At 68.5% G+C, this 56415-nt stretch carries 53 protein-coding genes (2 of these 53 cut by a window edge); 30 read left to right on the plus strand and 23 right to left on the minus strand.

All coding sequences use genetic code 11. From position 1 onward, the window contains the following. A protein-coding gene (locus ASF34_RS10415; protein ID WP_056160947.1) for an OmpA family protein crosses the window boundary here: on the minus strand, window positions 1–658 show its 5' portion. The gene continues 1469 nt to the left of window position 1, outside the view; the window shows 658 of its 2127 coding nt (coding positions 1–658); its start codon is at window positions 656–658; its stop codon lies beyond the left edge, outside the window. A gap of 217 nt (window positions 659–875) precedes the next feature. Next, window positions 876–1886 carry a DUF2865 domain-containing protein gene (locus ASF34_RS10420; protein WP_056160949.1) on the minus strand — a complete coding sequence of 337 codons (1011 nt, stop codon included), beginning with the start codon at window positions 1884–1886 and terminating at the stop codon, window positions 876–878. 151 nt (window positions 1887–2037) lie between these two features. Between ASF34_RS10420 and ASF34_RS10425 the strand changes: the two genes are divergently transcribed. Further along, a complete protein-coding gene (locus ASF34_RS10425; protein ID WP_085984238.1) occupies window positions 2038–2574 on the plus strand; it encodes a CreA family protein in 537 nt (178 codons plus the stop codon). Between the two features lie 67 nt (window positions 2575–2641). On the opposite strand, the gene ASF34_RS10430 is transcribed toward ASF34_RS10425, so the two are convergent. Next, window positions 2642–2983: a hypothetical protein gene (locus ASF34_RS10430; RefSeq protein WP_056160951.1), complete on the minus strand. Its 342-nt coding sequence runs from the start codon at window positions 2981–2983 to the stop codon at window positions 2642–2644. Window positions 2984–3352: 369 nt separating this feature from the next. Here ASF34_RS10430 and cysS point away from each other — a divergent pair, with 369 nt between their 5' ends. Then, window positions 3353–4735, plus strand: a complete 1383-nt coding sequence (gene cysS / locus ASF34_RS10435) for a cysteine--tRNA ligase (protein ID WP_056160953.1) — start codon at window positions 3353–3355, stop codon at window positions 4733–4735. Further along, window positions 4732–5349, plus strand: coding sequence for a hypothetical protein (locus ASF34_RS10440; RefSeq protein ID WP_056160955.1), 618 nt, complete (start codon window positions 4732–4734; stop codon window positions 5347–5349). The genes cysS and ASF34_RS10440 overlap by 4 nt, the downstream gene beginning before the upstream one ends. Window positions 5350–5412: 63 nt before the next feature. On the opposite strand, the gene ASF34_RS10445 is transcribed toward ASF34_RS10440, so the two are convergent. The 3 genes from ASF34_RS10445 to ASF34_RS10455 form a co-directional block, all read right to left on the minus strand. Further along, entirely contained in the window at window positions 5413–7920 is a 2508-nt protein-coding gene (locus ASF34_RS10445; protein ID WP_056160957.1) for a caspase family protein, read from the minus strand. A 173-nt stretch (window positions 7921–8093) separates the two neighbouring features. Beyond that, complete coding sequence (locus ASF34_RS10450) at window positions 8094–8309, minus strand: hypothetical protein (protein ID WP_018041891.1); 216 nt, start codon at window positions 8307–8309, stop codon at window positions 8094–8096. A 268-nt stretch (window positions 8310–8577) separates the two neighbouring features. Next, window positions 8578–9183, minus strand: a complete 606-nt coding sequence (locus ASF34_RS10455; protein ID WP_056147572.1) for a ComEA family DNA-binding protein — start codon at window positions 9181–9183, stop codon at window positions 8578–8580. A 219-nt stretch (window positions 9184–9402) separates the two neighbouring features. Here ASF34_RS10455 and ASF34_RS10460 point away from each other — a divergent pair, with 219 nt between their 5' ends. From ASF34_RS10460 to ASF34_RS10475, 4 genes are all read left to right on the plus strand, one after another. Next, window positions 9403–11268, plus strand: a complete 1866-nt coding sequence (locus tag ASF34_RS10460; RefSeq protein ID WP_056160959.1) for an ABC transporter ATP-binding protein — start codon at window positions 9403–9405, stop codon at window positions 11266–11268. Between the two features lie 203 nt (window positions 11269–11471). After that, window positions 11472–12608: an S-(hydroxymethyl)glutathione dehydrogenase/class III alcohol dehydrogenase gene (locus ASF34_RS10465; RefSeq protein ID WP_018041895.1), complete on the plus strand. Its 1137-nt coding sequence runs from the start codon at window positions 11472–11474 to the stop codon at window positions 12606–12608. 193 nt (window positions 12609–12801) lie between these two features. Continuing rightward, a complete protein-coding gene (fghA, locus tag ASF34_RS10470) occupies window positions 12802–13635 on the plus strand; it encodes an S-formylglutathione hydrolase (RefSeq protein ID WP_018041896.1) in 834 nt (277 codons plus the stop codon). Between the two features lie 423 nt (window positions 13636–14058). Next, complete coding sequence (locus ASF34_RS10475; RefSeq protein WP_056160960.1) at window positions 14059–16248, plus strand: TonB-dependent siderophore receptor; 2190 nt, start codon at window positions 14059–14061, stop codon at window positions 16246–16248. Window positions 16249–16320: 72 nt separating this feature from the next. Here ASF34_RS10475 and ASF34_RS10480 read toward each other — a convergent pair whose 3' ends face one another. The 9 genes from ASF34_RS10480 to ASF34_RS10520 all read right to left on the minus strand — a co-directional run bounded on the left by ASF34_RS10480 (window position 16321) and on the right by ASF34_RS10520 (window position 26815). Then, the gene (locus ASF34_RS10480; protein ID WP_056160963.1) at window positions 16321–17283 is read right to left on the minus strand and encodes an aliphatic sulfonate ABC transporter substrate-binding protein; all 963 of its coding nucleotides are present in this window, start codon (window positions 17281–17283) and stop codon (window positions 16321–16323) included. Between the two features lie 29 nt (window positions 17284–17312). Continuing rightward, complete coding sequence (locus ASF34_RS10485; protein WP_018041900.1) at window positions 17313–17846, minus strand: cupin domain-containing protein; 534 nt, start codon at window positions 17844–17846, stop codon at window positions 17313–17315. A 26-nt stretch (window positions 17847–17872) separates the two neighbouring features. Continuing rightward, the gene (locus ASF34_RS10490) at window positions 17873–18814 is read right to left on the minus strand and encodes an ABC transporter substrate-binding protein (RefSeq protein WP_156465692.1); all 942 of its coding nucleotides are present in this window, start codon (window positions 18812–18814) and stop codon (window positions 17873–17875) included. Beyond that, on the minus strand, window positions 18814–19917 hold the full coding sequence (locus ASF34_RS10495) for an LLM class flavin-dependent oxidoreductase (protein WP_056161167.1): 1104 nt from the start codon (window positions 19915–19917) through the stop codon (window positions 18814–18816). Before ASF34_RS10495 ends, ASF34_RS10490 begins: the two co-directional genes overlap by 1 nt. Before the next feature lie 37 nt (window positions 19918–19954). Beyond that, entirely contained in the window at window positions 19955–21097 is a 1143-nt protein-coding gene (locus ASF34_RS10500) for an acyl-CoA dehydrogenase family protein (RefSeq protein WP_056160965.1), read from the minus strand. Window positions 21098–21334: 237 nt separating this feature from the next. Then, a complete protein-coding gene (locus ASF34_RS10505) occupies window positions 21335–21610 on the minus strand; it encodes a hypothetical protein (RefSeq protein ID WP_056160967.1) in 276 nt (91 codons plus the stop codon). Between the two features lie 102 nt (window positions 21611–21712). Next, complete coding sequence (ada, locus tag ASF34_RS10510) at window positions 21713–22867, minus strand: bifunctional DNA-binding transcriptional regulator/O6-methylguanine-DNA methyltransferase Ada (protein WP_244478956.1); 1155 nt, start codon at window positions 22865–22867, stop codon at window positions 21713–21715. 61 nt (window positions 22868–22928) lie between these two features. Further along, window positions 22929–24488, minus strand: coding sequence for a PepSY-associated TM helix domain-containing protein (locus ASF34_RS10515; RefSeq protein ID WP_056160969.1), 1560 nt, complete (start codon window positions 24486–24488; stop codon window positions 22929–22931). A gap of 71 nt (window positions 24489–24559) precedes the next feature. Then, window positions 24560–26815: a TonB-dependent siderophore receptor gene (locus ASF34_RS10520; RefSeq protein ID WP_443136531.1), complete on the minus strand. Its 2256-nt coding sequence runs from the start codon at window positions 26813–26815 to the stop codon at window positions 24560–24562. 556 nt (window positions 26816–27371) lie between these two features. Between ASF34_RS10520 and oxlT the strand changes: the two genes are divergently transcribed. Further along, window positions 27372–28691: an oxalate/formate MFS antiporter gene (oxlT, locus tag ASF34_RS10525; RefSeq protein ID WP_056160974.1), complete on the plus strand. Its 1320-nt coding sequence runs from the start codon at window positions 27372–27374 to the stop codon at window positions 28689–28691. Between the two features lie 89 nt (window positions 28692–28780). Continuing rightward, window positions 28781–28966 (plus strand): hypothetical protein, encoded by a 186-nt coding sequence (locus ASF34_RS10530; protein WP_056160976.1) that lies wholly within the window; start codon window positions 28781–28783, stop codon window positions 28964–28966. A 77-nt stretch (window positions 28967–29043) separates the two neighbouring features. Here the strand turns inward: ASF34_RS10530 and ASF34_RS10535 are convergent, their stop codons facing one another. The 7 genes from ASF34_RS10535 to ASF34_RS10565 all read right to left on the minus strand — a co-directional run bounded on the left by ASF34_RS10535 (window position 29044) and on the right by ASF34_RS10565 (window position 35901). Further along, window positions 29044–30717, minus strand: a complete 1674-nt coding sequence (locus ASF34_RS10535) for a methyl-accepting chemotaxis protein (protein WP_056160977.1) — start codon at window positions 30715–30717, stop codon at window positions 29044–29046. A 289-nt stretch (window positions 30718–31006) separates the two neighbouring features. Then, a complete protein-coding gene (panB, locus tag ASF34_RS10540) occupies window positions 31007–31831 on the minus strand; it encodes a 3-methyl-2-oxobutanoate hydroxymethyltransferase (RefSeq protein WP_018041911.1) in 825 nt (274 codons plus the stop codon). Window positions 31832–32172: 341 nt separating this feature from the next. Further along, complete coding sequence (locus tag ASF34_RS10545) at window positions 32173–32892, minus strand: cytochrome c biogenesis CcdA family protein (protein ID WP_056160980.1); 720 nt, start codon at window positions 32890–32892, stop codon at window positions 32173–32175. Between the two features lie 50 nt (window positions 32893–32942). Further along, the gene (locus ASF34_RS10550; RefSeq protein ID WP_018041913.1) at window positions 32943–33326 is read right to left on the minus strand and encodes a thioredoxin family protein; all 384 of its coding nucleotides are present in this window, start codon (window positions 33324–33326) and stop codon (window positions 32943–32945) included. Window positions 33327–33458: 132 nt separating this feature from the next. After that, entirely contained in the window at window positions 33459–34064 is a 606-nt protein-coding gene (locus ASF34_RS10555; RefSeq protein WP_200913247.1) for a rhodanese-like domain-containing protein, read from the minus strand. Window positions 34065–34072: 8 nt separating this feature from the next. Continuing rightward, complete coding sequence (locus tag ASF34_RS10560; protein ID WP_056160982.1) at window positions 34073–34918, minus strand: quinoprotein dehydrogenase-associated SoxYZ-like carrier; 846 nt, start codon at window positions 34916–34918, stop codon at window positions 34073–34075. 35 nt (window positions 34919–34953) lie between these two features. Next, window positions 34954–35901 carry a quinoprotein relay system zinc metallohydrolase 2 gene (locus ASF34_RS10565; RefSeq protein ID WP_200913249.1) on the minus strand — a complete coding sequence of 316 codons (948 nt, stop codon included), beginning with the start codon at window positions 35899–35901 and terminating at the stop codon, window positions 34954–34956. 189 nt (window positions 35902–36090) lie between these two features. Between ASF34_RS10565 and ASF34_RS10570 the strand changes: the two genes are divergently transcribed. The 19 genes from ASF34_RS10570 (at window position 36091) to ASF34_RS10660 (ending at window position 54031) form a co-directional block, all read left to right on the plus strand. Continuing rightward, a complete protein-coding gene (locus ASF34_RS10570) occupies window positions 36091–36705 on the plus strand; it encodes a TetR/AcrR family transcriptional regulator (protein WP_056160984.1) in 615 nt (204 codons plus the stop codon). 50 nt (window positions 36706–36755) lie between these two features. Then, window positions 36756–37742 (plus strand): CobW family GTP-binding protein, encoded by a 987-nt coding sequence (locus ASF34_RS10575; RefSeq protein ID WP_056160986.1) that lies wholly within the window; start codon window positions 36756–36758, stop codon window positions 37740–37742. A gap of 75 nt (window positions 37743–37817) precedes the next feature. Further along, complete coding sequence (locus ASF34_RS10580; protein WP_056160987.1) at window positions 37818–38054, plus strand: hypothetical protein; 237 nt, start codon at window positions 37818–37820, stop codon at window positions 38052–38054. Window positions 38055–38143: 89 nt separating this feature from the next. Then, complete coding sequence (locus ASF34_RS10585; RefSeq protein WP_156465693.1) at window positions 38144–38371, plus strand: hypothetical protein; 228 nt, start codon at window positions 38144–38146, stop codon at window positions 38369–38371. Between the two features lie 186 nt (window positions 38372–38557). After that, the gene (locus tag ASF34_RS10590; RefSeq protein WP_018041921.1) at window positions 38558–39724 is read left to right on the plus strand and encodes an FtsW/RodA/SpoVE family cell cycle protein; all 1167 of its coding nucleotides are present in this window, start codon (window positions 38558–38560) and stop codon (window positions 39722–39724) included. Continuing rightward, a complete protein-coding gene (murG, locus tag ASF34_RS10595; RefSeq protein ID WP_018041922.1) occupies window positions 39721–40830 on the plus strand; it encodes an undecaprenyldiphospho-muramoylpentapeptide beta-N-acetylglucosaminyltransferase in 1110 nt (369 codons plus the stop codon). Before ASF34_RS10590 ends, murG begins: the two co-directional genes overlap by 4 nt. Before the next feature lie 55 nt (window positions 40831–40885). Continuing rightward, window positions 40886–42292, plus strand: a complete 1407-nt coding sequence (gene murC, locus ASF34_RS10600) for a UDP-N-acetylmuramate--L-alanine ligase (RefSeq protein ID WP_018041923.1) — start codon at window positions 40886–40888, stop codon at window positions 42290–42292. A gap of 82 nt (window positions 42293–42374) precedes the next feature. Continuing rightward, window positions 42375–42839, plus strand: coding sequence for an endonuclease domain-containing protein (locus ASF34_RS10605; RefSeq protein WP_244478957.1), 465 nt, complete (start codon window positions 42375–42377; stop codon window positions 42837–42839). Beyond that, on the plus strand, window positions 42836–43765 hold the full coding sequence (gene murB / locus ASF34_RS10610; RefSeq protein WP_056160989.1) for a UDP-N-acetylmuramate dehydrogenase: 930 nt from the start codon (window positions 42836–42838) through the stop codon (window positions 43763–43765). The genes ASF34_RS10605 and murB overlap by 4 nt, the downstream gene beginning before the upstream one ends. A gap of 35 nt (window positions 43766–43800) precedes the next feature. Beyond that, window positions 43801–44034 (plus strand): AbrB/MazE/SpoVT family DNA-binding domain-containing protein, encoded by a 234-nt coding sequence (locus tag ASF34_RS10615; RefSeq protein WP_056160990.1) that lies wholly within the window; start codon window positions 43801–43803, stop codon window positions 44032–44034. Continuing rightward, window positions 44021–44377: a type II toxin-antitoxin system PemK/MazF family toxin gene (locus tag ASF34_RS10620; protein WP_018041927.1), complete on the plus strand. Its 357-nt coding sequence runs from the start codon at window positions 44021–44023 to the stop codon at window positions 44375–44377. Before ASF34_RS10615 ends, ASF34_RS10620 begins: the two co-directional genes overlap by 14 nt. 47 nt (window positions 44378–44424) lie before the next feature. Beyond that, window positions 44425–45348 (plus strand): D-alanine--D-alanine ligase, encoded by a 924-nt coding sequence (locus ASF34_RS10625; protein WP_018041928.1) that lies wholly within the window; start codon window positions 44425–44427, stop codon window positions 45346–45348. Continuing rightward, window positions 45315–46289: a cell division protein FtsQ/DivIB gene (locus tag ASF34_RS10630; protein WP_056160992.1), complete on the plus strand. Its 975-nt coding sequence runs from the start codon at window positions 45315–45317 to the stop codon at window positions 46287–46289. The genes ASF34_RS10625 and ASF34_RS10630 overlap by 34 nt, the downstream gene beginning before the upstream one ends. A gap of 72 nt (window positions 46290–46361) precedes the next feature. Beyond that, window positions 46362–47684 (plus strand): cell division protein FtsA, encoded by a 1323-nt coding sequence (gene ftsA / locus ASF34_RS10635; protein WP_056160995.1) that lies wholly within the window; start codon window positions 46362–46364, stop codon window positions 47682–47684. 102 nt (window positions 47685–47786) lie between these two features. Further along, window positions 47787–49565 (plus strand): cell division protein FtsZ, encoded by a 1779-nt coding sequence (gene ftsZ / locus ASF34_RS10640; protein WP_056160998.1) that lies wholly within the window; start codon window positions 47787–47789, stop codon window positions 49563–49565. A 316-nt stretch (window positions 49566–49881) separates the two neighbouring features. Next, a complete protein-coding gene (gene lpxC, locus ASF34_RS10645) occupies window positions 49882–50829 on the plus strand; it encodes a UDP-3-O-acyl-N-acetylglucosamine deacetylase (RefSeq protein WP_018041932.1) in 948 nt (315 codons plus the stop codon). A gap of 222 nt (window positions 50830–51051) precedes the next feature. Beyond that, window positions 51052–51930 (plus strand): outer membrane protein assembly factor BamD, encoded by an 879-nt coding sequence (locus ASF34_RS10650; RefSeq protein ID WP_018041933.1) that lies wholly within the window; start codon window positions 51052–51054, stop codon window positions 51928–51930. 119 nt (window positions 51931–52049) lie between these two features. After that, complete coding sequence (recN, locus tag ASF34_RS10655; protein WP_056161001.1) at window positions 52050–53723, plus strand: DNA repair protein RecN; 1674 nt, start codon at window positions 52050–52052, stop codon at window positions 53721–53723. Window positions 53724–53875: 152 nt separating this feature from the next. Next, complete coding sequence (locus ASF34_RS10660; RefSeq protein ID WP_373321256.1) at window positions 53876–54031, plus strand: hypothetical protein; 156 nt, start codon at window positions 53876–53878, stop codon at window positions 54029–54031. A gap of 39 nt (window positions 54032–54070) precedes the next feature. On the opposite strand, the gene ASF34_RS10665 is transcribed toward ASF34_RS10660, so the two are convergent. Continuing rightward, window positions 54071–54304, minus strand: coding sequence for a hypothetical protein (locus tag ASF34_RS10665; protein WP_026175607.1), 234 nt, complete (start codon window positions 54302–54304; stop codon window positions 54071–54073). Window positions 54305–54611: 307 nt separating this feature from the next. Between ASF34_RS10665 and pstS the strand changes: the two genes are divergently transcribed. Then, a complete protein-coding gene (gene pstS / locus ASF34_RS10670) occupies window positions 54612–55646 on the plus strand; it encodes a phosphate ABC transporter substrate-binding protein PstS (RefSeq protein ID WP_056147468.1) in 1035 nt (344 codons plus the stop codon). A gap of 141 nt (window positions 55647–55787) precedes the next feature. Then, window positions 55788–56415, plus strand: the 5' portion of a protein-coding gene (gene pstC / locus ASF34_RS10675; protein WP_018041938.1) for a phosphate ABC transporter permease subunit PstC. The gene runs 347 nt beyond the window's last position; 628 of the gene's 975 nt are visible here — the first part of the coding sequence; the start codon lies at window positions 55788–55790; its stop codon lies beyond the right edge, outside the window.

A 56415-nucleotide genomic window follows, 5' to 3' on the forward strand; every position in this document is an offset into this window, starting at 1 on the left:
GCTCGGGCTTGTCCCCGCGCTCGGGTTTGGTGCTCGGATCGGGCCTTTCGCCACGCTCGGGCTTGGCGCTTCTGTCCGGCTTTTCGCCGCGGTCGGGCTTGTCGGGCCTGTCCGGCTTTTCGGTCCGGTCCGGCCTGTCGCCACGCTCGGGGCGGGCGGGACGGTCGGGTGTCGCGTCGCGCTCGGGAGCGGCCGGGGCACGCTCGCGCGGGGCCGGAGCCTCCTTCGGTGCCGGCTTGGCGGGAGCGGGATCCGGATTGCGCTCGCGCGCGGCCGGAGGGGTCGGCCGTTCGGCCGGGGCGCGGTCGGGCTTCTCGGGACGATCAGGCCGCTCGGGCCGCTCAACCGGAGCCCGTTCCTGGCGCGGCTCGGGACGTTCGGGACGCTCCGCTCTCTCGGGGCGCTCGGCCCTCTCCGGCCGTTCTGCGCGCTCGGGGCGTTCAGCCCTTTCCGGGCGCTCGGCTCTTTCCGGCCTGGCCGCGCCGCCACGGGGGGCATCGCCGCCTCCGCGCGGGTCGCCGCGCTCGGCTCCCGGACCCGCTTGGGCGAGCAGCATCACGCCCGGCCCGCCTCTGTCGGGGCTGGCCGCAAGGGGGCCCGATAGGATCAAGGCCGGCAACATGGTGCCGGTCAGAAAGAGCAGGCGGAGGTTCCGCATCGATGGTCACTCACAAACGTTGATGTGGCCATCGGAACCGAATGGAGCCGGGATGGTTCCGAATTCATTCCCGGATCGTGCGCCCGCGATCCGCCATCTCGACGCGGAATCGAAGGCGAGCGCGAAGGAAACCCTTCGCCCTCAACCGGTTAGGGGACGGGTCGCTCGTGACATCGCGGGGGGACCGACGATTTCCCTCGCCCGCCGTGAATGTCCGCTATGGCGCGGCGGCGCGAGCCGGGACCGCGATCATGCTCGGCGCGATGATGCGGATGGCCGCGCGCTCGTCGCGGCCGGTGGCGGACGCTTCCGTGGTCGCCCCGTCGCGAACCACGCCCCCATCGGACAGGATGGCCCCGTTCCGGGTCGCCGCATCGGCGGCGATGGCCGCCACGGTCTTGTCCGCACGGCCCGCGAGGGTGACGCGCACCTTCGGCCGCGACATGGCTTCCGCCTGCATCGGTGTCACGAAGATGTCGCCCTTGTGCCGGACGAGCATGCTCTCGGCCTTCACCAGGGACTGGGCCCAGGTCTGGTTCGCCTTCTTGCACGAGCAGTCCGGCGTGAAGCTCTTCTGGAACTTGAAGGCGTTGGCGAGCGACACGTAGGCCCGGCTGCCCTTGATCGATGCGGCCTGTTTCAGCCCGTCATCGCCATTGGGCATCGAATAGGCCACCGCCTCCGTGCCGGGGCACAGGGCCTGACACAACTCGTTGGCGCCCTCGCGACCATCGGGCAGATTGTTCATCGGGAAATAGGCGCCGTCGCAGGTCCGGACGCAGACCACCTGCGGCCCGCCCCGTCCGCGCTGCTCGCCGACCACGCCCTCGACGATCTTCGGACCGGTCTCGGCGCAGGAGGAGGCGATGGCGGCCGTGAGCTGGCGCCGCCGGGCGGCGGTGACCTCGCCGTTCTCGGCGCCGTAGCCGGCCTGGAGCGCCCGGATACGCTGTTCCACCGCGCCGCATTGCGGCGGGCGCGAATCGAAGAACAGGAACTTGCCGCCCTCGCAGCTCAGGGTCCGGTAATAGGCTTCCAGCCGGCCGATCTCGTTCTGCAGGGCGCGGGCGGTGTTGGCGCCGTCGCTGAGATTCGCGAGTTCGAAGCGGTATCGCTGGCACTGGGCGTTGGGTGCCTGCGCCTGGACGGCTGTCCCGAACGCGATGGCGGCCATGGCGGCGCCGAGCGTTGCGACGAGCTTGCGGATCTGTGGAGGGATCAGCGGCATGACCTGTCAGAAACGGGTGTGAAGCTGGGCGGTTCCGGCCCTCGGGCAGGGTACGGAAGAACGCCTTTGCAAAGGGTGTCTAACCGCCCTCGCCAGAGCGCGACAGTGTTCCCACATGCCCATCGGCAAACTTGAGGGGAATGATGTGATGATGTGTCTTCGGAGTCTCACAAGCCGCGCGGTGGCGGCTGGATTGGCGGCGTTGGTGATGGGCGGGACGGCGGTCCGCGCCGACGACACGGACCGGATCTTCGACAAATCCACGGTGTGGCGTCCGCTCACCCCCAACGACAAGCTGGTGGTCTACGGCATCGACGACCCGGAGGTCTCCGGCATCGCCTGCTGGTACACGCAGCCCGAGAAGGGGGGAATCAAGGGCACGCTCGGCCTCGCCGAGGACGTCTCCGACATCTCCCTCGCCTGCCGGCAGGTCGGCCCGGTGTCGTTCAAGAATCCGAAGGACAAGCTCAAGCAGGGCGACGTCGTGTTCAGTGAGCGGCGGTCGCTGATCTTCAAGTCGATGCAAATCGTCCGCGGTTGCGACGCCAAGCGCAACACGTTGATCTACATGGTCTATTCCGACAAGGTGATCCAGGGCTCGCCCAAGAACTCCACCACGGCGGTGCCACTGATGCCGTGGGGCACCGCCGAGGCGCCGCCCCGCTGCGGCGATTTCTTCAAGGGCTGATCCGGCCCAGGGGCGGCGCCGGCATCGGGCCGGGCCGCCTCGAACGACCGGGTGTGAGCCCTGCGGATCAGTCCTTGCAGGTGATGCGGATCGGCGGCTCGACTGTCTTCGGCGCGGGCGGCTGGTCGATCGCGCCGGTATAGTCCTCGGGAGCGGCCAGGCCGAAGGAGCCGGCGACGGCGAAGCCTTGCGCCTCGCACCAGGCATCGGCCACCACCTGCCCGCAGGAGCCGCTGCCCGCCACCAGGCATTCGCCGACGCCGTAGCCTTCGCCGGCGGGAATCAGGAACGTCTTCTCTACCTGTGCCGGCGCGCGGGCGGGCTTCTCGCCGTCATCGACGGCCAGGGCGGCGGAGGAAATGAGCGCGAGGGCGCAGAGAGCGCCGAGACCGGCAGCCGAGCGTCGCATGGGCAGTGACCTTGATGACGGGATCCGCGAAAGGCTGGATTCACCGGATGGGAGGATTCGCGTTTGGGAAAATCTCGGCCTCGTCGGTAAACAAATCCTTTCCGGATCGTCGCGACCTTGACCGAACCTCTCCCGGCGTCGTTCTCGAATTCATCACCGTTTTGGGGTAGCGCAGTTGGTCGGCAGGGTCCGTCGCCTCCGTGCAACACGCAGGGTGCTTGGCGTCCGGCCGATCCGGTCGTCGCGGTTGCGGGGCGCATGCCTCGCGACTCGTAAAAGTTGATCGGTTCTCGGGATTTAGGGCATGGGGACAGGCGGCATCCGCAGGCGGCGGAGCCGTCGCGTCCCAGGGTTACGAAAGACGGTTTCATGGCGCCGATGTTGCGGCTCTACAACACGCTGACCCGCGAGAAGGCGCCCTTCGTGCCGATCGATCCGACGCATGTGCGGATGTATGCCTGCGGGCCGACGGTCTACGACGCCGCCCATATCGGCAATGCCCGGCCGATCATCGTGTTCGACCTGCTGTTCCGGCTGCTGCGCCATCTCTACGGCGAGGCGCATGTCACCTATGCCCGCAACGTCACGGACGTGGACGACAAGATCAACGCCCGCGCGGCCGAGCGCGGCATCACCATCCGCGAACTCACCGACGGGACGCTCGCCGCCTTCCACGGCGACATCCGCGACCTCGGCGTGCTGATGGCCGAGGACGTGAACGTAGCGGGCGAGCGCCCGCGCTTCGTCGAGCCCCGCGCGACCGACCACATCGCCGAGATGCACACGATCATCGACGGGCTCGTGGCGTCGGGCCATGCCTATGTGGCGGAAGGCCATGTGCTGTTCGACGTGCCCTCGATGCCCGATTACGGCGCGCTCTCGAAGCGGCCCCTCGACGAGATGGAATCCGGCGCGCGGGTCGAGGTCGCCCCCTACAAGCGCTCGCCCCTGGATTTCGTCCTGTGGAAGCCCTCCAAGCCCGGCGAGCCGTCATGGCCCTCGCCGGCCGGTATCGCCGCGCCGGGGCGGCCGGGCTGGCACATCGAGTGCTCGGCCATGTCATGGAAGCATCTGGGCAAGACCTTCGACATCCATGCCGGCGGCATCGACCTCATCTTCCCCCATCACGAGAACGAGGTGGCCCAGTCCCGCTGCTGCTTTGCCACCGACGTCATGGCCCATGTCTGGCTCCATAACGGCTTCCTCCAGGTGGAGGGGCAGAAGATGTCCAAATCGCTGGGCAACTTCATCACCCTGCGCGAGGTGCTGAAGGATTGGCCCGGAGAGGTCGTGCGCCTCGCCATGCTGAAGACGCATTACCGCCAGCCCATCGACTGGACGGTGCGTGGGCTGGAGGAGGCGGCGAAGATGATCGACCGCTGGTACGGCATCGTGGGCGACGTAGCCGCCGGACCCGAGGTGCCGGCCTCGGTGGTGGAGCCGCTCCTCGACGATCTCAACACCGCCGCCGCCCTCGCCGAGTTGCACCGCCTCGACGAGCCGGCGACGCTGAAGGCCGGGGCGGGTCTCCTCGGCCTCCTCGGGCGGACGCAGTCGGCCCGGGCGGACAGTGCCATCGCCGCCGCCGGCGTCGACGTGGCGGCGGTGGAAGCCGCGATCGAGGCCCGTCGTACCGCGCGCGCCGCCAAGGACTGGCCCGCCTCCGACCGCGCCCGCGACGCCCTCGCCGCCATGGGCGTCACCGTGAAGGACAATAAGGACGGCACGACCACCTGGACGGTGTCGCCATGATCGCCCCCTTGGACCGCCAGCCGATCGTCGTGGCCGATGCGGGTCCGCTGATCCGGCTCGCCGCAGCGGGCATCCTCGATACGCTGCGCGGTCTCAACCGGCGGATCGTACTGGTGGACCGGGTCGAGGAAGAGGTGGTCGGTGACCTCTCCAAGCCCTTTGCTGCCGAGATCGCCGCCTGGATCGATGGCCTCGGCGAAGCCGCGCTCCGGGTCGAGACCGTGGTCGGCATCGGTGTCGCGGCCCTGCGCGCCCGGCCGCGGACTCCAGCGGGGGATGCCTTGCTCAAGTCAGCCCTGCGTGATTCCGGCGAGCAGGCTCTGCGCGAGTTCGTGGCGCATTGGCACCCGACCGAGGCGAGTTCGGCGGTCGTGCTCTACGAAGATCGGAAGGTCGCGACCCTGTTCCTCGATGTGGAGTTCCCCGTGACGCTGATGACGACCCGCGCCTTCGTGGCGACGGTGACACGCTGGGGCATCAATCAGGACGCGATCGCCGCCCTCGAAGCCATTTCCGGGCTCTACGACCTGAAACCGGCCCTCGTCGGTAAGATCGACCCGAGCCAGCCCGGCGACCTGCGGACGTTGCCGCAGCCGATGCTACCGCACGAGTAGGGTGTCCGCGGACACAAGATCTTCCGGCGGACATCGTCCGCCTTCCGCTTCGTCGTATTCGCCTCAGCGACAGGGCCGGCCCGGATGGCAGTTCGGGTTCCCGCCCGAAGGCGGAGCCTGCCTCTGCTGGCGCTGGGCCGCCTGTTGCTGCTGCTGTTGCTGCATCATCTGTTGCCGCTGGGCGGCCTGTTGCTGGTGTTGCTGGGCCTGCATCTGCTGACGTTGCATCATCTGTTGTTGCTGCATCTGCTGGCGCTGGGCCTGTTGCTGCTGCTCCATCTGCATGCGCTGTTGCTGGCGGTTCTCCTGGATCTGCTGGCGCTGCATCATCTGCTGCTGCTGGGCCTGCCCCTGCTGGCGCCGGGCGGCCTGTTGCTGCTCCATCTGCATCCGCTGTTGCTGGCGGGCCTCCTGGATCTGAAGCCTCTGCTGCTGGCGCTGTAGGGCATCGGAATCCGGGCCGCGTCGCGGCGGCTGGCCAGCCGCATCGCGATTGAGATTGGCCGGCTCCCGTCTGGCGCGCTCGGGGCCGTTCGGCTCGAATCCCGGCCGGGCCACCCGATCATGGCCCGGACGCCCCTCGCGGGCGCGGTCGCCGAGCGGCTGGTCGAGGGCGGGACGCAGTTGCGGTCGTTCGGCTTTGGCGGCGGCGCGGGCCGCCTCCCGGCGCTCGATCCGTTCCCGGCGCAAGGCCGCCCGGTCGGCGGGATCGGCGTTGCCGCGTCCGGCTCCGGGGCCGGCGGGGTTCGCCGCATCGGGCGGGGGACGACGGTCGATGGCGGCCTTCCGGTCGGGCCCGGCCTTCCCGTCCCCCGGGCGCACGCGGTCGGGCGGTCCGCCGACGTCGCCGGACGGGCGCGTGTTCGCCACCGGCCTCGGCTCGGGCAAAGCTTTCGGGTCTGGGGCGCCCACCGCGGGGAGCGGGCGGCCGATGCGGGGACCGTTCGGTCTTTCGTCGCGGGCACCCGGCGGCAGGCCGGGGCGGTCGCGGCGCGGGCCGTCGGCGCTGTGACCGGCGTCGTGACGGTCGGCGCGGTGCGACAGGGAGGGCGGCAGCGCCACCCGAGGGGCGAGAGCCGCCGCTCCGAGACCGGCGGCACCGCCTATGAGGGCCGCCGCCGAAGGTCCGCGCGGCCGCTCGATGACGCGCCGGTTGATTTCGTTGATCACCACCCTGTTGTGGATGTTCTGGTAGATGACGTTGTCCGGCGGCGCGACGATATAGGCGGGCGCGCTCACATAGGCCGGAACCGGCTCGAAGAGGGGGACGGGGAGGGCGAACGACTCGTCCTCGGGCGGCGGCGCCGCGATGTCCACGATATAGGCCGGGCGGGGTGCCAGCACGCCGGGCGGCGGCGGGGGCAGGGCATAGGCCGGGTCGTCGAAGGCGACGACCTGCCTGTCGAAATAGCTCTCCTCCTCCGGCGGCGGCGGGGGCAGGTCGAAGGAGAGCGCCGTGAAGGCCTCGGGCGGTCGCGGCGGGGCGGAGAGGCGGGCGAGGCGACGGCGCGCATCCGCCGCGTGCGGTCCGCGCGGGTAGCGCGAAAGGTAGGACCAGTAAGCGTCCTGCGTGCCGGACGACAGGGCGCGGCGCCAGGTCGTCGCCTCGCGCCGGGCGGCCACGATGGCGCGCACGCGCTTGGCCATCGGGTCATCGGGATAGGCCCCGAGGAAATCCTGGTAGCCCTGCAACGTGTCGCGCTCGACCGCCACCGAATAGGCGTCCCGCGCACCGATCTCGCGCAAGGGGCGGTCGCGCAAAGTCGCGATCTGCTCGGCCTGCGCCGGGGCGGGCGCGTCGGCGTTGCGCTCGAAAAACACGAACGGCACCTCGATCTTGGAATCGTCCCAGGGCATGGCCGCGCCCCCGGTGGTCTCGCTCACCCGCAGGCGCACCCGGTCGAAGAGCGCCGCCGGCTGGAGACCGCCCTCGCGGATCATCTCCACCAGGGCCTGCGCATAGGCGCCATACGCCCCCGTCTCGGGCGGCGCCACGGTGCCGGGCGCCGCGTTGTAGGCGATGAGGCTGCCGGGTTCGGCCTCCACCAGGGCGAGACCGCCGGCGAGCGGGTCGCCCGTCCTCACGAACGGGTTGGCGCGGGCCGCGTCGAGCACCACGAACCGGGCCTTCAAGGGGACGGTGGAGAGGCGCTTGATGTAGTCCGACACGCGCAGGGCCGAGACGGGAACATCGACGGCGGTGGCGATGCGGGCATCCGCCGGGGCGAAGAAGGTCTCGCCCTCGAGCTGCAGCCCGTATCCGGCAAGATAGACGAAGGCCACCGTGTCCGGCCCCGAGGCCGCCGCCTTGTCGAGGAAGTCGCGCAAGGCCTTGCGCAGGGCATCCTCGTCGAGGTCGCGCGCCCCCACCACGTCGAAGCCCGCCGCCTGCAGCGTCTGCGCGATGAGGCCGGCATCGTTGGCGGCGGTGGCGATGGGCGCCCCCTCATAGGCACCGTTTCCGACCACGAGAGCGATGCGCTTCTCGGCCTGCTGCGCGGTCGCCGGAACGGATATCAGCAGGGCGGCGAACAGGGCCGCGAAGACGGCGACACATCGAGACAGGACCATCGCCGGGAACCTCCGTCACCGCATCACGCTACGAGCGACATCATACGGAGCATCGCGGACGACCGGTGCGCGATCGGTCGCACAATCGTGCAGAATTCCACGGTCGTCCAGGGATGCACGGAATCGGTCTTACCAAATCGTCGATCCCGACGCGGGCTCGTGCCCGTCGCCGCCTATTGCTTGGCGCGATTGATCAGCGCCTGGAGCGCTCTCGCCACGGGTTCGGTGACGTTCTTGCGGTACTTCTTATGGACGAGCTGGCCGTTGTGATAGATGTCGTGCTCCACATAGAGCCGTTCGCCGTCCCACCGCACCACGTTGTCGGTCTCGGAGGTCTCCGTCACCCCGAGATCGTCGCGCAGGGTGATGTTGCTGGGCTGTGTCAACATATCGGGTCCTTTCAAGCGTTTCCGGTGCATCGAGCGCGTGGGATGCGGCTTTGTCCCGTGGCTGGCGGAGCGGGCTTTGCGAAAACGGTCCGTGCGATGCCGGCGAACCGGGCCGTTCCTCGCCGAGCCGTGGTGGCACGCATCTCACCCATCCGGCCCCGACGCCTCGTTGTCTCTTCGGTCGATCGCAGGGCTGGCGCCCACGACCCTCTCGCCGATCTTACGAAGCGGCGGCGTCCGATGCCAGCGCGAAGCCGGCCTCCATCGCTCAACGCACGGTCACCTGGTTCTTGATCCGCTCATAGGTCGACCGGCTGAGGACGCGTTTCGAGAGCAGCTGATCCACCGAGGCATAGGGCCGGCGCTGGGCGATGGCGCGGCCGATCATGCCGCCACCCTTGAGGCCGTTGAGTTCCGCCACCGAGGCGGTGTTGAGATCCACCACGGAGACCGCCGCCGGACCCGAATTGTCGCTGGCCTGCTGCGTCTCGGACCGGGCCGCGTTCAGGGGAGGGCTCTCGGCCAGGGGCGTCACCGGGCCGCCATAGGGGAGGGGGGCCGGGTCGAGCGCGGAATTTGCTCCCTCCGGAGGGGCGGGCGGCGTTTGCCGCGGCAGCGGCCGGATCGGAGACGGCGGCAGCACGGCTTGCGGGGCGGGAGCGGCGGGCTGCGGAGCGGAAGGCGCCGGCTCCGCACGACGCTCGGGCGGCGGGGGCGCGGGTTGTGGCGGAGTCACCTTGGTCGGCTCGGTGCGCTGCACCGGCGCCGCCGGATCGTCGCTGCCCTGCGGCCAGAAGGCCTGGACCAGGCCCGCCAGCGCCGCCGCCACGACGAAGAGCACCACCACCCGTAGAAGAGTCGAACCGCTGAGCATCCAACCCGCCTCACGCGCACAATACACGCGGGACGCTAACATGGGAGAGAAACCAAAGTCTTGCCGTCCTGGCCGATGTCCTCAGGCGTCTGCGTCACGAAGCGCATCGTCTGAAACCACGCGTCGCATGAGGCGGTCGCGGCATCGCCGTCGGGGACGGTGACGGAGCACTCTACGACGCATCGACGGACGGGGCCGCTCCGGTCATGGTCCGCCGCGATGTCCACCGCCTCCCTCGCTGCCTCGCTGAACCGGTTCGTCGTCGAGCGCGTGGGCGCCCTGCGCTACCTGCCGGCGCTGTTTCGCCTCGTCTATGCCGCGAGCCCGCGCCTGCTGATGGCGAGCGTCGCTCTGCGTCTCGCGCGGGCGAGCCTGCCGGTGTTGATGCTCTATCTCGGCAAGCTCATCCTCGACGCCATCGTCGCCGAACACGCCCGGCCCCATCCCGCAGGAACCGGCATCGCCGGCTGGATGGCGGATCCGGCCCTCGGGCGTCTCGCCGGCCTCGTCGCGGTGGAGCTCGGCCTCGCCATCCTGTCCGATCTGCTCGGGCGGCTGAGCACCCTCACCGACGGGCTGGTCGCGGACCGCTACGCCAATGCCGCCACCCTGCGGCTGATGCGTCATGCCGCCGCCCTCGACCTCGAGCAATTCGAGGACAGCGCCCAGCAGGACCGGCTGGAGCGCGCCCGCCGGCAGGTCACCGGGCGCTCCAACCTGCTGTTCCAGCTCTTCGGGCAGGGGCAGGATCTCATCACGCTCGTCGCCTTCGGGATCGGTCTCGCCGCCTACGCTCCCTGGCTGATCCTGCTGCTTGCCGGCTCCCTCGTGCCGGCCTTCCTCAACGAACTCTACTTCAACCGGCAGGGCTATCGCCTCGCCTGGACCCGCACCCCGGAGCGGCGCCAGATCGACTATCTGCGCTATCTCGGGGCCAGCGTGGAATCGGCCAAGGAGGTCAAGCTCTTCGGCCTCAACGCCTATATCGCCGAACGCTACCGGATCGTGGCCGCCAAGCTCCTGGCCGACAACCGCTCCCTCGCCATCCGCCGGGCCGGCTGGGGCGGCCTCTTCGCGGCCTTGGGCACGCTCGCCTACTACGCGGCCTATGCCACCATCGTCTGGCGCACGGTGGCGGGCGCCTTCTCCATCGGCGATCTCGCCTTCCTCGCCGGCTCGTTCCAGCGCCTGCGCGGCCTGATCGAGGGCCTGCTGCTCGGCTTCTCGCAGATCTCCTCGCAGGCGCAGTATCTCGAAGACCTGTTCTCGTTCTTCGAGGTGGTGCCGCTGATCCGCTCGCCGGAGCGGCCCGTGCCGTTCCCGCAGCCGATCACCGAGGGCATCGTCTTCGAGGAGGTCGGCTTCCGTTATCCCGGCACCGAGACCTGGGCTGTCCGGTCCTTGAGCTTCCGCCTCGCCGCCGGGGAAGTGCTCGCCCTGGTGGGCGAGAACGGGGCCGGCAAGACCACGATCGTCAAGCTCCTGACCCGGCTCTACGACCCCACCGAGGGCCGTGTGCTGCTCGATGGCCGACCGCTCTCCGATTACGACCTCGACGACCTGCGCGCCCGAATCGGCGTGATCTTCCAAGATTTCGTGCGCTTCGATTTCACCGCCGCCGAGAACGTCGCCGTCGGGCGCATCGAGGAGCGTGACGACGCCGCCCGCATCGCCCGTGCCGCCGGGCGCAGCCTCGCCGACGGCGTGATCGAACGCCTGCCGCTGGGTTACGACCAGCCGCTCGGCAAGCGCTTCGCCGACGGTGTCGACCTCTCCGGCGGCCAATGGCAGAAGATCGCGCTCAGCCGGGCCTATATGCGCGAGGCCGAGATCCTGATCCTCGACGAGCCCACCGCAGCCCTCGACGCCCGCGCCGAGTTCGAGGTGTTCCAGCGCTTTCGCGATCTCAGCCGGGGGCGCAGCTGCGTGCTGATCTCGCACCGCTTCTCCACCGTGCGCATGGCAGACCGCATCCTCGTCCTCGACGGGGGCAAGGTCATCGAGGCCGGAACCCACGAGGAACTCCAGGCGAGGGGCGGGCGCTACGCCGAATTGTTCGAACTGCAGGCCGCCGGCTATCGCTGAGGCGCCGGCGGGTATGCTTCCGCGACAACACAGGGGCGACGCGACCTCCCGCGCGGCCCGAGGGCGTTGCATCTCGTCTCCAGAACCATCATTGCACGAAACAGATTTTCGGGCCGTTCGGCTTGCCCTCCCCTGGATGAGGCGAAGTCGAAGAGTCGGCAGTTCGACACCGTCCGTGATCGTCCAGACATGAGAATAATGACATGAAGACGCGCGCTGCGGTCGCGTGGGAGGCCAAGAAGCCCCTCACCATCGAGACCATCGACATCGAAGGCCCCAAGGCCGGCGAAGTCCTCATCGAGTTGATGGCCACCGGCATCTGCCACACCGATGCCTATACCCTGTCGGGCCTCGATTCCGAGGGCAAGTTCCCGGCGATCCTCGGCCACGAGGGCGCGGGCATCGTCCGCGAACTCGGCGCCGGGGTCACGGACCTGAAGGTCGGCGACCACGTCATCCCGCTCTACACCCCGGAATGCCGCAGCTGTAAGTCCTGCCTGTCGCAGCGCACCAACCTCTGCACAGCGATCCGCTCCACGCAGGGCCAGGGCGTGATGCCGGACGGCACCTCGCGCTTCTCCTGTGTCTCCACCGGCGGCAGCCCGAATGGAGCGAACACCCTGTTCCACTACATGGGCTGCTCGACCTTCTCGAACTTCACGGTCCTGCCGGCCATCGCGCTCGCCAAGATCCGCGAAGACGCTCCCTTCGACAAGATCTGCTACATCGGCTGCGGCGTCACCACCGGCATCGGTGCGGTGATCTACACCGCCAAGGTCTGGCCCGGCGCCAACGTCGTGGTGTTCGGTCTGGGCGGCATCGGCCTCAACGTTCTCCAGGCCGCCCGGATGGTCGGTGCCGACAAGATCATCGGCGTCGACATCAACCCGGACAAGCAGGAGATGGCCCGCAAGTTCGGCATGACCCACTTCATCAACCCGAAGGAGGTCGGCAACGATCACGTGGTCTCGGCGATCCTCGACGTCACCGGCGGCGGCGCGGACTTCTCGTTCGACTGCACCGGCAACGTCCACGTCATGCGCCAGGCGCTGGAATGCTGCCATCGCGGCTGGGGCGAGTCGATCGTCATCGGCGTGGCCGAGGCCGGCAAGGAAATCTCCACCCGTCCGTTCCAGCTCGTCACCGGCCGCGTCTGGAAGGGCTCGGCCTTCGGCGGGGCGCGGGGCCGCACCGACGTGCCGAAGATCGTCGACTGGTACATGGAGGGCAAGATCAACATCGACGACCTGATCACCCACACCATGCCACTCGAAGACATCAACCACGGTTTCGACCTGATGCACGAGGGCAAGTCGATCCGCTCGGTGGTGGTTTACTGATCCCATCTAGACGAAACGCCTCGACCCTCCCCCCTCTGCGGGGGAGGGTGCCTGCGGAGCAGGCGGGAGAGGGGCCCCCTCTCCGGATACGGCGCTCCCCTCTCCCGACCCTCGCTGACGCGAGGCCCACCCTCCCCCGCAGAGGGGGGAGGGAAGAGCCCGTACCCACCATCGCCCATCAGGAGATCACCGCATGGAAACCATTTCGAAGGCCCGCGCCCATGGCGGCACGCAGGGCGTCTACAAGCACGATGCCAAGACCACCGGCTGTCCCATGACCTTCGCGGTGTTCGTGCCGCCGCAGGCCGAGAACGGCCCGGTGCCGGTGCTCTGGTACCTGTCCGGCCTCACCTGCACCCATGCCAACGTCATGGACAAGGGCGAGTACCGCCGCGCCGCCGCCGAGCACGGCGTGATCATCGTGGCGCCCGATACCAGCCCGCGCGGCGCGGACATTCCGGACGAGGCCGGCAACTGGCAGTTCGGCTCGGGCGCCGGCTTCTATGTCGACGCGACGGAGGCGCCCTACGCCGCCAATTACCGGATGTGGAGCTACGTCACCGAGGAGCTCCCCGCCCTCATCGCCGAGAACTTCCCCGCCGACATGGCGCGCCAGGGCATTTTCGGCCACTCCATGGGCGGCCACGGCGCGCTGACCATCGCGCTCACCTATCCCGACCGCTTCAAGTCCTGCTCGGCCTTCGCGCCCATCGCCCAGCCCTCCACGGCCGGATGGTCGAAGCCCGCCTTCGAGAAGTATCTCGGGACCAACGAGGCGGCCTGGCGCGCGCATGACGCCACCGCGCTGATCGAGGACGGCAAGCGCTTCTCGGAGTTCCTCGTGGACCAGGGTACGGCCGACAGCTTCTTGGAAGACGGCTTGCGCCCCTGGCTCCTCGAAGAGGCCTGCAAGAAGGCCGGGATCCCCCTCACGCTGAACATGCGCGAGGGCTACGATCACTCCTACTTCTTCATCTCGACCTTCATGGACGACCATATCGCCTGGGCCGCCGACCGCCTGAAGTAAGGTCTTCACCCGTCACCCCATCCCCGGCCCGTCGCGCCGGGGATGGGCTCCGTCGGCCGTCATCAGAACAGGCCGCACTCCGCCACGCAAAGCGTCGCGTCGAGAACGAGCCCCGGCCCTCATCCGGTCCACACCCTCGATCCGCTGGCTCGCTCTCTAATCCCGCAGCGTTCCTGCTGCCGACATCTCCAGCAGGCTGAGTGCACAACGGCACTACAACCTGCGCGGCCTGTGTCGAACCAGCAACGGCGAGTGACGAAGAGTGTTCGGTATCTTGCCACCGCCTGAGCCGAAAGCTACGGCGGAAGGGCGAATACATGTTGTATTACAGTAGTTTATCATAATTCTAAAGAGCACTGCAGGCCACGTCTCGCCACTTGCGCGAGCCTGTTCTGCTGCCCGTCATCCGGAGCCAGGCCGTCCATGCCGTCGTCCCCATTCGCCCGTTCCGCCGTCCTCGCGGCCGGGGTGTCGATCACGGTGCTCGCCCTGACGGGAGCCGGTTCGGCGCAGGAACGGGCCGTGACCCTCGATACGCTGAGCGTCGAAGGGTCGGGCGCGGGGAACGGCACGGGTGTCGGGAATGGTCGTCGCGCGCCCGAGACCGCCCGCAGTCCGGTGGACGGCTACGTCGCCACCCGCAGCGCCACGGCCACCAAGACCGACACGCCGATCATCCGCACGCCGCAATCGATCAGCGTCGTCGGTGCCGATCAGATCAGGGCGCAGGGCTCCCAGACCCTGTCCGAGGCCGTGCGCTACACGCCGGGCATCTACGCCAACCAGTTCGGCCCCGACACGCGCCTCGACTGGTTCCTGATCCGCGGCTTCTCGGCCACCGAATCCGGCCTGTTCCGCGATGGGCTCCAGCTGTTCCAGACCGGCTTCGCCAATTTCCGCGTCGACCCGTTCGGCGCCGAACGCATCGAGCTGATTCGCGGCCCCGCCGCCACCCTGTTCGGCGGCAGCCCCGTGGGCGGCCTCATCAACATCGTCTCCAAGCGTCCGACCCTCGAGCCCCTGCGCTATCTCGAACTCGGCGGCGGTTCGTTCAGCCAGCGCTACGCCGCCTTCGATCTCGGCGGCCCGGTGGATGAGTCCGGCCACTGGTTCTACCGCCTGACCGGCCGTTTCCAGAACGGCGACGCCCAGGTGAATTTCGCGCCGGAGGACCGCTACTACATCGCCCCGAGCTTCACCTATAAGCCCGACGGTGCCACCACCTTCACGGTGCTCACGAGCTTCCAGCGCGACGAGACCGGCGGGGCCGGCCAGTTCCTTCCGTATTTCGGGACCGTGCGGAACAACGCCTCCGGTCTCAGGATCGACCGCAAGCTCAACGCCAGCGATCCGCTGGTGGACCGCTACACCCGCAACCAAGCCAATCTTGGCTACGAGTTCGAGCATCATGTCGACGACGTCTGGACCGTGCGCCAGAACTTCCGCTACTCGTTCACGGAAGTCTCGGATTCCCGCTACGTCGCCAACGGCTACAACAATGCCGCCCAGACGGAGCTCGCCCGCTACGGCTTCCTGACGACGCCCCGCGCCGGGATCTTCACCGTCGACAATCAGGCCGAGGCCCGGTTCAACGACGGGACGTTCGGGCATACGGTGCTGATGGGCGTCGACTACAAGCGCTACAGCTTCTCGGACAACCAGGCTTCGACCTTCCCGGCCCCGTCCCTGAACATCCTCGCTCCGCGATACTTCCAGGCCGCCGCGGTGCCCGCTCCCTACCGCGTGCTGAATCAGCAACTCCAGCAGGTCGGCCTCTACGCGCAGGATCAGATCGCGCTCACCGAACGCCTGACCTTCCTCATCGGCGGTCGCCAGGACTTCGTCGACAACACCATCGACGACAAGCTGAACCCGCTGAACTCAACCAAGCTCAGCGAAAGCGCCTTCACCGGCCGGCTCGGCCTCATTTACAATCTCGACAACGGGCTGGCGCCCTACGTGACCTACGGAACATCCTTCAATCCGACGCCGGGCGCCGACGCGCAAAACCGGCCGTTCAAGTCGGAGACGGGTGAACAGGTCGAGATCGGCGCCAAGTTCCAGCCCGTCGGCTGGAACACGCTCTTCACCTTCGCGGCCTTTGATCTCGTCCGCAACAACACGCTGACGCCGAACCCGGTCAGCCTCTTCACCAATCTTCAGATCGGTTCGGTGCGTTCGCGCGGCTTCGAACTCTCGGCCACGGCGACCCTCGCCGAAGGCCTGAACCTCACGGCCGCCTATACGCTCTACGGCCTTCGTACCATCGAGGGGACGGACCTCGATCTCGGCAAGGTTCCGGTGGGCATCCCGCAGACTCTCGCCTCGCTCTGGGCCGATTACACGATCCCGGTGGGCACCTTCAAAGGCTTCGGTTTCGGTGGCGGCGTGAACTATGTCGGCCAGTCCTACGCGGACGTCGCCAACACCCTCATCGTGCCCGAATACGTGACCTTCGACGCGGCGGTGCATTACGATTACGCCGGATGGCGCGCCGCCGTGAACATGATCAATGTCGGGGACAAGCGCTTCGTCTCGTCCTGCTCGTCCGCGACCGCCTGCTTCTACGGCACGCAGCGCAAGATCGTCGCGAGCGTCTCCTACAAGTGGTGAGTTCGTCTCTCCTGAACTGAGGGACGCCCCGATCCCGATGAGCCGGGCTCATCGGGATTTTTCGTTCGCCGGTCAGGACTTGGTCGGCGCCCAGATGCCGAGCGCCGAGGCATCGACGGCGCGCGGCAGCAGGCCCTCGGCGCGGAAGGCGTCCGCGATGGTCTGCTGCTCGGAGAGCCCCTCACGGGTGACCGGCTCGACGACGTAGGTGCGGCGGGCATTGGCCTTGGCGACGATGGCCGGGTCGAGCTTCCACAGGGCGCCGAGGCGGGTGGCGGCCTCGTCGGGATTGGCCTTCACCCAGGTTCCGGTATCGCGCAGCCGGGCGAAGACGATGTCGAGGATGTCGCCGTGCCTGGCCGCGTAGTCGTCCGATGCGAGGTAGTAGCGCTTGTAGAGGGACAGGCCGGTCCCGTCCTTCAGGATACGGGCGCCCGATTGCAGTTCGGCCGCCGACAGGAACGGGTCCCAGGCGACCCAGGCCTCGACCCCGCCGCTGGCCAGCGCCGTGCGTCCGTCCGCGGGGGTGAGGTAGGCGGGCGTGATCGCCTTGAACGGAATCCCCTCCGCCTTCAGGGCAGCGAGGAGGAGGTAGTGGCTGCCGGCACCCTTCGTCACCGCGACCTTGCGGCCCTTGAGGTCGGCCACCGCCTTGATGGGCGAATCGGCGCCGACCACGATGGCCTGCGCAGCCGGCGAGGCGGCCTCCTGCGCCACGTAGGTGATCCGCGCATTGGCGGCCTGGGCGAAGATCGGCACCGTGTCGGCCACGTCCGCCGAGAGGTCGATCTGGCCTGCGTTGAGCGCCTCCATCACCGGCAGGCCGCTGGTGAATTCGTGCCAGGTGAGCCCGACCTTGAGGGGCTCCAGCGCCTTTTCCAGGCTGCCGTCCTGCTTGAGCAGGGCGATCAGCGTCGAGGATTTCTGGTAGCCGATGCGCAGCGTCCTCGGCTCGGCGGCGAGCGCGCGTCCCGGAGCGAGGGCGAGAAGACTCAGCGCGGCGGCGGCCCGCAGCGCGTGGCGACGATGGATCATGGAGCGGCGTCTCTCGCTAGGGCGCGGAATCAGGGATGCTTGTGGATCGGGTCGACCCAATGGACCGTCTCGGGGCGTTCCACGGGTTCCACATCGGTGATGTTGACCACCACCGCCTCGTTGTCGGAGCGCACCAGGACGCAGTTCAGCGGCTGGTCCGGATCGGCGTTGATCTCCTGGTGCGGCACGTAGGGCGGCACGAAGATGAAGTCGCCGGGGCCGGCCTCGGCCACGAATTCGAGCTTGTCGCCCCAGCGCATGCGGGCGCGACCGGAGACCACGTAGATCACGCTTTCCAGGGCGCCGTGATGGTGCACGCCGGTCTTGGCGTCGGGGGCGATCGCCACCGTGCCGGCCCAGATCTTCTGCGCGCCGACGCGCGCATGGTTGATCGCCGCCTGCCGGAACATGCCCGGCGTCTGGGCGGTGTTGGAATCGAGCTTGTCGCCGGGAATCACCCGCACGCCGTCATGCTTCCAGCGCTCGGTCGCGGGCGCCGCCTCGTGGTCGTGCGTGTGCGCGTGGTCGGAATGGGCGTGATCGTGGTCGGAAGGGTCGTGCATGGGTCCGGTCCTCGGCGGCAATCGGTTCAACGTACCGCAGCGGCGGCCGGTTCGAAGCTCCGATCGAGGATGAGGTCGGCGCGCGGCGCCCGCGCGGCGGGGATCAGCCCGGAACGGACATAGAGGTCGATGTTGCGCTGCTCGTCGGCGATCACCGCGTCGTCGATGGGCACCGCCCGATACTCCGCCCGCGAAAACCAGCGCAAAGGCACGGTCTCCGGCAGGCCGATGAGCTTCGACCAGACCGCCGCGTAGGGCGCGGGGTCCTTCAGCGCCCATTCGCGTGCCTTCACGAGGCGGCGGCCGAAATCGGCGAGCTGCGCCCGCTTGGTCTTCAGGGCCGCGTCGGACGCCACCGCGAAGCTCAGGCCCGGTGTGATGCCGTTGCCGTCGCGCACGACACGGGCGAGGCCGGCGAGCTCCGCCGTGGAGGTGTAGGGCTCCCAGGTCGCCCAGGCATCGACGCTGCCGCTGGCGAGCGCGATCTTGGCATCCGCCGGGGGCAGGAAGCGCAGGGTCACGGCATTGGCCGGCAGGCCCGCCTCTTCCAGGGCGGCCAGCACCACCTGATGGCCGATGGAGCCGCGATTGGTGGCGATGCTCTTGTCCTTCAGGTCGGCCACCGTCTTGAACGGTGAATCCTTGGCGACGAGGATCGCAAGACCGTCCTGCTTGTTGCGGAAGGCGACGAAGGCCTTCACCGGAACCCCGGCGGCGGCCGCGAAGGTGAAGGGCGCGTCGCCGACGCCGCCGGCATCGATCGCCCCGGCATTGAGGGCTTCGAGCAGCGGGGCGGCGGCGGGAAACTCGCTCCATTCGAGCCGGTAGGGCAGGTCGGCGAGGACGCCGGCCGATTCCATGAGCGCGCGGGCATTGCCGCGCTGGTCGCCGACGCGAAGCACCGTCTCGTCGGCGCGGGCGACGCCGCCGAACGCCAGCAAGGCGAGGAGGGCGATGAGGGCGCGCATCAGGCGGCCTCCGCCCGTGCGCCACGCCGGGCGAGGAGCCGCTTGAAGGCGGGGATCAGGTCTCGGCCATACGCGATGGCGTCCTCCAGCGGGTCGAACCCACGGATCAGGAAGGTCCGCACCCCGAGGTCGTGGTAATCGAGAAGGGCGTCGGCCACCTGCTCGGGCGTGCCGACCAGGGCGGTGGAATTGCCCGAGGCGCCCGTCTCCCTGGCGATGGCGGTGTAGAGCCGCTTGTCGAGCCTGGACCCCTGAGAGGCCGCCGCGAGCAGGCGGCGCGAACCCTCGTTCTCCGGTACGGGTGCGGGCCCAAGTCCCCTGGCGGCGCGGGTGGCGCGGGTGCGCGCCAGGATGTCCTCGGCCCTCGCCCAGGCTTCCTCCTCCGTCGCCGCCAGGATCGGCCGGAACGACAGGCTGAACCGGGGATCGCGGCCATGGGGGGCGGCCGCCGCCCGGACCCTGGAAATCGCCTCCCGGACCTGATCGAGGCTCTCGCCCCACAGGGCGTAGGTGTCGGCGTGGCGGCCTGCGACGCCGATGGCGGCGGGCGAGGCGCCACCGAAGAAGACCGGGATGCCGCGCGGGTCCACCGGCTTCACCTCGGAGAAGCCCCGGTCGATCCGGTAATGCGCGCCGGTAAAGTCGAACGGCGCCTCGGAGGTCCAGACCTGCCGGGCGATGGTGAGGAACTCGTCGGTGCGGGCGTAGCGCTCGTCCTTGGTCAGGTGGTCGCCGTCCTGTGCCAGCTCCCTGTCGTCGCCGCCGCTGATGGCGTGGATGGCGACCCGCCCGCCGGTCAGCTGGTCGAGGGTCGCGAATTGGCGCGCGGCCACCGTCGGCGCGGTGAATCCGGTGCGATGGGCGATCATCAGGCCGATCCGGTCGGTCACCGCCGCGATCTGGGCGGAGAGCAGCAGCGCGTCGGGCTGGGTCGCGTAGAAGGCCACCAGGATGCGGTCGAACCCGCCCCATTCATGCGCCTGGGCGAGCAGGCGCAGGTAGTCGCGGTCGATGGCCGGTCCCGAAGCCGCATGGGTCTCGGAGGTGTAGCGCGGGGCGGCGAAGCCGATGAACTCGACGGCGTCGGCTGGAAGGAAGCTCATTGCGATCTCCTTGTCCGTGTCGGAAGGGGCGGTGATGTCAGAGCCCGAGGGCGGTGCGGCCGGCGGAGACGCGGACCGAATCGGCCTGCGGCCAGTGGATGCGCCCACACAGGACGTCGCGCAGGTGCCGCTCCAGCGGGTTCGCCCGCGACAGGCCGGGATTGCCGGCGAGTTCCACGGCCCGCTGCACCACTTGGATCGCGTTCTCGGTGACGGTGGCCTTGAGGAACCCGGATTCGGAGATGGAGGGGCAGGCGCCCCCGTCCACCTCCGCGGCGACGCTCCGGATCAGGCGGGCATTGAGGCTGAGCAGCCGCTCGTTCTCGCCGATGGCATCCTGGAACCGCGGCAGGGTGGCCAGGCTCTGGCCGAGGCTTCCGGGCTTGCGGTCCTTGGCGAAGGCGATGAACCAGGCCTGCGCCGAGCGCGCGACGCCGTCGTAGAGGGCCGACAGCATCGTGGTGCTCCAGGCCTGCTGGTCGGTATCGGCCTTGCGCCAGCCTTCGGGCGGTCGAAGGTCCACCGCATGGTCGGCCGGCACCTCCACATCCTCGAAGATGACGTCGTGGCTGCCGCTGGCGCGCAGGCCGAGATGGTCCCAGGTCTCCTCGATCCGCACGCCCGGCGAGGCCATGGGCACGAGGATGTTGCCGATGCGCGGCTCCGCCTCGTCGGTGCGGACGAAGACGAGGCCGTGCGTGAGGGCCGGGCTGCCGGTGGAATAGATCTTCCGGCCGCTGATGCGCCAGCCCGTGACTGTCGCCCGCGCCACCGTCTCCGGCAGGCCGCCCCGGGCGGGGGTGCCGAGCTCGGGCTCGACCCGCAGGGCGTTGATGAGCGCGCCGTCCTCCACCGCCGCGCGGCCGAGCCGGTCGGCGATCGCCCGCGGCCAGTGTTCCCGCGCATGGATCAGCCCGTGCTGGAGGAAGTGCATGGTGACCACCAGGGCGGTGGAGGGCTCGCCCCGCGCCAGGGTGCCGACGACCATCGCGGCCGCCCCGAGCCCCGCGCCGCCGCCGCCGAGCCGGCGCGGCACGATCAATCCCGGCAGGCCGGCATTCCGGAGGTCGGCGATGTTGTCATGCGCGAATCGGCCGGCGCGGTCGTGCCCCTCGGCCCGTTCGGCAAAAAGCCGGGCGAGCCCTTCGGCGGTGTCGCGCAGAGGCGGGGAAAGGATCATGGGGAGGCGGGATTCTTCGGACGGATCGGAGGGCCGGGCGCACGGGAAGACCCGCTCGACGGCCCTGGCCGAGTGCCGGGATGGTCCCGCCGAAACCCTGTCCTGTCAACGAGAACGTTCTTTTTTAAGAACGACTGATCGGAGAAGGCTCTTGCTGCCGCCGCACCCCGGTCCGGAAATCGTTTCCCCTAGGCTGCTGGACAAGGGGAGAAGGCCTGTATTGTCCCGCTCCGGCCGTCATTTGCCGCGCGCGCGTTCCGCCGAAATCGTTCGACAAAACAAACGATCCTGCGGCGTCGACGGATGCGCTGCGGCAAGCAGGGGTGGCTCGGCGGCGTCGAGATCGTCGGGATCGGGGTCGGCGGCGGAAGCGAACTTGCCGAACTCCCAGCCGTCGATCCAATCCAGCCGCTCGGCGGATTCCTCGCCGCCCGGGGCGCGGTCGATGGTCTCGCCACGCCCGTAGGCTTCGAAACCCAGCCAGTAGAAATCCGGCGTCACGGCGCTCGTCACGGCATTCTCCCTCTCCGGGAACGGTCATGCCATGGGACGGTCCGCGCCACATCCTCCGGATGGGGTAGCGCGGTCATCGGTATCGGTGCGCGAATGTCGCGGTCAGGGGGCGGCGCCCTCGCGGGTGAGGAGGTCGCGCTTGCGCGCGACGCCCCAGCGGTAGCCGGAGAGCGACCCGTCAGACCGGACCACCCGGTGGCAGGGTATCGCCACGGCGATGGGGTTCGCGCCGCAGGCCCGCGCCACGGCACGGGTCGCCGCCGGTGCGCCGATGGCGCGGGCGATCTCCGCATAGGTCGCGGTGGTGCCGATGGGGATCTTGCGCAGGGCGTCCCAGACCCGCTGCTGGAAGGCTGTGCCGCCGATATCGAGCGGCAGGTCGAGACCGCCCGAGGGGCGGGCCACGAACCCCACCACCTGCGCCATCCACGCCTCGAAGGCCGGGTCGCCGCCGGAGAGTTCGGCTTTCGGGAAACGGTCATGGAGGTCGCGGACGAGGATGTCGGGATCGTCCCCGAGCAGGATGGCGCAGAGTCCCTTGGCTGTCGCCGCCACCAGGATGGCGCCGAGGACGCATTGGCCGATGCCGAATCGGATCGCGACGCCGTCGCCGCCCCGGCGGTAGACGTTCGGGGCCATGCCGAGGCGGTCCGTCGCGTCCGCATAGAAGCGGCTCGGCGAGGCGTAGCCGGCCTCGTAGATCGCCTGCGTCACCGATTTGGCCTGGCTCAGGCCCGAGGCGAGGGAAACCGCGCGCCGCGCCGCCGCATAGGCCTTCGGCGTCACGCCGGTGACCGCCTTGAACACCCGGTGGAAATGGAACGGGCTGAGGCCGGCCGCCTCCGCCAGGGCGCCGAGGCCCGGCACCGTCTCGGATTCGTCGATGAGGCGGCAGGCGCGGGCGACGGCCTCCGTCCGGCGCGCGGCGAGGCTCGGCTCGTCGGGCCGGCAGCGTTTGCAGGCGCGAAAGCCGGCCGCCTCCGCCTCGGCGCAGGTGGCGTGAAAGCTCACATTCTCGGGTCGCGGCGCACGCGCCGCGCAGCTCGGCCGGCAATAGATTCCCGTGGTGCGCACCGCATAGACGAAGCGGCCGTCCGCAGTCCCGTCGCGGGCGGCGAGGGCGGCCCATCTCTCCGCGTCGCCGGCATGGGAAACGGAGAGGGCCTCCGGAGAGGAGGTGGATTCGCGGACGGACACGGGGGCGATCTCCTGATCGGGCGAGGCGTGCGCGGATGGGGCGCCGTCTCCTCCCGTCATCCTGGCCCGGAGCGCCGGGGATCGCATCCCGGTTCTTGCTCCGGCTTTCGCTCATCCGGTGTCAGGCGGTCCTCGGCGCGCCGACGGGGGCCGATTTCGCGCGCGTGCGGGTCTGGAACCGCGCGACCTTGCGGGCAACGAGCGCGAACAGCCCCGCGAGCGCCATCATGGCCGCATCGAACCAGAGGAAGCGCGGGTCGTGCCGCAGCAGGGCGCTTGGGCCGGGCGCGGCGGCGGCGGCGAGGTCCACCAGGGCCACGGCGAGGAACAGGGCGGCGGTGACGAGGGCCATCTCCCGCCAGGCGGCGCGGTGAGGCCGGAACAGCGGAACCACGGCCATCACGATCCAGGCCGCGAAGAAGGCCCGGACCTCCCAGTCGAGGCGGCCCTCGAGGCCGGGAGGGAGGATCCGGTTGGCGAGGAAATACACCGCAATTCCCGCCGGCAGGCCGATGACGGTGCCGATGTTGAGGGCCTGCACCACGCGAAGGCCCAGGAACGCGGTCTCGCCCGGTTTCGGCAGCCGGGCGACGGACCACAGGATCAGGCCGCTCGCCACCATGACGCATCCCATCAGGCCGCAGAGGAAGAACAGGATGCGCAGGGCCGGCCCGGCAAAATGGGCCTCGTGCAGGCCGACCATGGTGGTGAAGGTCTTGGCCGCCGGTTTCAGCCCGCCCTGCAGGATCTCGACGATCTCGCCGGTGGTGCCATCGAAGGCGATCTGCGGATGCTGGTGGGCGAGCCCGTGCGGCTCCTCGAAAATGGCGATCACGGTGGCCCCGGCATCGCCCGGATTGACGATGGACAGGCGCTCCAGCGGTTCGTGGATCGTCGCCACGGCACGGGCGACCATCGGGGCGATGGGTGCCAGGGTTCCGGGCCGGCCGAGGGGCGGGCGCTGCGTCGTGATCTGGGATGTCTCGGCGTAGAAGCGCGTCGCATCGCCCTTATACGCGGCGGTGACGCCCCAGGGCATGTACATCATCGCCAGGGTGACGATGCCCGTATAGGTGATCATCAGGTGGAACGGCAGTGCCAGCACGCCGGTGACGTTGTGCGCGTCGAGCCAGCCGCGCTGAGCCGACTTGTCCCGGCGCAGGGTGAAGAAATCGGCGAAGATCCGGCGATGGGTGACGATGCCGCTGATGAGCGCAACCAGCATCACCATCGCGCAGATGCCGACGATCCAGCGCCCCCAGAGCGGCGGCATGTGCAACTCGAAATGGAAGCGGTAGAGGAAGTCGCCGCCCCTCGTCATCCGGAAGGTCGCCGGTTCGCCGGTGTGCCCGTCGAGTTGGACGATGTTCGGTGGCGCCCCCGGCTTCGTCCGCCAGAACAGGTCGATGATCGGCCGGTCCGGCTGCGGCAGGCCGATGGACCAGGTCCGCGCGCCCACGGCATGGGCCTGGAGATGGGCGATCCCGATCTCCGCCGCGCGGGGCAGGTCGAGGGCGGTCTGCGCCGATTCCCGACGCAGTTCCGGCTGCATCCAGGACGTGATGTCGGTGCGGTAGTAGCTCGCCGTCCCGGTGACGAAGACGGCGAACAGCACCCAGCCGACCACGAGGCCGGACCAGGCGTGCAGCCAGGCCATGGATTGGCGAAGGCCGTTCTTCATGCCGCACATCCTCCAGGCATGTCGTTCTCGAGCGGTCTCGGCCGAGGCGCGGGCGGGCGCGAAGCCATGATCTACCAGCGATACCGGAGCGTCGCGAGCACGGTGCGCGGCGCGCCGTACCAGCACCAGGCCTGGAAGGCGCAGGATTGCACGTAGGTCTCGTCGAGGAGGTTCTGAGCGTTGACCTGCAACTGCACGCCCTTCAGGTTCGGCGACAGGTAGCTGAAGTCATAAGATGCCACGGCGTCGACGACGAGGTTCGCCGGCACCTTGATGCTGTTGGCGGCGTCGCCCTGCGAGCCCCCGAGATAGCGGAAGCCGCCACCGAAGCCGAGGCCGGCGAACAGTCCCGTGCGGACCTGGTAGTTGCCGAAGAGGGAGACCGTGGTGTCCGGCACCTGGATCGGGCGCAGGCCGATCACTTCGGGGCTTCCTCCGGAATTGATGGCGTCGATCAGGGAAAATCCGCCGATGACGGTCAGGTTCTCGGTGACGTTGGCCCGCGCTTCGAACTCGACGCCCTGAACGCTCACCTCGCCGGTCTGGACCGAAAAGTTCAGTCTGTTGGGGTCTGGAGTAAGCGAGTTCTGGCGCTTGATGTCGAAGGCGGCGGCTGTGAGCAGGATGTCGGTTCCCGGCGGCTGATACTTGACGCCGACCTCGAACTGCCGGCTCGTGACCGGGTCGGGCAGACGGCCGAAAGTCGGGTCACCGTTGTAGATCTGCCCGGAGACGAGGGGCTCGAAGGCCTCCGAATAGCTCACGTAAGGAGCGACGCCGCTATCGAAGAGGTAGAGCAGGCTCGCCCGACCGGTGAAGGCTTCGCTTGGCGCGTTCTGCTCGCTCACCAACTTGCCGGCCATATCTCTCGTCGGCCCGGTCTGGCTTGCCCAGTCGTACCGTCCGCCCAGCGTCAAGGTCAGGCGATCGACCTTGATCTGGTCCTGGAAGTAGATGCCGGTCTGCTGCGCGGTGATATCGGAATAGCCCGAGAAAGCCGGAAAGGGGATGTTGGGCAGCCCGTAGACCGGGTTGAGCAAGTCGAGGCTCTGGGGAACGGGCGGGAACGGGGTGCTGAACGTCTTGGTGTAGAGCGTCTGGTGATCGAGCCCGACGAGGACGGTATGGGCGACCGGGCCGGTGTCGAAATTGGCCACGAGGTTGTTGTCGTTGGTGAAAGCGTCGATGGCCACGTTGGTGCCGCCGGCGGCCCGTCCGAGGAAGCGACCGCCCCAGGCGAGGTTGTTCGTGGTGGCGTCGTAGAGGCTGCGGTAATCGCCGAGGGTGCGCAGGAAGCGCCCCGACGAGTGGACGCGGATTCCTTCGTCGAAACGATGATCGAAGATGTAGGTCGCGGAGGCCTGCGTCCGGTCCGAGCGCTCGATATTCGGGTCGCCGTCATAGAAGTTGCGCGGCAGGCGTCCGAGCGGTCCGTTGGCGACGCCGAAATTCGACGGGAACAGCGTCCCCTTGGCGGGCAGGGCGCCGTAATAGCCGGAATAAGGGTCGCGCTGGTACAGGCCGATGACCGTCAGCGAGGTGTCGGCGGACGGGCGCCACGTCACGCTTGGGTTGATGAAGCTGCGCTCGATGGAGGTGGTCTTGGCCGGCCCGTCGGCGTTCCAGCCCGCCGCGATGATGCGGTAGGCGAACTGGTCCGCGAGGACGCTGTGGCCCTCGATCGGGCCGCCGACATCGACGCCGCCGCGCACGGTGTTGTAATCGCCGCCCTGGATGAAGATCTCGCCGTGGCGGACGAAGGACGGAACCTTGCTGACGAGGTTGACGATGCCGCCCGGACCCGACTGCCCGTAGAGGACCGAGGCCGGCCCCTTGATGATGTCCACGCGCTCCAGCCGGAACGGATCGACGGACGGGCCGGCGTCACGGTTGCCAGGTAGGCGCATGCCGTCGAGGAAGAGCGGGGCCTGGAAGCCGCGGATCAGGAACTGCTCGAGGCGGGTCGAGCCGGAGCCGCCGCGTTGCTCGGTGGTCACGCTCGGCGTGTAACGCAGGGCCTGATTGACGGTGAGCGCGTTCTGATCCTCGATCTGCTTGCGGGAAATGACAGAAATCGACTGGGCGGTTTCGAGAATAGGGGTGTCCGTCTTGGTTCCGACGACGCTTCGCGTTGCAGTATAGCCTCTCACCGGGCCGACGGGGCCGCCGGCATCCGCGCCCGATGCATTCGGACGTCCACCGGCGCCATCGACCGACAAAGTATCGAGGGTCACCGCGTGGTCCGCGCCCTGCGCCGAGACCTGCGCCGAGACCTGCGCCATGACGGGTTTCGACAGAACCGCCAGGACGGCCACGCTCGACAGCATGGCAAGGAGGACACGACCGCGAACGGACGAGACCGCGGCTTGGCCGCGATGATTGAGCGAGAGTTGATGCAAGGCGGAACCCAATTTGCCAGGACTTGATGAGTTCAGAGGCGTTACAAAGAACGACTGATCTCTAATTCGTGTTCTGCATTCTTCTGGCGAAGAAGGTAATATGCACGCAAGTGCTATCTTCTGTAATTAGTATGGATCTAAAGTACGATTTTATACTTTCAGTGGTACTGAGTCGTCTGCCCCGGTGAAGTGATTTTCGATCCTGATCGAGGCTCTGCGCTCTGCTTCGGCTGGCTTGTGGGACCAACCGCGGATTGCGTGTCCGGACGGCCGTCCCCGATTCGGTGATGAAGCGGGATCGCCGTTTCGATGTGGATCGTGACCGTCGTGCAACATTCCCGTATCGCTGCCCTGGTGTCGGCCTCCACGTACGAGCGAGCCTGAATTTTAATCCTTGGTATATTGTATGCCTTGAATTTTGATGCATGATGGCTGGAGCGACGCCACGCATCACCAAGCAAGAATGGATTCAGGGATGGCACCAATGAATACCGCGACGGAACGTCAGGACCCGCCGTCGGCCAAATGGCGGCAACTCGCCTTCGGCGTCCTCTGCATGGCGATGATCGCCAACCTGCAATATGGCTGGACCCTCTTCGTCGATCCCATCGACGCCAAGTTCCATTGGGGCCGGGCGGCGATCCAGTTCGCCTTCACGATCTTCGTCGCCACCGAGACTTGGCTGGTGCCGGTGGAGGCCTGGTTCGTCGACCGCTACGGCCCGCGCATCGTGGTGTGTTTCGGCGGCGTGATGATCGCGCTCGCCTGGCTCATCAACTCCCAGGCCTCGTCCCTGTGGATGCTCTACGGCGCGGCGGTGGTGGGCGGCATCGGGGCTGGGTCGGTCTACGGCACCTGCGTCGGCAACGCCCTGAAATGGTTTCCGCATCGGCGCGGCCTCGCGGCCGGCGCCACGGCGGCCGGCTTCGGTGCCGGCGCCGCGGTGACGGTGGTGCCGATCGCCAAGATGATCGCCAGCAGCGGCTACCAGGACGCCTTCCTGTATTTCGGCCTCGGCCAGGGCGCCATCGTGGTCCTGCTGTCGTTCCTGCTGCGCAAGCCCTCCGTCGCGGTGCCGATGCAGCGCAAGAGCCTGCGCCTGCCCCAGACCAAGGTCGACCGCACACCGCGCGAGGCGGTGCGCACCCCCGTCTTCTGGGTGATGTACGCGATCTTCGTGATGGTGGCCTCGGGCGGCCTGATGGCGGCGGCGCAGATCGCGCCCATCGCCCATGACTTCAAGGTCGCCGACGTGCCCGTCAGCCTGTTCGGCCTGCAGATGGCGGCTCTCACCTTCGCCATCTCGCTCGACCGGATCTTCGACGGGTTCGGGCGTCCGTTCTTCGGTTTCGTCTCGGATACGATCGGGCGCGAGAACACGATGTTCATCGCCTTCGCGACGGCCGCCGCCGCGATCGTCCTGCTCCTCGGCTACGGCACCAACCCGCTGGTCTTCGTCTTCTCCACGGCGATCTATTTCGGCGTCTTCGGCGAGATCTACTCGCTGTTCCCGGCCACCTGCGGCGACACGTTCGGCTCCACCTTCGCCACCACCAATGCCGGCCTGCTCTACACCGCCAAGGGAACGGCCTCGTTCCTCGTGCCGGTGGCGAGCGTCATTTCGGCAACCTACGGCTGGTCGGCGGTGTTCTCGATCATCATCGGGCTGAACGTGGCGGCGGCGGCCCTGGCGATGTTCGTGCTCCGTCCGATGCGGGCGCGCTACCTCGCGCAAGGCCCGGCGGCCGCTCCGGACACGATGGAGAAATCCGGCCCCGCCCGCCTCGCACGGACATCCGTCTGATCCGTCCGGATCGCGTCACCGGTCCGGCCTCAGCAGACCCGGCCCCCGGGGAGGGGCCGGGACTATCCCCCGACCCTTCGAGGACCGTCATGCACCTTCCCGCCATCCTGGCGCTCCAGACCGTTCCCTTTGCCGGCCTGATACTGGCCGGCAAAGAGGACAGGGACCTGTTCACGGTCGTCTATATCGCGGTCCTCGGGCTCATCCTGGCCCTCGACATCCTGCTCGGCGGCACTTCTGAGATTGCCGCGGCCTTCGGAGGCGGGGTCCGATAGGGACACCCGCGCCCGGTCTCACTCCGGAACGCCGCTCCGAGTAGATGGGCGACGATCCGCGTTCCATTCCTGTCGGGTCAGGCGGCGCGGATGGTCGAGAGGAAGCGCGAGACCTCCGCGCCGAGATGCTCGGACTGGCGCGACAGTTCGGAGGCGGCGGACAATACCTGTCCGGCCGCCATCCCGGTCTCCTCCGAGGCCTGCGCCACACCGGCGATATTGCCGGTCACCTCGTTGGTGCCCGCCGATGCCTGGGCGACGTTGCGCACGATCTCCTGCGTCGCCGCCCCCTGCTGCTCCACCGCGGCGGCGATCGAGGCCGCCATGTCGTCGATCTCGCGGATCCGCCCGGTGATGCCGCCGATCGCCATCACGGCCTGAGCGGTGACGCCCTGCACCTCGCCGATCTGGCGGCCGATTTCCTCGGTCGCCTTGGCGGTCTGGGCGGCGAGGGCCTTCACCTCGCTCGCCACCACCGCGAAGCCCCGTCCCGCCACGCCGGCACGCGCCGCCTCGATCGTGGCATTGAGCGCCAGCAGGTTGGTCTGGCTGGCGATGGTCGAGATCATGCCCACCATGTCGCCGATCCGGGCCGACGTGGTTTGCAGGGCCTGGACCAGATGCACGGTCTGGTCGGCCTCGCCCACGGCCGATTGAGCGAGCATGGCCGAGCCGGACACCTGGCGACCGATCTCCTGCACCGACGAGCCCAATTCCTCAGCCGCCGCCGCGACCGTGTTGACGTTGGTGGCGGCCTCCTCGGCGGCCGCCGCGACGGTGGAGGACTGGGCCGCCGTCTCGTTGGCGCTGGCGGTCATCTGCTGGGCAGTGGCCTGGAGTTCGGTGGCCGATGAGGACACGGTCCCGACGATACCGCCGACGGCACGCTCGAAGCCGTCCGCCAACTCGATCATCGTGCGCTTGCGCTCGGCCGCCGCAGCCTCGTCCGCCCGGCGCTTGATCTCGAATTCCTCGGCGGCCTTGCGGGCGACCATGGCCTTGATGCCCTCGACGGCCTTGCCGACGGCGCCGATCTCGTCACCACGGGCGGCCTCCTTGATCTCCGCATCGATCTCACCCCGGGCCATGCGCTGAAGAACGCTGACGAGGTTGCCGAGCGGGCGGATGACATGCGCGATGATCGTATAGACACCGTACGCAATGGTCACGGCGGCCAGACCGAGCGCGGCCAGCAAGGTGAGCCGCGTCCAACCGGACGTCGCCTCGGAGCGCTGGTATTCCGCCTCCGCCTCATGCACCTGCAGCGTGGCCAGTTTCGTCAGTATCGGGTTGGTGGCCTGCAGGCCTTTCAGCAAGTCCACATGCGTCGTCTCGAATTCCGAACCGCCCCCGGCAGCGATGCGCTTGAGGATCTCGGCCATGATGACGGCGTTCCCGTCGATCCGCCCCTGCAGATCCTTGGCGAGGATCTCCTCTTCCGGTGTGAGGTAGGTCGCCAGATAGGCCGACCATTGCGTGGTGATGTTCGAGAGGTCTCGCTCGATCTTCTCCCTGGCCTGGGCCGGGTCGATCTGCCGGCCGCGCAACGCGCGCGAGATGTTGGTCAGGTCGTCATAGGAATCCCGGATGACGATGAATTGCCGGAGGGGGATGACACGATCGTCGAAGGTGGTTTTGAGGCTTTGGTGACTCCAATGCAAAGCAAGGTTAGCGATGCCCGACGTCGCGAGGAGAACTAGCCCGATACAAGCCAGAAGTGCTACAAGCCTCAGCTTGATCGTCATCTTCATTGTGAATGCTTTCAAATTATGCAGATTGGGTGTCGCGGATCCACAAATTGGTCCACAGCATCATTCAAGACGCTCAAACTCTATGCAAATTGCTTATAATCTTCTAAAAACGCTCGTTCAGGCGATGAACAATAAGTGTTCTGCGTCAATTTGGCGTCATGGGAAAACGGGCGGCGGCACAGCCTGACGCCGTCTACCCGTGAGCCTTCGACAACGGGTTCGGCGCGACATCGGCCCCGCTCGCAGGCGTCCGGCAACGAGCGAGCCCGAGGCGGTGTGCCGATCTCGCTCAGTTGGGCTGGTAGGTGTGCTCGTCCGCCGGGAAGCGGCCGGCGCGGACCTCTTCGGCATAGGCCTCCACGGCGCCCTCGATCTGCCCGCGCAGGGAGCCGAAGCGCTTGACGAATTTCGGCACCCTGTCGCTCAGGCCCAGCATGTCTTCGAGGACGAGGATCTGGCCGTCGCAGGCGGTGGAGGCGCCGATGCCGATGGTCACCGTGGTGATGGAGGGGGTCGTGGCGATGGCGCGAGCCACCGGCTCGACGATGCCCTCGAGCACGATGGCGAAGGCGCCCGCGTCGCTGATCGCCTGGGCGTCCTGCATCAGCTTGCGCTCGCCGTCCTCGCCGCGTCCCTGCACGCGGAACCCGCCCATCGTGTTCACGGATTGGGGGGTGAGGCCGATATGGCCCATCACCGGGATGCCCCGTTCCACCAGGAAGCTGACCGTCTCGGCGAAACGGGCGCCGCCCTCCATCTTGATCGCGCCGGCGCCGGTCTCCTTCAGCACGCGGGCGGCGCTCATGAAGGCCTGCTGCGGGCTCGCCTCGTAGGAGCCGAACGGCATGTCCACCACGATGAGAGCCCTGGAGGTGCCGCGGATCACGGCCTGGGCCTGGACGATCATCATCTCCAGGGTCACCGGCAGGGTCGTCTCCATCCCGTGCATGACCATGCCGAGGGAATCGCCCACCAGGATGAAGTCGCAATGGGGATCGAGGATGCTGGCGGTGTGGGCGTGGTAGGCCGTCAGCGCGATGATCTTGGCGCCTTCGGCCTTGCGCTTGGCGAGGTCGACAGCGCGGATGCGGCGTGACTGAACGACTTGCGACATCGATCTCAACCCGGTTCGCCGGCGGCGCGAAGGCCGGGGGCATGTCGGGGATGTCTATACGCTCGGAATGCCGAAATCACGCGCCGAGATGACGGTCGCGGGCGAGTGTATGCAAAGAATTCGGAGAGGCTGACTGATCTTATGCTGACGACGTGGCGATGGCGTCGCCTGTCGTCGCAACCCTTGCCGGGCGTTTCCTCCCTAGACGTCGGGCCGTCTCCGGTGGCTTTATTCTGCCACAATCGGAGCCGTGTCAACGGGTGACTTTAGTCCATAAGCCCCTGATGGTGCTGAATTCGTCGGCACATCGCGGTCTTCCGCATCGGGGTGCGTGGTATACCTCAGAAACGGGTGGTCAGGGCGGTCAGCCAGTCCGGTGAGGCCGTCACGAGGGCCGTCTCGAGACGCTTGTCGAGCCCCGTCAGAATCGCGAGCCCGGTGAGCACGAGGACGAGTCCGAGCGCGGCCTTGAGGCCCGTGCCGGCCCGCATCATCCGCGCCCGCCACGCCATCAGCACCCGTCGCGACAGCAGGCCGAGGCCGAGCAGGGGCAGGGCCGCGCCGAGGCCGAAGACCAGCATGGTGAGGGCGACCTGCGCCAGGTCCTTTCCCTGCGCGGCGAGGAGGGACGCGGCGCCCAGGGTCGGCCCTACGCAGGGGCTCCACACCGCCCCGAGCAGAAGGCCGACGGTGAACTGGCCCGTGAGGCCGGTGGTCGCGATGCCCCCGAAGCGTCGCTCCAGCCGGTCGCTCAACGGGCCGGCGGCGGCGGCGAGGCGGGTCTGGAACGCGGGTACGATGAGGACCGCGCCGACGATGACGAGGAGGATGGCCGCCACCGGGCGGAGGACGTCGCCATCGATCCCGAGGCTGAATCCCACCGTCGCCACGAACAGGCCGAGCGCCACGAAGGACAGGGCGAGCCCGCCCGCCAGGGCCGCCGGCCCGAAACGGTGCTCCGAAGCCGCCGCACCGAGGACGATGGGAAGCAGCGGCAGCACGCAGGGGGACAGGATGGTGAGCAGGCCGGCGAGGAAGGCGAGGCCGAGCGAGGCATTCATGGAAGGGACGTGTTCATGACAGGGATGCCCGCTGGATTCCCGGCGCCGCTCTAAAGGGCCTTCTCCACCAGCGCCTCGATCCATTCGGCCTGCGTCTCGCCCACGGAGCGGCCGACCTCCTCGCGTCCCTTGAAGACGATGAGCGTGCTCTGCATGCGGGCATCGAACCGGCGCATGAGCGCCTTCTGCGTGTCGAAGTCGATCTCGTAGACCGCCAGATCCTTGAAGCGCGGCTGTTCGGAGAGAGCCTTCAGGAGTGGCCGCTGCGCCTTGCAGATCGGGCACCACGGGGCCGTCACCTCCACGATGACCGGCCGGCCGGCGCCTTGAGCGGCGGCGAAGGCCGCCTCGTCGAACGGTTCGGCCGCCGAGGCACCGTAGGGGGCGGCGGCGAGGAGAGCCGTCGTGAGGAGGAGGGCGCGACGGCTGATCATCGGGACTGTCTCGACAGTGAGGTGTGCGCGGCGTGAGGAACCGGCCTCGCTACCGAGGCCGGTTCCTCACGCCCGTCTTTATCGCTGCGGCTCGCCGGCGGGCGTCTACCTTTGTGCCTCGCCGGCGGGCTTTTATCTTTGTGCCTCGCCGGCGGGCTTGGCGGCCCAGGCGGCATCGACCTTCAGGATCGTGGTGTCGTGCCTGTCCTGCCAGCCCTCGACCCCGTCGGCGAACCAGTAGACGCGGGTATAGCCGTTCTGGATGAGGCGCTTGCCGGCATTCCAGCTCCCCCAGCATTCGGGATGGCAGAAGGTCACCACCGGTTTCGTCTTGTCGCCGCCGGTGAGGTCGGCGACGCGGGCGAGGAACTGCGCCTCGCGCTCCGGAGCCATGGGCGCCGCGCCGGCGCCGGGCATCCAGACGCTGCCGGGAATCGAGCGGTGGGCGGGCAGCCACGGCCGGTCGGTGGGGAAGCCCACCGGCTTCTGGTCGGCCATGGCCACGTCGATCATCACCGGTTTCTCGGCGGCGACCAGCCTGTCCAGGGCGTCGATATCGACCACCGTCGCCCCCGTCAGGGTCTTGGGGGTGTAGGCCTTCGGCGGCCCGGTCCAGAACCCATCGGGCTCCGGCACGTTCACGGGCGAATCGGCGGGGCTCGCCGCCCAGGCCGGTGCTCCCGACAGAGCGGCGAGGGCGATGGCTGCGATTCCGATCGACCGAATCATGCGCGGCATCCTCATCGTCAGTTGCTCGGGGTCGGCGTGTTGAAGCTGTGTTCCCAGCGGCCCTGCTGGTTGTCCGTGGCCACCACCTTGATCGGACCCTTGGCGTCGGGCGCGAGGGCGAAATTGATCACCGGGTTCGACGCGATGGAGATGTCGCCGTTCATGGAGAAGACGAGCTTGCCGTTCGAGGAGACGTCGAGCGTGTTGATGTAGCGGGCCGGCGTGTAATCGCGGGTGACCTGGTTCATCTGCATCCCGCTGAAATTCGGGTGACGGACCATCAGCGTCGCCTCCGTGGGCTTGCCCTGGCCGCCCTCGGCGAACTTCATCTTCATGTCGCCGGCTCCCTTCAGGGCCTCCTCGTCGCTCATCCCCATGGGAGCGGAACAGCCGCCCGAGGCTTTGACGAACTTCACGGCCTCGTAGAGCTTGCCGTCCTTGGTTTCGGCCACGGCATGGACGTTGGTGTAGTTGTTGATCCGCACCCGGAGTTTCACCTCACTCGGGTCGGCGGCGGGGCCGAAGGTGATGTGGGCGGCATAGGGCGAGGGATTGTCGTCGATGATGAGATGAACGGCGGCGATCCTGTCCTTCTCCGGCATCATCAGGGTGATCGGCACCAGGGAGGCGTCGAGGGCGCGCGGCGGGGCGTCGACCTTGATGAGCGCGTCGGTCGGCTCGATCGTGCGGTCGCCGAAGATGGATTTGGCGATGTCCCGCCAGCGCTCCAGCCGCTCCGTATCGGTGTCGCTGGAGCCGGCGGCGAGGGCGGAGCCGCCCATCAGCATGGCGGCGGACAGGCACAGGGCGGCGGTGAAGGACCGCTTGGTCGCGGAGATCGGTGTCGGCGCGTGGGTGGTCATGGCGTCTCTCCTCGTCGTGATGATGTGGCGTTGGCTCATTCCCACTCAAGCTCCTTGTAGGCCTGAGTGACGTTGCGGCCGTTATAGGTGTCGAACAGGACCCATTTCTCGCGCTCCGACCGGCCGATACTGTCGATCGCCTTGTCGATGGGTTGATCGGCGGCGATGGCCTTGCGGGTCTCGTCGCGGAGCATTGTGAGGTAGCGCGTCAGGTCGGCGAAGGCGGGCGCGGCATCGACCAGGGTCGGGCCATGGCCGGGCACGGCCTTCGTCGCCCCCAGTCCGGTCAGTGTCTCGACCTCCTTCAGCCAGCCCAGCAGGCTGCCGTCGAGGGACGGAATCCTCGTGACGAACAGGAGATCGGCCGGGAACAGGATGCCCGTCCGGGTATCGACCATGGAGAGGTCGCAATTGGTATGGGCGGTGCCGTGCGCCGTGAAGCGCAGGCTCCGTCCGCCGAGGTCGATCTCGGCCGTGTCGGCCACCTCCATCGTCGGGTAGACCACCGATCCGGCCCTTTCGGCCCCGAGGATCTCGACGAGGCGCGTCCTGTAGAAGTCGCCCCGCGAATCGAGGGCCGACCGCAGGGCGTGGTGGCCGATGAAGACCGGCTTGTCCTGCGCGAAGGCCTGCGCGCCGAAGCAATGGTCGGGATGGACATGGGTCAGCACCACGTGGCTCACCGGCTTCGACGTGCGTTTCCCGATCTCGGCGCGCAGCCATTCCCCATCGGCGAGGCTTCCGCCGGATTCGGTCACGAGCACGGAGTTTTCGCCGACGACGAAGCCGATATTGGCGATGGCGTCGCCGTTCTCAGGCGTCGCCTCGGCATCGAGGCCGCGCCGCATGAAGATGCCCGGCCCGACTTCCTCCATGGTGAAGGAGTCCGCCGCCCGGCCGATTCTCGGCACACAGCACAGGCACAGCCCGCCGAACAGAGCGGCACGGCGCGTGGCCAGGCTCCGCAGAGGCTGCGAAATCATGGCATATCCTGCGGCGATCGCCCGGCGAAGCGACCTTTCATGAATTATCCTCCCGTTTTTATGGCTACCATCTAGTAGGTAGATTTTTGCCGCCGTCAACGGCATAAGTGCTGACGCGCGGAGTGCACGCATCACGCCTTCGTGCCCCTCTCCCCGGTTCCGCGAAGCCCCGACCATGATCGACCGACCATGAGAGACACCAGAGCGGAGCTGCTGGTCCAGGCCGAGATCCTGGTACGGGGCCGGGGCTATTCCGGTTTCAGCTACGGCGACCTCGCCGAGGCGGTGAGCATCCGCAAGGCGAGCATCCATCACCATTTCCGCACGAAGACCGACCTCGCCCTCGCTCTGGTGGAGGCCTACGACGCCCGCTACGACGCGGCGCTCGCCGCCATCGTCGCAGCCCAGCCGGACGCGATCGCGCGGATCGAAGCCTATGGCCGGCACTATCTCACCGGGGTCGAGGATGGGCTCGGCTGTCTCTGCGCCGTGCTCGCCATCGAGAGGGACACGCTGCCGGACGCCCTGCGCGCTGAGCTCGCCCGGTTCTTCGACAAGCACATCGCCTGGTTGGAGCGGGTTCTGGTCGAGGGGGGCGCCGACGGGAGCCTGCGCCCCGGTCTCGATCCGGCCGCCACGGCCCGGATGGTGGTGGCGACCCTGGAGGGCGCGCTCATGCTGGAGCGGCTGCTCGCCGGATCGGCCGGCTTCCGCCTCACCCTGGCGGCCTTGTGCGAGAGTCTCAGGCCCCCTCGGATCGGGGGACCGAACGCTCTTTCATCGGAGCGGGGTGATACAATATAACAGCCACCATACAGCTGACGCGGCCCCCCCGCGAACCCGAAGAGCCTCGCATGTCCGACAGCCCGACCACCGCCTCGCAAAAAATCCCCGTGACCGTGCTCACCGGCTATCTCGGAGCCGGCAAGACCACGCTGCTCAACCGCATCCTCACCGAGAACCACGGCAAGCGCTACGCCGTCATCGTCAACGAGTTCGGCGAGATCGGCATCGACAACGACCTCGTCATCGGCGCCGACGAGGAAGTGTTCGAGATGAACAACGGCTGCGTCTGCTGCACCGTGCGCGGCGACCTCATCCGCATCATGGACGGCCTCGTGAAACGGCGCGGCAAGTTCGACGCGATCATCGTGGAGACCACCGGCCTCGCCGATCCGGCGCCCGTGGCCCAGACCTTCTTCATCGACGAGGATGTCGGCGCCGCCGCCCGCCTCGACGCGGTGGTGACGGTGGCCGACGCCAAGTGGCTCGCCGACCGGCTCAAGGACGCGCCCGAGGCCAAGAACCAGATCGCCTTCGCGGACGTGATCCTGCTCAACAAGGCCGACCTCGTGGAGCCCGCCGATCTCGACCGCGTCGAGGGCCTGATCCGCTCCATCAACCCCTATGCCAAGGTCCACCGCACCAGCCGCTGCGACGTCGCCCTCGACCAGGTGCTGGACCGCAACGCCTTCGATCTTTCGCGCATCCTCGATATCGAGCCCGACTTCCTCGAAGAGGGCCACCACCATCACCATGACGACGAGATGCAGTCCGTCTCCGCCAGAATCGACGGCCCGGTGGACCCGGAGAAGTTCATGCCCTGGATCTCGACCCTGACCCAGGTCCAGGGCCCGGACATCCTGCGCTGCAAGGGCATCGTGGCCTTCCCGAACGAGCCCCAGCGCTTCGTCTTCCAGGGCGTCCACCAGATCCTCGACGGCGACCTCCAGGGGCCGTGGAAGGACGGCGAGGCCCGCGTCTCCCGCGTCGTCTTCATCGGCCGCAAGCTCGACCCTGAGGCGATCCGCGAAGGGTTCTACGACTGCAAGGCGGCCTGACGGGCTTCGTCCGGAATCGAACCGATCGGGGGCGGGCGCATTGTCCGCCCGTCTCCCTTTCGTCCGGATGTCCCGATGACCCTGCGGCTCGCCTTCGCCTCCCTGCTCGTACTGACGGTGGCGGTTCCCTTGGGAAGCGTGGCGCTCTCCACGCCGGGGGCGGCGAAGTATTCCATGGATCGCGAGAAGCGATTCGGCGGCCTCTGCAAGCCGCCGCTGAAATTCGCGGCCGGGGCCTGCGTCAAGCGTTGCCCCGCCGGCTATCGCGACACCGGCCGGGGCTATTGCCGCTTCAAGAACATGAACCGCTGAGATCCCGCAATCGTATCGCCAAAGCGGCCTTGACCGAATCGGCGAGGTCGCGGCGGGATATACGGACGTCTCCACCATCGGAAACCGTCATGACCCCGCGTCTCGCCCTTCGCGCCGCCCTGTTGCTCGCCGCTTCTCTCACCCTCGGTGGAGAGGCGATGGCCGGTCCGGCGCAGGATTACGAGTTCCGGCCGCGGAGCGTCCGCACCGCCTGCCGCCCGCCGCTGAAATTCGCGGCCGGCGCCTGCGTCCGCCGTTGCCCCGCCGGCTTCCGCGACAACGGCTCGACCTGCGGGTTCAAGTCGATGCGGCGGTGAGCGCGGCGAACCTTCGCGTCCCGCCTAGCCCCACGTTCGGCGACACATGGCTGTCGCTCAGTCGAGCGTCGTGAAAGACTTGGTTTACCATTCCGGCACAGGATCGAATCCGAGCCGGCTTGACGCTGCCGGCGGCTGTCGGCTGCTCGTTCCGGGCGCCGTAAGGCTCACGGAGAGCGACGCCCCATGATGTCCCGCGCGGAACGCACGCCCCTGACCGACTGGTGGTGGACCGTCGATCGCGGCCTGCTGGCCGGCCTCACCGCCCTGATGGTGGCCGGCCTCGTCTTCCTCATGGGCGGCGGACCGCCGGTGGCCGAGAAGATCGGCCTGCCGACCTTCCATTTCCTCAACCGGCAGGCGATGTACCTCGCCCCGACGATCCTCATCATCGTCGCGGTGTCGTTCCTGTCCCTGCGCCACATCCGGCGCGTGGCCCTGGCCACCTGGATCGTCGGCGTCACCCTCTGCATCCTCGCCGGCAAGTTCGGGCCTGAGATCAAGGGCGCGCATCGCTGGATCCAGTTCGGCCCCTTCGGCCTGCAGCCCTCGGAATTCGTGAAGCCCGCCTTCGTGGTCGTCGCCGCCTGGGCCTTCTCCGAGGGTGCGCAGCGCCGCGACATGCCCGGCGGCCTGCTGGCGATCCTGCTCCTGCCCGTCACCATCGTGCCGCTGATCCTGCAGCCGGATTTCGGCCAGACCATGCTGATCACCATCGTCTGGTGCTCACTGTTCTTCGTGGCGGGCCTGCACTGGTTCTGGGTCGCGGGCCTCGGCGTCGCCGGCCTCGTCGGCGTCGGCGTCGCCTACCAGTTCCTGCACCACGTGCGCGAGCGCATCACCCGCTTCCTCGACAAGGATTCCGGCGACAGCTTCCAGGAATACTGGGCGCGCGAATCCTTCAATTCCGGCGGCTGGTTCGGCACCGGCCCGGGGGAGGGCGTGGCCAAGCGCCACCTGCCCGACGCCCATACCGACTTCATCTTCTCGGTGACCGGTGAGGAATTCGGCGTCCTCGTCTGCCTCGGCCTCGTCTGCCTCTTCGCCTATATCGTGATGCGGGGGCTGAAGCTGGCGCGACGCACCGACGACACCTTCTCGCGCCTGGCCATCACCGGGCTGACCACCCTGTTCGGCCTGCAGGCCTGCATCAACATGGCGGTGAACGTGCGGCTGATGCCGGCCAAGGGCATGACCCTCCCCTTCGTCTCCTATGGCGGCTCCTCGCTGATCTCGCTGGCGCTCGGCATGGGCTTCCTCGTGGCGCTCACCCGCAAGCGGCCGCGCATGTCGACCCTGAGCCAGAAGCCCCCGGGCACCGCGCCCGCCACGGTCGCCGGAGTGATGCGGTGACCGTGCGGACAGCCACCATCCTGCTCTGTGCCGGCGGCACGGGCGGCCACCTCTTCCCGGCCGAGAGCCTCGCCCATGCCCTGCGGGCGCGGGGTGTGCGCGTGGTGCTCGCCACCGATGCCCGCGTCGATTCCATCGCGAGTGAGTTTCCGGCTTCCGAGATCGTCACCATCGCCTCGGCGACGCCGTCCGGCCGCTCCATCGTCAAGCGGGCGGGGGCGCTCCTCACCCTCGGGCGCGGCTTCGGCGTGGCGGCGCGCGAGATCCGGCGCATCGACCCGGCCGCCATCGTGGGTTTCGGCGGCTATCCCACGGTGCCGCCGGTTCTCGCCGGGCAGATCCTGCGCGTGCCGACCATCCTGCACGAGCAGAACGCCGTGATGGGGCGCGCCAACGCCTTCCTGGCGCGCGGTGCGCGCGCCATCGCCACCGGTTTCAGGCAAGTGCGCGGCATCCCCCCGAAGGCCACCGCCCCGCGCACCCATACCGGCAATCCCCTGCGCCCCGCCGTGCTGACGGCGGCCGAGACCCCCTATCCGCCCTTGGGCGAGGCCGACGGCCTGCATCTCCTCGTCTTCGGCGGCAGCCAGGGGGCGGCGGTGATGGGGCAGGTGGTGCCCAAAGCCATCGCCCAGCTGCCCGCCGACCTCCGCGCCCGGCTGACGCTGGTGCAGCAGGTGCGGGCGGAAGACCTCACCGAGGTCCAGAACCTCTACCTGTCTCTCGGCCTCGCCGGTCTCGAGACGGCGCCGTTCTTCAAGGACCTGCCCGCCCGCATGGCCCGCAGCCATCTGGTCATCGGACGCTCCGGCGCCTCCACCGTGTCGGAACTCGCCGCCATGGGCCGGCCGTCGATCCTGGTGCCGTTGCCCGGCGCCCTCGACCAGGACCAGGCCGCCAATGCCGCGACCCTCGCCGGCATCGGCGCCGCGCTCGCCATCCAGCAGAGCGCCTTCACCCCCGACCGCCTCACGGCCGAGCTTCTCGATCTCTTCACCCATCCGGCAAAATTGACCGAAGCGGCCGCAGCCGCCAAAAGCGCGGGCATCCACGATGCCGCCGAGCGGTTGGCCGATGTCGTCCTCGAGACGGCGGCCCGCACCTGATTCCGAGCCGGGGCGCCCTCACGCGCTCCGCGACACGACGAGACTGGTTCACACCATGAAGCTGCCCGACAAGCTCGGCCCCATCCATTTCATCGGCATCGGCGGCATCGGCATGTCCGGCATCGCCGAGGTCATGTCGAACCTCGGCTATACCGTCCAGGGGTCGGACGCCAACGACAACGCCAACGTCCGGCGCCTGGCCGAGAAGGGCATGAAGACCTTCATCGGGCACGCCGCGCAGAACGTGGAGGAGGCCGCCCTCGTGGTGGTCTCCACGGCGATCCGGCGCGACAATCCCGAGCTCATCGCCGCCCGCGAGCGCCGCCTGCCGGTGGTCCGCCGGGCCGAGATGCTGGCCGAGCTGATGCGCTTCAAATCCTGCGTCGCCATCGCCGGCACGCATGGCAAGACCACCACGACGTCGCTGGTGGCGACGCTGCTCGACGCCGGCAACATGGACCCCACCGTCATCAACGGCGGCATCATCAACGCCTACGGCACCAATGCCCGCATGGGCGAGGGCGAGTGGATGGTGGTGGAGGCCGACGAATCCGACGGCACCTTCCTGAAACTGCCCGCCGATGTCGCCATCGTCACCAATATCGACCCCGAGCATCTCGACCATTTCGGCTCGTTCGAGGCGGTGAAGGACGCGTTCCGGCGCTTCATCGACAACATCCCCTTCTATGGCTTCGCCGTCATGTGCATCGACCATCCGGTGGTGCAGGATCTCGTCGGCCATATCGAGGATCGCCGCATCATCACCTACGGCGAGAACCCGCAGGCCGATGTCCGCCTCATCGACGTGGACCTGCGCGGCGGCCAGAGCCGCTTCCGCGTCATGATCCGCGACCGCCGCCCCGGCTTCCGCATGGAGATGGAGGATCTGGTCCTTCCCATGCCGGGCAAGCACAATGCGTTGAACGCGACCGCGGCCCTCGCCGTCGCGCACGAGCTCGGCGTCGAACCCGAGGCGATCCGCAAGGCGCTGGCCGGGTTCGGCGGCGTCAAGCGCCGCTTCACCAAGACCGGAGAATGGAACGGCGCGCTGATCTTCGACGATTACGGACACCATCCGGTGGAGATCAAGGCGGTGCTCAAGGCCGCCCGCGCCTCCACCGAGGGCAACGTCGTCGCCATCGTCCAGCCGCACCGCTACACCCGGCTCGCCTCGCTGTTCGACGATTTCTGCACCTGTTTCAACGATGCCGACACGGTCATCGTCGCCCCCGTCTACGCGGCGGGCGAAGCGCCGATCGAGGGCATGGACCGCGACGGCCTCGTCTCGGGCCTGAAGTCGCGCGGCCACCGAGACGCCATCGCGCTGCAGCGCTCCGAAGATCTCGCCGGTCTTGTGGCGACCCGCGCCAAGCCCGGCGATTACGTCGTGTGCCTCGGCGCCGGCAACATCACGCAATGGGCTTATGCCCTGCCGGGCGAATTGGCGGCGTTGCAGGGGTGAGCTTGGGATGCGTTCGGCAGACGAGGAGCGCACCGGCTTCAGGCGGCGGCTCCGACACAATCAAACCGACGTCGAGGGGAGATTGTGGACCCGTCTGCGCAACCGGCGCCTAGGTGGCTTCAAGTTCGTCCGCCAGGAGGGGTTCGGCCCGTATGTCGCCGATTTCTGTTGCCGCGAGGCCAAGGTGATCATCGAGCTCGACGGGAGCCAGCATGCCGAAAGCACCTATGATGCAGTCAGGGATGCGTATCTCACGAGCCTCGGCTACCGCGTCCTTCGGTTTTGGAATTCCGACATCAACGACAACATCGTCGGTGTCCTAGACACTATCATCGCCGCGCTTCCCCCCTCTCCCCGCACGCGGGGAGAGGACGTCGGCCCCCTCGTCGGGGCCGGCGTGAGCCCGGAGGGCGAGGGTGAGGGGGCGATTCCGGATGAGCCTCCCCAGGAATCGCCCCCTCACCCTCGGCTGCCGCCTCGCTGTGCCGACGACGAGGTCGGCACAGCCCTCTCCCCGCGTGCGGGGAGAGGAGGAGAATCCCCATGACCGCCTTTCCCGACATCACCCCTGAGATCCGCACCGCCGCTCCCGCCCTGCGCGGGCGGCTGCTGGCCAACCCGTCGCTGTCCGACCTCACCTGGTTCCGCGTCGGCGGGCCGGCGCAGGTGCTGTTCACGCCGGCCGACGAGGAGGATCTGGCCCATCTCCTCAGCGCCCTCGACCCCGCGCTTCCGGTGACCGTGATCGGCCTCGGCTCGAACCTGATCGTCCGCGACGGCGGCATTCCCGGAATCACCATCCGGCTCGGCGGCAAGGCCTTCGGGTCCGTCGAGATCGACGGCGAGACCCTGCGGGCCGGGACCGCGGTGCCGGACATGCGCCTCGCCAAGGCCGCGGCCGAGGCGTCCCTCGACGGATTGGCCTTCTTCCGGGGCATTCCCGGCTCCATCGGCGGCGCGCTGCGCATGAATGCCGGCGCGCATGGCGGGGAGACGACCGACGTGCTGGTGGAGGCGCGCGGCATCGATCGCACGGGCAGGCTGCGGCGCTTCACCCATGCCGAGATGGGCTTCACCTACCGCCACAGCGAGGCGCCCGAGGACGTGATCTTCACGAGCGCGCTGTTCCGGGGCCGTCCCGGCGACCGCCACGCCATCGAGGCCGAGATGGAGCGCGTCACCGCCGCGCGCGAGGCGGCCCAGCCGATCCGCGAGCGCACCGGCGGCTCGACCTTCAAGAACCCTCCGGGTGGCAAGGCGTGGCAACTCGTCGATGCCGCCGGCTGTCGTGGACTGACGATGGGCGGCGCCCAGGTCTCGGAGATGCACTGCAACTTCCTGATCAACCGCGATGGCGCCACAGCCGCCGATATCGAGGGGCTCGGCGAGGAAGTCCGTCGCCGGGTGCGCGAGACGTCGGGCGTCGAGCTGCATTGGGAGATCAAGCGGATCGGTTTGAACGCAGGGGCGTAAGCCGGTAAGACGTAAGGCGAGAGCCGGAGGGATGCATGCTGGATCGTAGCGTTCGCGCCGCCTATTCGAAGATCTCGGTCAAGAGCCAGACGGTGCTGCCCGCGGAAGTGCGCGAGCGGCTCGCCGTTGGGCCGGGGGATCGTCTGCGCTACGTCCTGACCGAGGAGGGCGTCCGCATCGAGAAGGCCCCTCCGGAGGGGGACGACCCGTTCGTGACCTTCACGGAATGGGCGGGCAGGGCGGACGACGAAGATTATGCCGACCTCTGATCCGGGCGGCTTCTCGCCCGGAGCGGTGATCGTCGTGCCCTTTCCCTATGCGGATCGCCTCGTCGAGAAGCGCCGGCCGGCCCTGGTCGTCTCCGGCGCGGATGTCGCGCGGGCCGGGTTCGTCTGGGTCGCGATGATCACCAGCGCCCGCAACGCCGCCATGCCCGGCGACCTCGCGATCGAGGATCTCGACGAGGCCGGTCTGGTCGCCGCATCGGTGGTGCGTCCGATCAAGATCGCCTGCATCGAGCCGTCCCGCATCCTTCGCCGGATCGGCTCCCTCCGGGCCGATTCGGCGGACATCGTGTTCACACGCATCCGCGCGCTGATCGGCGGCGCGTGACGCTCACCCGCACATTCGTTTCCCCGCCCGATTCTGGAGCTTCGCCCATGTCCAAGCACGTCGCCGTCCTCATGGGCGGATGGTCCTCCGAGCGTCAGGTCTCCCTGAACTCGGGCCGCGCCTGCGCGGACGCCCTCGAAGGGGAGGGGTTCCGCGTCACGCAGGTCGATGTCGGGCCGGACATCGCCACCGTGCTCACGGAGTTGCGCCCGGACGTGGCCCTCAACGCCCTGCACGGTCCGGCCGGCGAGGACGGCACGATCCAGGGGCTGCTTGAAATCCTGCGCATTCCCTACACCCATTCGGGCGTCCTGGCCTCGGCCCTGGCGATGCATAAGGAACGTGCCAAAACGATCATGAAGGCCGCCGGGGTGAGCGTTCCGGAGGGGCTGGTCGTTAACCGTCATGATGCCGCGAAGTCACACCCGTTAACTCCGCCCTACGTGATCAAACCCATCGCCGAAGGCTCCTCCATGGGCGTCATCATCGTCCGGGACGGGCGCTCCCATCCGCCCCAGATTCTCGCCTCGGACGAGTGGGTCTACGGGGAGCAAGTCCTTGCGGAGACTTACGTTGCGGGCCGCGAGCTCACCTGCGCGGTAATGGGGGACAAGGCCCTCGGGGTCATCGAGATCAAGCCCGCCTCGGGGGAGTGGTACGACTTCGATGCGAAGTACGCCGAGGGGGGGTCGATCCACGTCCTCCCGGCAGAAATTAAACCAAAAATTTACCAGCGTGTCCAAGAGTTGTCGTTAACGGCGCATCAAGCACTTGGATGCCGGGGCATCAGCCGTGCGGACCTTCGATACGACGACACACCGGGTGGAACCGGTGCCCTCGTCGTCCTGGAGGTCAACACGCAGCCCGGGATGACCAAGACGAGCCTTGTGCCGGAGATCGCAGCCTACGCTGGCTTGAGTTTCGGTGAGCTCGTCCGATGGATGGTGGAGGACGCTACTCTGGGTCGTTGAACGCCGCCGGTCAGGCTGGCGTCGACGGAACCCCCGCGCCCGGTCCGGGCTCGCTCGTCGCCAGTCTGGCGGCGCGCCTGCCGCGACTGGTGCGCCCCATGCTGCGCTCGCGCCGTTCGCGGCTCGGGCAGCCGATCGAGCGGCGCATCCCGCGGCACGCGGGCACGCTGACCCTCGCGGTCACCTTCGCCGTCCTGTCGGTGACCGGTTTCGTCGCCAGCGGCCGCTACGACCGCTTCGTGCTGGAGAACGGCCACGTCTCGGACGTCCTGGCCCGGCTGGCCGGTTTCGGCGTCGAGCGCGTCACCATTTCGGGCATCTCCCGTCTCTATGAGCGGGAAGTGCTGCAGGCGGCCGGCATCGACGGCCACTCGTCCGTGGTCTTCCTCGACGTCTCCGAAGCGCGCCAGCGCCTCCTCGACGTGCCGCTGATTTCCAGCGTCTCGGTGCGCAAGGTCTATCCGAACGAGATCGTCATCAACCAAGTCGAGCGCGAGCCCGCCGCCCTGTGGCAGCGCAATGGCGAGATCTCGGTCATCGCCGCCGACGGCACCGTCATCGACGAGATGCGCGACGACCGCTACGCCGCGCTCCCCCTGGTGGTGGGCGAAGAGGCCAACGAGCGCCTCAAGGACTACCTCGCCCTCATTGAGGCGGCGGGCGAGCTCGGCGAGCGGGTCAAGGCCGGCACCTACGTATCCGGCCGGCGCTGGACCCTGAAGCTCGACGGCGTCGACATCCGCCTTCCCGAGACCGGGGCCGCCGAGGCCCTGGCCCGCCTCGTCAAGCTCGAGCGCGACAGCCGCATCCTCGAGAAGGACATCATCGCCGTGGACCTGCGGCTGCCCGACCGGGTGGTGGTGCGGCTCACGGAGGAGGCGGCCGCCACGCGCGCCGAATCCCAGAAGAAGAAGCCGAAGGGCAAGGGGACCGAGACATGAGCCGTACGATCCGTCCGGCGCCTCTCGCGTCCCGCCAGCCCGCCCTTCCCGCCTCCTTCGCCCGGTAATCCGATGCACGCGCAACACGGCCTCACGCCGCGTATGAAACCGCTCTCCGCGCGCCGGAGCACCATCCTCTCGGTGCTCGACATCGGCACGAGCAAGGTAGTCTGCCTCATCGCCGAGCTGCAGCCGGCCGAGGCCCTCACCACCCTGCGCGGACGGACCCATTTCGCCCGCATCATCGGCATCGGGCATCAGCGCTCGCACGGCCTCAAGGGCGGTGCCATCGTCGATCTCGAGGCCGCCGAAGGGGCGATCCGCCAGGCGGTCCACGCCGCCGAGCGAATGGCCAAGGTCGAGGTCCAGTCGGTCATCGTCAACATCTCCGGCGGCCGCCTCGGCTCGCAGCATTTCGAGGCGCATGTCGGCGTCCGCAGCGGCACCGTCATGGGCGCCGACGTGGAACGCGCCCTGGAGACGGCGAGCGCCCACGGCGTCAGCCCCGGCCGCACCGTGCTCCACGCCCTTCCCACCGGCTACGCCATCGACGGACAGGGCGCGGTCATCGACCCCACCGGGATGATCGGCGAGTCCCTCGGCGTCGATCTCCACGTGGTCACGGCGGAGGCCGCTGCCGCCCGCAACCTGATGCTGGCGGTGGAACATTGCCATCTCGGCGTCGAGGCGGTGATCGCCACCCCCTATGCGGCCGGGCTCTCCGCCCTCGTCGACGACGAGGCCGAAATGGGCGTCTGCGTCGTCGACATGGGCGGCGGCACCACCAGCTTCGGCGTGTTCGAGGGCGGGCACCTCGTCCACGTGGACGCCCTGGCGGTGGGTGGCCACCACGTCACCATGGACATCGCCCGCGGCCTCTCCACCCGGGTGGTAGCGGCCGAGCGGCTCAAGACCTTGTACGGCTCGGCGATCTCCACCGCCTCCGACGAGCGCGACATGATCGCGGTCCACGGGGTCGGCGAGGACGAGGGCGACGCCCCCACCCACGTGCCGCGCTCGCAGCTCGTGCGGATCATCAAGCCGCGGGTGGAGGAGATCGTCGAACTCGTTCGCGATCGTCTCCGCAACGCGGGCTTCGCCGCCCAGGCCGGCCGCCGGGTGGTGCTGACGGGGGGCGCGAGCCAGCTCGTCGGTCTGCCCGAAGTCGCCCGCCGGGTGATGCAGGGCCAGGTGCGGATCGGCCGGCCGCTGGGCATCCGCGGCCTGCCGGAAGCCGCCAAGGGACCCGCCTTCTCCGCCGCGGTGGGCCTGCTGGTCTACCCGCAGGTGGCGCATGCGGAACATTTCGAGCCGCGCGGGCACGGCACCATCCTGGGTACCGGAACCGACGGCTACATCCCCCGCGTGTACCGTTGGTTGCGGGAGAGTTTCTAGAGACGAGGCCCGCCCCCGGAAGGGGGTGGGGCGACGACACAATCGGCGCCTTTGCGGAGGCGCTCATCGGCAACGCGAAAACGGCACGAAGGGCTCGACACCATGGCCATCTCTCTCCAGGCGCCTGACATCCGCGAACTCAAGCCCCGCATCACCGTCTTCGGTGTCGGCGGCGCCGGCGGCAACGCCGTCAACAACATGATCGAATCCGGCCTGCTGGGCTGCGAGTTCGTGGTCGCGAACACGGACGCCCAGGCGCTCACCTCCTCCAAGGCCGAGCGCGTGATCCAGATGGGCCTCGGCGTGACGCAGGGGCTCGGCGCCGGCTCGCACCCCGAGGTCGGCTCGGCCGCCGCCGACGAGGTCATCGACGAGATCCGCGACCAGCTCTCGGGCGCTCACATGTGCTTCATCACCGCCGGCATGGGCGGCGGCACCGGCACCGGTGCGGCCCCCGTCATCGCCCGCGCCGCCCGCGACATGGGAATCCTCACCGTCGGCGTCGTCACCAAGCCCTTCCAGTTCGAGGGCGTGCGCCGCATGCGCACCGCCGAGGCCGGCATCCAGGAGCTCCAGGCCGCCGTCGACACCCTCATCGTGATCCCGAACCAGAACCTGTTCCGGGTCGCCAACGAGAAGACCACCTTCGCCGACGCCTTCGCCATGGCCGACCAGGTGCTCTATTCGGGCGTCGCCTGCATCACCGACCTGATGGTCAAGGAAGGCCTCATCAACCTCGACTTTGCCGACGTCCGCGCGATCATGCGCGGCATGGGCAAGGCCATGATGGGCACCGGCGAGGCGTCGGGCGAGAAGCGCGCCAACCGCGCCGCCGAAGCCGCCATCGCCAATCCGCTCCTCGATGACGTGTCGATGAAGGGCGCGCGGGGCCTGCTGATCTCGATCACCGGCGGCAACGACCTCACCCTCTACGAGCTCGACGAAGCCGCCACCCGCATCCGCGAAGAGGTGGATTCGGACGCCAACATCATCCTCGGCGCCACCTTCGACGAGAGCCTCGACGGCATCATCCGCGTCTCCGTGGTGGCCACCGGCATCGAGCCGGCGCTGATCACCGCGCATTCGCAGAACAACCCCGAGATCGTCCAGACCGAGCAGCGGATCGCTGAAGTGGCCGAGCGCCTGCGTGCGGAAGCGAGGGCCAGGGCGGCACAGCCCGCCCCCACCTTTCGTGCCCCCGAGCAGCCGCTGACCGCTCCGGCCCCCATGTCCCAGTCCCCCATGTCCCAGGCCCCCGCGCCCCAGGCGCAGATCCAGCCGCAGGCCCCGCGCCCCGCGGCCTCCGAGCCGGTGGCCATGGCCCCCGAGCCCCTGCGCATGGAAGCCCCCGCCGCCCCGATGGCTCGCGACGAGGTCGTCCTGACCCAGACGCAGCCGCGCACCGCCATGGCCTACGAGCCCGCTCCGGCTCCGGTCCAGGCTCCGGCCCCCGTGCAGCAGGCTGCCGGCCCGTTCGTGCCGCCGCGTCCGGCCGTGGCGGTGGCCCGCGCCCCGCGCATGCCGCAGATCCAGGACCTGCCGATGCCCGGCCAGGCCCAGCTCCGCGCCCAGCGCGGTGAGGAGCCGGCCGAGCCGGCCGGGGATTCCAAGCGGATGACCCTGCTGCGCCGCCTCGCCACCGTCGGCTTCGGCGGACGCCGCGAGGAGGCCGAGGCCGCCCCGCTGCCGCCCATGCGCGCTCCCGCCCCGCAGCCGGCCCCCCAGCCGGAATACGCCAAGCGGGCACCCGTGGCGGCTCCCCCGGCCTATCGTCCGGCCCAGGGCAACCTCGATGCACAGGGACGTGTGGCGCCCCAGCCCCGTCTGATGGATGACGACCAGCTCGAAATCCCGGCCTTCCTGCGTCGTCAGGCGAACTGAAACGCCACGCCGGACAGCCGCTGAGGTTTTTATGCAACAAGCCCGGGGTCTCAGGACCCCGGGCTTAACTTCGTTTTAAGTCCTTGTCCGGAAACGGTTATCCGGAACGTCTCCGGAAAGCGTGTCTGTAACAGAGCGTAAGAAAGCGTGATTTGGCTAACGCTTCGGCCGCCGCGTATACGATTTTTGGAACGAAAAAGGCGCGGCGGTTTCGCCGTCAGCGCTCGCAGGGGCTTCAAGCAGCGGACGGGTCAAAGAGGCGGCGCAATCCCGTAATCCAGGGAGAGCGAGCCTGATCACGGCCGAGGGCTAGGGAATGCGGACGAACCAACAGATCACTCTCAAGGGCCCGGCCACGCTGCGTGGCATCGGTGTCCATTCCGGGAAGCCGGTGGAGATCACTCTCCACCCCGCTGCGGCCAATCACGGTATCTGCTTCCTCCGTACCGGAATGCCTACGGGCCACGATCGGCTCATCAAGGCCCACCACGCCTGCGTCTCCGCCACCGAGTTGTGCACCGTCATCGGTGACGTGGAGAGCGGCGCGGTCGCCACCATCGAGCACCTGATGTCCGCCCTCTTCGGGCTCGGCATCGACAACGTCCTCGTCGAGATCGACGGGCCGGAAATGCCGATCCTGGACGGCAGCGCCCGCCTCTACGTCGAAGCCATCGACGCCGTCGGCATCGCCACCTGCGGGGCTCCCCGCCGCTGGATCAAGGTGCTCCGCACCGTCCGCATCGAGGTAGGACGTGCCTTCGCCGAGCTCCGCCCCATCGACCGGGGCTTCCGCCTCGACGTCGAGATCGATTTCGACAACCCGGTGATCGGCCGCAGCCGCAAGGCGATGGACCTGAACCCCGCCTCCTACCGCCGCGAGATCGCCGGCGCCCGCACCTTCGGCATGATGAAGGACGTGGAGCGCTACTGGAAAGCCGGCTTCGCTCTGGGCGCCTCCCTCGAGAACACCGTGGCCGTCGGCGACAACGCTGTCGTCAACCCCGAGGGCCTGCGCTACGCCGACGAGTTCGTGCGTCACAAGTATCTCGATGCCGTCGGCGACCTGGCCCTCGCCGGCCTGCCGATCCAGGGCGCCTACCGCTCCTATTGCGGCGGCCACCGGATGAATGTCGGCGTCCTCGACGCGCTGTTCGCCGACCGCGCCAATTACACGATCGTCGAAGCGCCCGGCGCCCGCCGTGAGACCACCCGGCCGGAATTCGGCGTCGGCCTCAGCCTCGCCGCCTTCGCCAGCGACCTGTAACCGACAAGCAACATCCTCGCTTCGAATGCGTCCGCCGCTCGGCCGCCGCTTTCACGCCCAAATCGGACGCCACTGGTAAATCGTCCGTGACAAGAGGCGAGGTCGCGTGTGCCCCATCGAGGCACATGGGCCGTGGCACCGTGCCGTCAGCCGCTCGACCGACATTTGTGATGGCTTGACGATGCGGCCCCCTTGCCGGGCGCATCTGTTGGGGGAACCGGAATGCGTCTCAACGATCGTAACCGCGGGGCGACGGCAGCCGTGCTCCTGACGCTGTGTGGCTTCGGCCTCGGCGGCTGCGACGCCCTCGACTCGATCAATCCCTTCGCCGAGAAGTACAAGCCCGAGGTCATTCCCGACGTCCCGGCCGACAAGCTCTACAGCGAGGGCCTGGCCAAGATGGAGGACAAGGACTTCGAGGGCGCGTCGAAGAAATTCGGCGAACTCGACAAGGCCTATGCCTATTCCGACTGGTCGCGCAAAGCGCTGCTGATGACCGCCTACTCGAATTACGAGGGCGCCAAATACGACGACGCCATCAACGCCTCGAAGCGCTACCTGCAGCGCCACCCGGCGAGCAAGGACGCGGCCTACGCCCAGTACCTGATGGCGATGTCGCATTATAAGCAGATCCCCGACGTGACCCGCGACCAGGACCGCTCCGAGAAGGCGCTGGCCGGTCTGCAGGAGCTCGTCCAGAAATACCCGACCTCCGAATACGCGGCGGACGCCAAGGCCAAGATCCAGATCACCCGCGACCAGCTCGCCGGCAAGGAAATGGAAGTCGGCCGCTTCTACCTGGAGCGCCGCAACTTCCCCGCCGCGATCAACCGGTTCCGCGATGTGGTGAGCAAGTACCAGACGACCCGCCACGCCGAGGAAGCGCTGGAGCGTCTGGTCGAGGCCTACATGGCGCTGGGCATCACAGCCGAGGCGCAGACCGCCGCCGCCGTGCTCGGCCACAACTTCCCTGACAGCCCCTGGTACAAGGATGCGTTCGCGCTCCTCCAGAACGGCGGCCTGGAGCCCCGCGAGGAGAAATCCTCCTGGCTCAGCAAGGTCTATCGCGGCGTCATCGGCCGCACCGCGGACGCGCGCTAAAGCGCATCGACCCAGCCCGCGACGACACGCATATCGGTCGCGGGCCATTTTTCGGGTGAAGCGGCCGCCGCTTCGCCGTAAGACGTGGCCACCGTATCCAACGAGGCCCACCCCGCGGCATGCTGAGCCAGCTCGCGATCCGCGACATCGTTCTCATCGATAAGCTCGCCCTGAACTTCCGCGAAGGCCTCAGCGTCCTGACCGGGGAGACGGGTGCGGGCAAATCGATCCTGCTCGACGCCTTCGCCCTGGCCCTGGGCGGGCGCGGCGATGGCGGCCTCGTGCGCCATGGCGAAGGGCAGGGCGGCGTCACCGCCGTGTTCGACGTGCCCCTCGACCATCCCGCCCGCCGCCTCGCGGCCGAGGCCGATCTCGATACCGAGGGTGACCTGATCCTGCGCCGGGTGCAGATGGCCGACGGCCGCACCCGCGCCTTCGTCAACGACCAGGCCGTGGGCGTGCAGGTGCTGCGGGCCATCGGCGCCACCCTGGTGGAGATCCACGGCCAGCACGACGACCGGGCGCTGGCCGATCCCGGCACCCACCGCGCCATCCTCGATGCCTTCGGCGGCTTGCAGGCTCCCCTGGCGGCGGTGGGCGAGGCGGCCAAGCGCGTGCGCGCCGCCCGCTCGGCTCTCGCCGAGCACCGCGCCAGGGTGGAGGCCGCCCGCAAGGAGGTCGATTTCCTGCGCCATGCCGCGTCGGAGCTGGAGACGCTCGATCCCCAGGCCGGGGAGGAAACCTCGCTGGCCGAGCGCCGCATGGTCATGCAGCAGAGCGAGAAGGTGGCCCGCGAGCTCTCCGAGGCCATCGAGGCGGCGGGCGGCCCGAATTCGGCCGTGTCCCATCTGTCCTCGGCCATGCGCAAGCTTGAGCGGCGGGCGAGCCAGATCCCGGCCCTGGTGGAGCCCTGCATCGCCGCCCTCGACGCCGCGCTGTCCGCCCTCGACGAGGCCCATTCGGTCCTCGACACGGCCCTGCGCGAATCCGAGTTCGATCCGCGCGAGCTGGAGCAGGTGGAAGAGCGGCTCTTCGCGCTCCGCGCTGCCTCCCGCAAGTATCAGGTGCCGGTGGACGACCTCGCCGCCCTGCGCCAGCGCTACGAGGCGGACGTGGCCGCCATCAATGCCGGCGAGGAGGCCCTCGGCGGTCTGGAGGCGACGCTCGCCCAGGCGGAGGCGGCCTATGCCAAGGCCGCGACCAAGCTCGGCGAGGGCCGCCGCAAGGCCGCCAAGGCCCTCGACCTCGCGGTGAAGGCCGAGTTGCCGCCTCTCAAGCTGGAGCGCGCCCGCTTCATCACCGAGATCGTCACCGACCCCGAATCGCGCGACCCGGCGGGCTACGAGCGCGTCGAGTTCTGGGCGCAGACCAACCCCGGAACGCGGCCCGGCCCGATGATGAAGGTGGCGTCGGGCGGCGAGCTCTCCCGCTTCATGCTCGCCCTCAAGGTGGTGCTGGCCGACAAGGGCTCGGCCCCGACCCTGATCTTCGACGAGATCGATACCGGCGTCGGCGGCGCCGTGGCCGATGCCATCGGCGCCCGCCTCGCCCGTCTCGCGGCCGGCGTCCAGGTCGTGGCCGTGACCCATGCGCCCCAGGTCGCCGCGCGGGCCGAGACGCATTTCCTCATCGCCAAGGACCCGGTGAAGGGCCGCGACCGGGTCGCCACCCGCGTCTCGGCCCTGGAAGCGCCCGCCCGCCGGGAGGAGATCGCCCGCATGCTGGCCGGCGCCACCGTGACCGACGAGGCCCGAGCGGCGGCCGCACGCCTGCTTCAATCTACGGATGCCTGACGCGCGATCTTAACCTTCGGTTAACCATCTTGCGCGATGGTATGGGTACGACGCAGAGAATCTTATGGAAACGCGTCGGCACATCGGGAGTTCGCGTGATGGATCTGGGAGACGGTGAGACCGATCCCCGGCCTGTGAACGAGTCGGACGGCATGCCGATTCTGACGAGTCCGACCCGCCACCATCTCGGCGGCACCCTCCGGGCGATCTACGAAGACACGTTCGATACGCAGCCGATTCCGGACAGCCAGATCGACCTCCTGCTGCGCCTCCGGCACAAGGAACGCGACCGCCGCCGCGTGGGCTGAGACGGTCACGGTTCCTTCACCCCGGCCGGCCCGTCGCCGCTACCAGCGGCGAGCCCCCGGCATGCGCTGGTATTCGGCGCCACGGATCAGCGTCATCACCGCGTCGAGCTCCGCCAGCAGGGCGCGCTCGTCCTCGGCGGCTTTCGCGACCTCGTCCGGATCGGTCCCGAACTGTCGTCGCTGCTCGGCACGGGTGAGCTCGAGCTCCAGATCCTCCCTGCGCGCATGCAGGGCGAGGAAATCGGCATCGCCATCACCCCCGGTGGGTGTCACACTCGATTCGTTCTCCAAGGTGCTGACCTTCCAGGACGGCTGGCGAGACGGGCTGCTCCGTCATCGCCATCGCCGAATCGTATAACGCACGAGGCCGCAAAACCGTGCCGCCTCGTCCGGGCATCGGTCCACACCCCGCTTTCTCCCTGTCCCACACCGCTCATGCGGTCAACGGGTAGCCCCTGTCATCGATCTGTCATGGCTCCGTCATAGAGCCAGCATGATCGGGCGGGTAACGGTGCGCTGCAGCAGGATCGCTCTTGCAGCGCGGCACCTACAGCGCCCGGACAGATTACGGAGAGCCACCGTGAAACCCTTCCATTTCGCCCTCGCCATCGGGCTCGCCACCGCGCAGTTCGGCGCCGTCGCTCAGGCCGCCGACATCACCGGTGCCGGCGCGACCTTCCCCTTCCCGGTCTATTCGAAATGGGCGGAAGCCTACCGCAAGGAGACCGGCACGGGCCTCAACTACCAGTCCATCGGCTCGGGCGGCGGCATCAAGCAGATCCAGGCCAAGACCGTCGATTTCGGCGCCACCGACGCGCCGCTCAAGGGCCCGGCCCTGGAGAAGGACGGTCTCGTCCAGTTCCCCACCGTCATGGGCGGCGTCGTCACCGTGGTGAACATCGCCGGTGTCGAGCCGGGCAAGCTCAAGCTCACCGGTGAGCTCATCGCCGACATCTACGCCAACAAGATCACCAAGTGGAGCGATGCCAAGATCGCCGCGGTGAACCAGGGGCTGAAGCTCCCCGACTCGCCGATCACCCCGGTCTACCGTTCGGACGCGTCCGGCACGACCAGCATCTTCACCACCTATCTCAGCGCGGTCTCCGAGAGCTGGAAGAAGGAATTCGGTGCGGCCACCACGGTCAGCTGGCCCGCCGGCCAGGGCGGCAAGGGCAACGAGGGCGTCACCGCCACCGTCAAGCAGGTGCCGAACTCCATCGGCTACGTGGAATCGGCCTACGCCAAGCAGAACAAGCTCAGCTACGCGCTGATCCAGAACAAGGCCGGCAAGTTCCCGGCTCCCGACGACAAGGCGTTCCAGGCCGCCGCCGCCTCCGCCGACTGGAAGGCCGCCCCGGGCTTCGGCATCTCCCTCGTCAACCAGGCCGGTGACGATGCCTGGCCGATCACGGCGGCCACCTTCATCCTCGTCTACAAGGACCCGGCCGATCCGGCCAAGTCCGCCGACGTGCTGAAGTTCTTCGACTGGGCCTACAAGAACGGCGACAAGCTCGCCACCGACCTCGACTACGTGCCGCTGCCGGACAACGTCGTCTCCCTCGTCCACACCGAGTGGAAAGAGATCAAGGGCAAGGACGGCAAGCCCGTCTTCTAAGGCAGCCTTCCAGCTGAACTCCGAAAACCGCGCAGGCCCGGCAAAAACGCCGGGCCTGCGCCACGAGTGGACGCGGTGTTCCACCTCGCCACTCGCTACCTCGCACTATACGAGCCCTCAAGGTGAAGAAGCAGACGTCGGATGGCCGCCTTGACTGAACAGATTTCGCTGGCCCGCACGGGCTCCCCCGCTCGCAAGAAGCCGGGCGGCCTCGGCGACCAGCTCTTCCGCGCCGCCTCCTACGCGTCGGCGCTGCTGGTCCTCCTCTTCCTCGCGGGCATCCTGGCCTCCATCGCCTATGGCGGCTGGCCGGCCTTCAGGGAGTTCGGCTTCGGCTTCGTCACCTCCAGCGCCTGGAACATCGGCCAGGAGCAGTACGGCGCCCTCGTGGCCATCGTCGGCACCCTGGTCTCGGCCCTTCTCGCCCTCGTCATCGGCGTGCCGATCTCCATCGGCATCGCCGTCTACCTGACCCAGCTCTGCCCCGGCTGGGCGAGGAAGCCCGTCTCGATGACGATCGAGCTTCTCGCCTCGGTCCCGAGCATCATCTACGGCATGTGGGGCCTGTTCATCTTCGCCCCGCTCTTCGCCCATTACGTGCAGATGCCGGTGTCGAGCCTCGTCGAGGGGCTGCCCATCGTCGGCACGCTGTTCTACGCGCGGGTTCCCTCCGGCGTCGGCATCCTCACGGCGGGCATCATCCTCGCCATCATGATCGTGCCCTTCGTCGCCTCGATCACCCGCGACATGCTCGACCAGATCCCCACCG

The organism is Methylobacterium sp. Leaf106 (genome assembly GCF_001422895.1).
Lineage (GTDB): Bacteria > Pseudomonadota > Alphaproteobacteria > Rhizobiales > Beijerinckiaceae > Methylobacterium > Methylobacterium bullatum.

Coding starts and splice junctions, on each gene's coding strand:
- ASF34_RS10420 (WP_056160949.1), bottom strand. CDS start 1,886: ATGCCGCTGATCCCTCCACAGATCCGCAAGCTCGTCGCAACGCTCGGC.
- ASF34_RS10425 (WP_085984238.1), top strand. CDS start 2,038: ATGTGTCTTCGGAGTCTCACAAGCCGCGCGGTGGCGGCTGGATTGGCG.
- ASF34_RS10430 (WP_056160951.1), bottom strand. CDS start 2,983: ATGCGACGCTCGGCTGCCGGTCTCGGCGCTCTCTGCGCCCTCGCGCTC.
- cysS (WP_056160953.1), top strand. CDS start 3,353: ATGGCGCCGATGTTGCGGCTCTACAACACGCTGACCCGCGAGAAGGCG.
- ASF34_RS10440 (WP_056160955.1), top strand. CDS start 4,732: ATGATCGCCCCCTTGGACCGCCAGCCGATCGTCGTGGCCGATGCGGGT.
- ASF34_RS10445 (WP_056160957.1), bottom strand. CDS start 7,920: ATGGTCCTGTCTCGATGTGTCGCCGTCTTCGCGGCCCTGTTCGCCGCC.
- ASF34_RS10450 (WP_018041891.1), bottom strand. CDS start 8,309: ATGTTGACACAGCCCAGCAACATCACCCTGCGCGACGATCTCGGGGTG.
- ASF34_RS10455 (WP_056147572.1), bottom strand. CDS start 9,183: ATGCTCAGCGGTTCGACTCTTCTACGGGTGGTGGTGCTCTTCGTCGTG.
- ASF34_RS10460 (WP_056160959.1), top strand. CDS start 9,403: ATGTCCACCGCCTCCCTCGCTGCCTCGCTGAACCGGTTCGTCGTCGAG.
- ASF34_RS10465 (WP_018041895.1), top strand. CDS start 11,472: ATGAAGACGCGCGCTGCGGTCGCGTGGGAGGCCAAGAAGCCCCTCACC.
- fghA (WP_018041896.1), top strand. CDS start 12,802: ATGGAAACCATTTCGAAGGCCCGCGCCCATGGCGGCACGCAGGGCGTC.
- ASF34_RS10475 (WP_056160960.1), top strand. CDS start 14,059: ATGCCGTCGTCCCCATTCGCCCGTTCCGCCGTCCTCGCGGCCGGGGTG.
- ASF34_RS10480 (WP_056160963.1), bottom strand. CDS start 17,283: ATGATCCATCGTCGCCACGCGCTGCGGGCCGCCGCCGCGCTGAGTCTT.
- ASF34_RS10485 (WP_018041900.1), bottom strand. CDS start 17,846: ATGCACGACCCTTCCGACCACGATCACGCCCATTCCGACCACGCGCAC.
- ASF34_RS10490 (WP_156465692.1), bottom strand. CDS start 18,814: ATGCGCGCCCTCATCGCCCTCCTCGCCTTGCTGGCGTTCGGCGGCGTC.
- ASF34_RS10495 (WP_056161167.1), bottom strand. CDS start 19,917: ATGAGCTTCCTTCCAGCCGACGCCGTCGAGTTCATCGGCTTCGCCGCC.
- ASF34_RS10500 (WP_056160965.1), bottom strand. CDS start 21,097: ATGATCCTTTCCCCGCCTCTGCGCGACACCGCCGAAGGGCTCGCCCGG.
- ada (WP_244478956.1), bottom strand. CDS start 22,867: ATGACGGGAGGAGACGGCGCCCCATCCGCGCACGCCTCGCCCGATCAG.
- ASF34_RS10515 (WP_056160969.1), bottom strand. CDS start 24,488: ATGAAGAACGGCCTTCGCCAATCCATGGCCTGGCTGCACGCCTGGTCC.
- ASF34_RS10520 (WP_443136531.1), bottom strand. CDS start 26,815: ATGCTGTCGAGCGTGGCCGTCCTGGCGGTTCTGTCGAAACCCGTCATG.
- oxlT (WP_056160974.1), top strand. CDS start 27,372: ATGAATACCGCGACGGAACGTCAGGACCCGCCGTCGGCCAAATGGCGG.
- ASF34_RS10530 (WP_056160976.1), top strand. CDS start 28,781: ATGCACCTTCCCGCCATCCTGGCGCTCCAGACCGTTCCCTTTGCCGGC.
- ASF34_RS10535 (WP_056160977.1), bottom strand. CDS start 30,717: ATGAAGATGACGATCAAGCTGAGGCTTGTAGCACTTCTGGCTTGTATC.
- panB (WP_018041911.1), bottom strand. CDS start 31,831: ATGTCGCAAGTCGTTCAGTCACGCCGCATCCGCGCTGTCGACCTCGCC.
- ASF34_RS10545 (WP_056160980.1), bottom strand. CDS start 32,892: ATGAATGCCTCGCTCGGCCTCGCCTTCCTCGCCGGCCTGCTCACCATC.
- ASF34_RS10550 (WP_018041913.1), bottom strand. CDS start 33,326: ATGATCAGCCGTCGCGCCCTCCTCCTCACGACGGCTCTCCTCGCCGCC.
- ASF34_RS10555 (WP_200913247.1), bottom strand. CDS start 34,064: ATGCCGCGCATGATTCGGTCGATCGGAATCGCAGCCATCGCCCTCGCC.
- ASF34_RS10560 (WP_056160982.1), bottom strand. CDS start 34,918: ATGACCACCCACGCGCCGACACCGATCTCCGCGACCAAGCGGTCCTTC.
- ASF34_RS10565 (WP_200913249.1), bottom strand. CDS start 35,901: ATGATTTCGCAGCCTCTGCGGAGCCTGGCCACGCGCCGTGCCGCTCTG.
- ASF34_RS10570 (WP_056160984.1), top strand. CDS start 36,091: ATGAGAGACACCAGAGCGGAGCTGCTGGTCCAGGCCGAGATCCTGGTA.
- ASF34_RS10575 (WP_056160986.1), top strand. CDS start 36,756: ATGTCCGACAGCCCGACCACCGCCTCGCAAAAAATCCCCGTGACCGTG.
- ASF34_RS10580 (WP_056160987.1), top strand. CDS start 37,818: ATGACCCTGCGGCTCGCCTTCGCCTCCCTGCTCGTACTGACGGTGGCG.
- ASF34_RS10585 (WP_156465693.1), top strand. CDS start 38,144: ATGACCCCGCGTCTCGCCCTTCGCGCCGCCCTGTTGCTCGCCGCTTCT.
- ASF34_RS10590 (WP_018041921.1), top strand. CDS start 38,558: ATGATGTCCCGCGCGGAACGCACGCCCCTGACCGACTGGTGGTGGACC.
- murC (WP_018041923.1), top strand. CDS start 40,886: ATGAAGCTGCCCGACAAGCTCGGCCCCATCCATTTCATCGGCATCGGC.
- murB (WP_056160989.1), top strand. CDS start 42,836: ATGACCGCCTTTCCCGACATCACCCCTGAGATCCGCACCGCCGCTCCC.
- ASF34_RS10615 (WP_056160990.1), top strand. CDS start 43,801: ATGCTGGATCGTAGCGTTCGCGCCGCCTATTCGAAGATCTCGGTCAAG.
- ASF34_RS10620 (WP_018041927.1), top strand. CDS start 44,021: ATGCCGACCTCTGATCCGGGCGGCTTCTCGCCCGGAGCGGTGATCGTC.
- ASF34_RS10625 (WP_018041928.1), top strand. CDS start 44,425: ATGTCCAAGCACGTCGCCGTCCTCATGGGCGGATGGTCCTCCGAGCGT.
- ASF34_RS10630 (WP_056160992.1), top strand. CDS start 45,315: ATGGATGGTGGAGGACGCTACTCTGGGTCGTTGAACGCCGCCGGTCAG.
- ftsA (WP_056160995.1), top strand. CDS start 46,362: ATGCACGCGCAACACGGCCTCACGCCGCGTATGAAACCGCTCTCCGCG.
- ftsZ (WP_056160998.1), top strand. CDS start 47,787: ATGGCCATCTCTCTCCAGGCGCCTGACATCCGCGAACTCAAGCCCCGC.
- lpxC (WP_018041932.1), top strand. CDS start 49,882: ATGCGGACGAACCAACAGATCACTCTCAAGGGCCCGGCCACGCTGCGT.
- ASF34_RS10650 (WP_018041933.1), top strand. CDS start 51,052: ATGCGTCTCAACGATCGTAACCGCGGGGCGACGGCAGCCGTGCTCCTG.
- recN (WP_056161001.1), top strand. CDS start 52,050: ATGCTGAGCCAGCTCGCGATCCGCGACATCGTTCTCATCGATAAGCTC.
- ASF34_RS10660 (WP_373321256.1), top strand. CDS start 53,876: ATGCCGATTCTGACGAGTCCGACCCGCCACCATCTCGGCGGCACCCTC.